The organism is Streptomyces sp. NPDC001100 (assembly GCF_053598575.1).
The window spans coordinates 112921-167457 of sequence record NZ_JBSFKO010000001.1; the positions used below are offsets into that span (position 1 = coordinate 112921).

The following is a 54537-nucleotide window of genomic DNA, read 5'->3' on the forward strand; positions in this document are numbered from 1 at the left end:
CGCTCGACCAGCTCCGGGTACTTCTCGATGTGCCGCTTGCCGAGCAGGAAGAAGGTCGCCGGGACCCGCTTCTCCTTCAGGATGTCGAGCAGCCGCGCGGAGTTCTCGCTCGGCCCGGCGTCGAAGGTCAGCGCGACGCACTTCGCCTCACGGCAGTCGACGGTCCCGAAACGGGCCTGCGCGGTCGCCGGCACGTCGTGCGTCCGGGCCGCGGCGGGCGCGGTCGTGTCGAGCTTGGTGCACCCGCTCGAAGCGAGGCCCAGCGAGGCGACCGCCACGAACATGCCGACGGCACGCAACCCGGTCCGGGTTCTTTTCCTCTTTTTGTTCGGAGACCTCAGAGATGGCATGTCCCGACTATACATACAGAGTATAGATGGTGTGTATAGTCGGTCGAGGGCGATCGGTGAGGGCGACCCTTTCCCGCGTCAGCGGGTCTCGGCCCCCAGCTCCCGCCCGAGCCGCAGGTTCCATCGCCCGGTCTGTCCGCTGAGGTCGGTCGCGGTCAGCGGGGGCACGTCGAGCCGCCAGAAGGCGGGCCCGGGCGCTCCCAGGACCGTGACCGCCAGGGCCCGTACGAGCTCCTGCTCGACCACCGCGAGGGTCCGCCCCTCGAACATCGCCGCCGCCTCCAGCCACCCGGCCGCCCGCTCGCACAGCGCCCCCACCGACTCGCCGCCGTGGGGCGCCGCGTCCGGATCCGACAACCAGGACAGCACCGAGTCCGGCTCCCGCACCATCACCTCGTCGAGCGTCAGCCCCCGCCAGCGGCCCATGTCGAGCCCCGCCAACTCCGGCTCCGGTACGGCCGCGAGCCCCAGGGCGGACGCCGTCTCCCGGCAGCGCACGCTGGGGGAGACCAGCACCCGGTCGGCCGCCCCCAGCGAACCGGCGGCGGACTCGGCGCGGGCCCGGCCGCTCGGGTCGAGCGGGCTGCCGTCGTCGAACCGGGCCTCCCGCAGGGACCGGTTCAACGCCGGTGAGATCAAGGTGATGCGGCTGGTCACTCGGTCGCTCCAGTTCTCCGGTCGGGGTGTACGGGACATCGTCCCCCTGTACCGAGGAGCGCGGTCGGCCGGGAGGGCGCCCCCGGCCGACCCCGCCCCGTCCGTCCCTCGGGTCAGGAACCCGCCAGTTCCTCACGGACCGTCCGGGCCGCCGCGACCAGGTTCTCCGGCGACGCGCGGGTCTCGGGCCGGCCGCGGGTCTTCAGGCCGCAGCCGGGACTGACCCACAGCCGCTCCGGCGGAATGGCCTCAAGTCCCACGTGTTACAGCTGATCCCCCACGGTGGCCTGCTCCGGAGGCCGCGGACCGCCGCCGTCCTTGCAGTCCTGACGGTGTCGCACGACAAGGCCACGCGCTTCTTGTCGACCGCGCAGCCGTCCGGAGCGGGGCCGTTGAACTCGTGGGCGCCGTGGAAGCGGTAGCGGAAGTGGACCTGGCCACCGGCGGAGGGCTGCTGCGGCTGGGGCTCAAGGCGCCAGTCGACGATCTCGGCGGAGGCGCCGGGATGCTGCCGGTAGAGGTCCTCGACCTGCACACCGACAGCTGCCTTGCCGCGCTTGGCGGTGGTGTCGAAGCAGCCCAAGAAGGAAGAGCAGCCGGACATGGCGAAAATCGCCGGCGCCGGCGGAGCACCGACGAGTAACCGTGCGGGAAGCACGCGGACGACCTCCGGTCACGGTGGGTCAGCCGGGTCGGGATCCAAAAGCCCGCAGGATCTGTTCGGCGGCCAGGGTCGCCGTCAACTCACCCTCCCGCACCCGCCGTTCGAGGTCCGGCGCCAGTGAGCGTACCGCCGGGTCCGCGTGCAGTCTGCCCAGCAGCTCCTCGCGGACCATCGTCCACGTCCAGTCCACCTGCTGCTCGCGGCGCTTGGCGGCCAGGCGCCCGGTGGAGTCCAGCAGGGACCGGTGTTGTTCCAGGCGCTCCCAGACCGTCTCCAGGCCCGTGCCCTCGCGGGCGCTGCAACTCAATACCGGCGGGGTCCAGGCGGCGTCGGCCGGATGCATCAGGCGCAGGGCGCCCGCCAGTTCACGTGCCGCGCTCTTCGCGTCGCGTTCGTGCGGGCCGTCCGCCTTGTTGACGGCGATGACGTCCGCCAGCTCCAGGACGCCCTTCTTGATGCCCTGCAACTGGTCGCCAGTGCGGGCCAGGGTCAACAGGAGGAAGGAGTCGACCATGTTGGCCACGGCGGTCTCGGACTGGCCGACGCCGACCGTCTCGACGAGGACGACGTCGTGGCCCGCCGCCTCCATGACCACGATCGACTCCCGGGTCGCCTTCGCGACGCCGCCGAGCGTGCCGGCGGTGGGGGAGGGGCGGACGAAGGCCGCCGGGTCCACGGCCAGGCGTTCCATGCGGGTCTTGTCGCCGAGGATCGAGCCGCCCGTACGGGTGGACGACGGGTCGACGGCCAGTACCGCGACCCGGAAGCCGAGCGAGGTGAGCAGCGTGCCGAACGCGTCGATGAACGTCGACTTGCCCACGCCCGGCACACCGCTGATTCCGATCCGCCGCGCCTTTCCGCTGTGCGGCAGCAGTTCGGTCAGCAACTCCTGTGCCATGGCGCGGTGTTGGGGCCTGGTCGACTCGACGAGCGTGATGGCGCGGGCCACCAGGGCCCGCTTGCCGTCGAGTACGCCCTTCACATAGGTGTCGACATCGATCACGGGGTGTGCCCGAGGTCGGTGGTCAGCCGCTCGACCAGGTCGTAGGCCGCGTCCGGGATCACCGTCCCGGGCGGGAACACGGCCGCCGCGCCCATCTCCAGGAGCGTGGGCACGTCCTGCGGCGGGATGACTCCGCCGACCACGATCATGATGTCCTCGCGGCCCTCCTCGGCGAGCGATTCCTTCAACGCCGGTACGAGGGTGAGGTGTCCGGCGGCCAGCGAGGAGACCCCGACGACGTGTACGTCCGCCTCGACGGCCTGGCGGGCCACCTCGCCCGGGGTCTGGAAGAGCGGGCCGACGTCGACGTCGAAGCCGAGGTCGGCGAAGGCGGTGGCGATCACCTTCTGGCCGCGGTCGTGGCCGTCCTGGCCCATCTTGGCGACCAGGATGCGCGGGCGGCGGCCCTCGGCCTCCTCGAACTCGGCCACGAGGGCGCGGGTGCGCTCGACGGACGGGGACTCGCCGGCTTCGGTGCGGTACACACCGGAGATCGTACGGATCTGGCTCGCGTGCCGCCCGTACACCTTCTCCAGCGCGTCGGAGATCTCGCCGACCGTCGCCTTGGCGCGGGCCGCGTTCACCGCCAGCTCCAGGAGGTTGCCGCTGCCCTCGGCGGCCCGGGTCAGGGCGTGCAGCGCGTCCTGGGTGGCCTGCTCGTCGCGCTCGGCGCGCAACCGCCGTAGTTTCTCGATCTGTTGGGTGCGGACGGAGGAGTTGTCGACCTTGAGGACGTCGATCTGCTCGTCGGTCTCGACCCGGTACTTGTTGACGCCGATGACCGGCTGGCGCCCGGAGTCGATACGCGCCTGGGTGCGGGCCGCCGCCTCCTCGATGCGCAGCTTGGGGATGCCCGCGTCGATGGCCTTGGCCATACCGCCGGCCGCCTCGACCTCCTCGATGTGCTGCCAGGCCCGTCGCGCGAGGTCGTACGTCAGCTTCTCGACGTAGGCGCTGCCGCCCCACGGGTCGATGACCCGGGTGGTGCCGGACTCCTGCTGGATGAGGAGCTGGGTGTTGCGGGCGATACGGGCCGAGAAGTCGGTGGGCAGGGCGAGGGCCTCGTCGAGGGCGTTGGTGTGCAGCGACTGGGTGTGGCCCTGAGTGGCCGCCATCGCCTCCACCGCCGTACGCGTCACGTTGTTGAACACGTCCTGCGCGGTCAGCGACCAGCCCGAGGTCTGCGAATGGGTGCGCAGGGAAAGGGACTTGGCGTTCTGCGGATCGAACTGCCTGACCAGCTTCGCCCACAGCAGCCGGGCCGCCCGCAGCTTCGCGATCTCCATGAAGAAGTTCATGCCGATCGCCCAGAAGAACGACAGCCGGGGCGCGAACGCGTCCACGTCCATCCCCGCCTCCCGGCCCGCCCGGATGTACTCGACCCCGTCCGCGAGGGTGTACGCCAGCTCCAGGTCGGCCGTCGCGCCCGCCTCCTGGATGTGGTAGCCGGAGATGGAGATCGAGTTGTAGCGGGGCATCCGCTGCGAGGTGAAGGCGAAGATGTCGGAGATGATCCGCATCGACGGCTTCGGCGGGTAGATGTAGGTGTTGCGGACCATGAACTCCTTGAGGATGTCGTTCTGGATGGTCCCGGCCAACTTCTCGGGCGGTACGCCCTGTTCCTCGGCGGCGACGATGTAGAGGGCGAGTACCGGCAGCACCGCGCCGTTCATCGTCATCGACACGGTCATCTTGTCCAGCGGGATGCCGTCGAAGAGCTGCCGCATGTCGTAGATCGAGTCGATCGCCACGCCCGCCATGCCGACGTCACCGGTCACGCGCGGGTGGTCGCTGTCGTATCCACGGTGCGTGGGCAGGTCGAAGGCGACCGACAGGCCCTTCTGGCCGGCCGCCAGATTGCGCCGGTAGAAGGCGTTGGACTCCTCGGCCGTGGAGAAGCCCGCGTACTGGCGGATCGTCCAGGGCTGGTTGACGTACATCGTCGGGTACGGGCCGCGCAGATACGGCGCGATGCCGGGGTAGGTGGCGAGGAAGTCCAGACCCTCCAGGTCCTGCCCGGTGTACAGCGGCTTGACCGCGATGCCCTCCGGGGTCTCCCACAGGAGATCGTCGCCGCCCGCCGCCTTCTTGACGGCGTCACGCCACTCGTCGGTACCGGCTTCGGCGGCCGGAGCCCCCAGCTCGATCCCGGAGAAGTCGGGGATCCGCCCCGTCGCTGCCATCAGGACACTCCCATGCGGTCGAGGGTGGCGGACAGTACGGCTACGGCGTCGCAGCCCGCGAAGACATAGGCGTCGACACCGGGATACTGCCCGGGACGGCCCGCGAGGAACACGTGCCCGGCACCGGCCACCCTCAACTCCCCCGCGACATCGGCCGCTTGCTCTTCGTACAGGGCGTCGCTGGAGCACAGGCAGGCCTCGGTGGCGCCGCTGTCCGCGAAGGTGCCCGAGGTGACCGGCTCGATGCCGCCCGCCTGGAAGAGGTTCGACGCGAAGGCGAGCCGGGCCGTGTGCGCGGCGGCCGGGCCGAGCGCGGCCAGGAAGACGCGCGGGCGGGAGCCGGTCGCCGCGAGGTGGGCGTCGGAGCGGGCGCGCAGGGCCTCGTAGGCCTCGTCCCGGCGCACGCGCGGCAGCCCGCCGGAGGGGACTTCGGGAGCGGGGGCGCGCTCCGGGAGGCGTTCGGCGAGGTTCGGGAACTCGCTTACGCCGGTGATCGGTTCGCGGCGCCTGGCGAGCTTCGCGCTGCGGGCCGCCCAGGTGGCGGCGAGGTCCTCGCGGAGGCTGCCGGACGCCAACACGGCGGCCTGGCCGCCCTGTTGCTCGATGTGCTGGAAGAACTCCCAGCCCGCGTGGGCGAGTTCGTCCGTGAGCCGCTCCACGTACCAGGAGCCACCCGCCGGGTCGATCACCCGCGACAGATGCGACTCCTCGACCAGGATCGTCGAGGTGTTGCGGGCGATCCGGCGCGCGAACGCGTCCGGCAGGCCCAGCGCGTGGTCGAAGGGCAGCACCGTGACGGACTCGGCGCCGCCCACCCCGGCGGCCAGCGTCGCGACCGTCGTGCGCAGCATGTTCACCCACGGGTCACGCCGGGACATCATCACCGGCGAGGTCACCGCGTGCTGCACCTGCCCGCCGGGCGCCCCGCACACCTCGGCGACCCGGGCCCAGAGCCGGCGCGCCGCGCGCAGCTTGGCGATGGTGAGGAACTGGTCGGCGGTCGCCGCGTACCTGAACTCCAGCTGGCCGACGGCCTGTTCGACGCTCAGCCCCGCATCGGTCAGTTGGCGCAGATAGGCGACCCCGGTCGCCAGTGAGGCGCCCAGCTCCTGTGCCGCCGAACCGCCGGCCTCGTGATACGGCAGCGCGTCCACGGTCAGCGCGCGCAGCCCCGGGTACTCCTCGGCGCAGCGCCGGGCGAGCGTGGCGACCGGCGCGAAGTCGAAGGCCTCGGCCCCGGTGCGGGCCGCGAAGCCCAGCGGGTCGGCGCCCAGGTTGCCCCGGGCGGCCTCGCGCGCGATGTCCCGCTCCTCGTACAGCCGTAGCAACTCGGCCGCGGCGGAAGCGACTTCGGGCCCCGGGTCGAGGACGACGGGTGCCAGGTCGAGATAGACGCCGTCGAGGACCGGGCCGAGCGAGGCGACCGCGATGCCCTGCTCGCCCACGGCCAGCCACAGCGAGGTGACGCCGTTCTCCAGGTCGCCGAGGACCGCGGCGTTGTCGGCGGTCGTGTGCCGCTGCCGTACGTCCCAGCCGCCGAGGGTGTTGCCCTCGGCCCGGCCGCCCCGCACGAAGGGGGCGAAACCGGGGAGGCCGGGTTCGGGTGCGGAGTCGTCCGCGGTGTACAGGGGGCGGGCGCGCAGCCCGTCCTCAAGTGGGGTGGACAGGGCGTCTTCCGCTGCCGTACCCGAGACTTCCTTGCCCGACTTGCGCAGTACGCCTTCCACCAGGCGTTGCCACTGCTCATGGGTCGCGTCAGGGAACTCGGCGGCCAGCGAGAGCCCGTCGTCAGGCAGGACCGTCATGCTCGGATGCTAGGGCAAACGTGCAGGTGAGCAGCAGAGGACGCGGCTGTGACCTTTGCCTCGCCCGGCGGTCTAGACAACCTGGTTTACGGCCCGACGGCCCGTCGACTCGTGTCCTCCGGCGACTCGCGGCGGACCAGGACGCAGGTCATTCTGTCGGCCACCGCGACGACCGGCGGGCGGCCGACCAGGCTCAAACGAACTCCATGGACAGATGACCGGACGCCATGGACAGGTGATGGGCACCGGCCGCCGGCACGGCGAGGAGGTCGCCGGGCCGCGCCACCACATCCGCGAGGATGTCGCCCGCCTCGCGGTGCCGGTTCCCGACGCCGGGGCGGCGGTGGCCGGAATTGATCCCTCAACTCGCCCTCCACCTCCCGCCCGTGTCAACGGAGTGGCTGCCCCCGGCAAAGCGCGGGGCAAGAATCGCCGCCGCGGACCACCGCGTGAGACGCGACGACCGTCTGGCAACGCACTGTTCACTCAGGAGCCGCCGGGAAGCGCCAGGGTGCGGACGTTGTCAGCTCAACTGCTCGCCAGGGAGGGCATCATGACCGCACAGACAGAGACACCGGACGGTTCGGCGCAGTCGTCCGAGGGGGTCAGCCGGCGGCACGCGCTGGGTCTCCTCGGTACGGCGGGCGCGGGCGCCGCCGTCACCCCCCTGCTGGGAGCAGGAACGGCACAGGCCGCCCCGCTGGAAGCCCCGGCACTCCACCGCACCGCGGACTCCTCCGGCGCGGTGCCGGTCCAGGGCCTGCACCTCACCTTCGGGGCGGACCCGCGCACCCGGATGACGGTCTCCTGGATCACCGACAAACCGGTGACCAGACCCGTCGTGCGCTACGGCACGCTGGAGCACGGCTTCGGCTCCAGCGCCAAGGCCCGCACGGTCAGCTACGTCGACGGCACCTCCGGCCGCACCGTCTACGTCCACCACGCCGCGCTGAACAGGCTCACCCCGGACACCGACTACCTCTACCTCGCCACCCACGAGGGCGCGACCCCCGACAGCGGTACGTTCCGCACCGCCCCGCGCGGCCGGAAGCCGCTCACCTTCACCAGCTTCGGCGACCAGTCCGCCCCGCAGGTGACCTGGGCGGCCAACGGCACGGTCGGCCTCGACGCGAACTCCACGCCCGCGACGAAGGACATCGTCACCGGCATCGAGCAGGTCGCCCCGCTCTTCCACCTGCTCAACGGCGACCTCTGCTACGCCAACCTGGACGTCGACCGGGTGCGCACCTGGAACAACTTCTTCACCAACAACACCCGTTCGGCCCGCTTCCGCCCCTGGATGCCGGCGGCCGGCAACCACGAGATCGAGAAGGCCAACGGCCCGATCGGACTCGGTGCCTACCAGACCTACTTCGACCTGCCGTCCACCGAGACCGACGCCGAACTCGCGGGCCTCTACTACGCGTTCACGGCCGGCTCGGTCCGGGTCATCGTGCTGCAGAACGACGACAACTGCCTCCAGGACGGCGGTGACGTCTACATCAGCGGCTACTCCGGAGGACGCCAACTCGCCTTCCTGGAGAAGGAGTTGAAGGCGGCCCGGGCCTCGCGCGACACCGACTGGATCGTCGTCGCCATGCACCAGGTCATGGTCAGCTCCACCGACGCCAACGGCGCCGACCTGGGTCTGCGCCAGAAGTACGGCCCCCTCTTCGACCGCTACGGCGTCGACCTGGTCCTCTGCGGCCACGAGCACAACTACGAGCGCTCGCTGGCCGTGCGCGGAGTCGTCAGCGGCACCGAGACGCTGACCCCCAACCCGGTCTCCACGGCCACCGACGACATCGACACCGGCCTCGGCACCGTCCACATGATCCTCGGCGGCGGTGGCGTCTCGGGCACCACGAACCAGAGCTTCTTCAAGGACGGCACCGGCAAGGTGATCACGTCGGTGTCGGCGACCCCCGGCTCCAACGGCAAGCGCACCTCCACCTACACCAAGGAGGAGGCGGTGTGGATCGGCGTCCGGGACACCGAACACCCCTACGGCTTCGCCGCGTTCACCGTCGACCCCGGCTCGCACCCGGGCGGCACCACCCGTATGCACGTGACCTACTACAACGTGAACAAGCCCAACGGCGACCTGTCGGTGTTCGAGAACTTCACCCTCCACCGCAAGCGCTCCGACGGCAAACGCTGAGCCTCAAACGGAGCGGTCCTGGCCCTCGTCCGGCAACCACCGCAGGGCGAACCAGAGTCCCATCCGCACGCCGGGATCCTGCAGGTCCACATCGAGCAGTTCGGCCACCCGTGCCAGACGGTGCCGCACGGTGTTCCGGTGGACTCGCAGGGCCGCCGCCGTACGGTCCCAACTGCCGTGCAGCGTCGGCCACGTGCGCAGGGTCTCGACCAGGACCGGCGCCCCCGGCGAACCGGCCCACGGCTACGTCTCGTTGACCTCCATCGGCGGCCAGACCATCCTCACCTTCGTGCTGATCCACACCTTCGGCATGCTCATCGGACAGGACATCTGGCAGCGGGTGTTCACCGCCCGCTCCGACAGAGTCGCGTCCTGGGGCGGCACCGTCGCCGGCGTCCACTGTCTGGTCTAGGCCCTGGCCGGAGCCGTCATCGGCATGGCCGCCAGGACCCTCTACCCGAACCCCGCCGCCGACGACGACGCGTTCGCGACGATCGTCCGGCACGCGCTGCCCACCGGCGTCCGTGGTCTGGTGCTGGCCGCCGCGCTCTCCGCGATGATGTGCACCGCGAGCGGTGCCCTGATCGCCTCCGCGACCGTCGCCGACAACGACATCTGGGCCCGGCTGCGCAGGCGCACGGTCACCGGCTCGAAGGACGACGAGATCGGCTCCGACCGCCTCGCGATCGTCGTCCTCGGTATCGCCGCCATGGGCATCGCCTGCGCCCTCGGCGATGTCATCGAAGCCCTCACCGTCGCCTACGACCTGCTCGTCGGCGGCCTGTTGGTGCCCATCCTCGGCGGCCTCGTCTGGAAGCGCGGCAACCTGCCCGGCGCCATGGCCTCGATGATCGCGGGCGGCACCACGGTCGTCGTCCTCATGGTGACCGACGGCCTCCTCGCCAACGAGCCCATCTACTACGGCCTGTTGGCCGGCCTCGTCGCCCACGTGGCCGTCAGCCTCCTCACCAAGCCGACCGAGGAGTCCGTCGTCCAGGCCTGGCACCGCCGCCCGGCGGGCGAACCGGCGCCCACCGCACCGGAGTCGAGCGTGGCCCGACCCACCCGTACCGGAACCCCCCACCCGCACCCGCACGTGCCGTATCCCCTCGAAAGGCCCCCATGTCCTCGGAAGAACTCCGGCTGCGCCGCGAACTCGCCGCCGTCTACCGGCTCGTGGCGCACCTCCGGATGACCGACCTGATCTTCACCCACATCTCGGCCCGCCTCCCGGGCTCCGAACACCACTTCCTGATCAACCCCTACGGCCTCCTCTTCGAGGAGGTCACCGCGTCCAACCTGGTCAAGATCGACCTGTCCGGCCACCCCGTCGAGGAGTCCCCCCCCACCCGGTCAACCCGGCCGGCTTCGTCATCCGCAGCGCCATCCACGCCGCCCGCCCCGACGCCCACTGCGTCCTGCACACCCACACCAGGTCCGGCTGCGCCGTAGCCGCCCAGGAGACCGGCCTGCTCCCGCTCAACCAGATCTCCATGGAGTTCTACGGCAGGCTCGGCTACCACGACTACGAGGGCGTCGCCCTCAACCTCGCCGAGCAGCGGCGCCTGGTGGCCGACCTGGGCGGCCACCCCGCGATGATCCTGCGCAACCACGGCCTGCTCACCGTAGGAGAGACGCCCGCGCAGGCGTTCCTGCGCATGTACTACCTCGACAAGGCCTGCGAGATCCAGACCACCACGACCGCCACGGGCACCCCGCTGCGCACCCCCGCCCCCCGACGTCCGTGAACTGACAACCCGTCAACTCGCCAGCGAGGACGAGAAGTCGGACCTCCAGGACGACAAGGCCTACGACCTCGGATGGTCGGCGCTGCTGCGCCTGGTGGAGCGCATCGCCCCGGACTACAAGGACTGACCCAGCAGGGTGCGGGCCCGGTCCAGGCAGCCGTGCGGGTCCGGGGCGGCCTGGAGGGCGGGGAGCAGGAAGAGCCAGAGGTCCGTCACCGCCTGCTCGACGTGTCTGCGGTCGTCCAGGGCGTCGGACACGGTGTGGGTGCCGAAGAAACCGGCGACGATGACCCGGGCGGCCCGCTCGGTATCGGTTTCCGGGGCGAGTTCGCCGTTCTCCCGCGCGGATTCCAGGAGTTGGGCGACGGTTTCGATCCAGCCCACGAACGGCCGCGGCAATTCGGCGGGAATGGATTTGCTCTCGTTCGAGAGTCTGTTGCCCGCCCGCACGACCACGTTGTCGCGGAACTCGCGCGCCACCGCGAGACTGAGGCCCACCAGCCGGTCCAGGACGGGCCCGTCGAGCGAGGTCCACGTCTCCACCAGCCTCGGCCATTCACCGAAGTGCGCCTCGAAGACGGAGGCGGCCAGGCCCTCCTTGCTGCCGAAGTGGAAGTAGATGGCGCCGCTGGTGTAACCGCTCTGCCGCGCCACGTCGCTGATGCTCGTCCCGACGTATCCATGCTGTTCGAACAGCACTGCCGCCGCCGCCAGGACGGCCTGCCGGGTGGCTTCCGCGCGTTCTTGCATCGCCCTCAACGACCCTTGCCCTTCACGCCGAATCGTCTTTTCAGGCGAATCTATCGGACAGCGCGGCATTTCTTATCCGCACCCGCAAGGACCACGCATCCTATTATTTTATGAAGGAATCAACCGGGTCTTCCCCCTCCGATGCGGCGGCGGTACCGGCGCTGAGCTGGGACCGCTCCGTACCGCGAAGTCTCGTCCACCGGAAGTCGGTCGCCGAGGTCCTCCTCACCGACGGACACGCGCTCGGCGAGGGACGGTATCTGCTCGCCGCGCAGTGGTCACGCTCCCACACCACCTTCCGGCCGGGATCCGGCGACCGGCACGACCCGCTCCTGATCGCCGAAACCCTCCGACAGGGCTGCCTGTACCTCTGCCAGCGCTTCCTGGGCGTCCCCGGGACGAGCAAATCCGTCATCAAGACCATCGGTTTCCGGCTCGACCCCGCCACGGAACCCGTGGTCGGCTACGGCGCGACCGACGTGACCTGCCGCGCCAGGGTCTACGACGTCCGTCGCGTCGAGGGCCTCCCTCATCCCGTCGCGCTCAGTCTCCGGCTCGAACTGGCCGCGGGCGAAGCCGAGTTCGGCAGCGCCGAGGGCCGGGCCCGTATCCTCACCGAGGACGAGTACTGGGGGCTGCGAGGCACCCGGGCGGGAGCGCTTCCGGCACCGGGCGAGGACGTCGGGCGACTCCCGCCGACCGACGTCTCGGCCCCCGCCCCCGGTGGCGTGATGGTGGCCCGGGACGGGACCGGCTCCCTGCGGGTGGCACCGGCCGACCTTCGACATCCGCTGTTCTTCGACCACCCCAGCGACCACATCCCCGGCATGGTCCTCCTGGAAGCCGCCCGCCAGGCCGCATGCCTCACCAGCGGCGACACCTCCGCCCGGCTGACCGGCTGCCGTATGACGGCCTCCCGGTTCACGGACTGGGACCCGCCCGCGTACGTCGTGTGCGAGCCGGCGGACGAGGGGTGGGACTTCCGGATCACCCAGGGCGGGGATGTCACGGCGGCGGGAAGTCTGTGGTGGGCCTGAGACGTACGTGTCCGACCTTGCCCGGGATCCGGTGACGGATGATCCGCCCCTGGCGTTCCCCGAAGGCGACGGCGGCGGCGTCCGCCGAGGGGTGTGCCCGCGCACGGGCCTATTGTCGACGCATGAGAGTGGATCGTCGCGGCGCCGACTGCGTCTTCTGCCGAATCGCCGCCGGTAGCGAACCGGCCCGCGTCGTCGCCGAAACCGCGGAGACGCTGACGTTCCTGCCCGTGCGGCCGGTGCACCCCGGGCATGTGCTGGTCGTGCCCCGGCGGCATGTCGCGGACATCTGGGACCTCGACGAGGAGACGGCGGCGGCCGTCGGCGCGGCGGTTCTCCGGGCGGCCCACGCGGTGCGGGCCGCCCACCGCCCCGAGGGGCTGAACGTCATCCAGTCGTCCGGGGCGGTCGCCACGCAGTCGGTGTTCCATCTGCACGTCCATGTGGTGCCGCGCTACGAGGGCGACCGGATGCCCTATCTGTGGCCCGCGAAGGCCGAGGAGGATCCGGAGCTGCTCGACGAGTCCGCGCGGAGACTGCGTGGTGCGCTGACCGTGCGTCGGCACTGAGGCGGCACCGGCCCGGCATCACAGCACGAAGACCAGCGCGAACACCTGGCCCAGGGCCAGACCCCCGTAGAAGAAGGCGAGGGTGGGAGAGACGGCGGCCTTCAGGACGCCCGCGCTCTCCTGGCCGGCTGCCAGGTTCATGGCGAAGGGCTCTATCGGGTTCTCCGGGCGGCGCACCTGGTCGTACAGGCGCCGAAACAGCCGCTCCTGGTACAGGAAGTAGGCGTCGAGGAGCCAGAAGGCCAGGACCGGGACGAAACTCACCACCGCGACCGAGCTCTTGCCGTTCCCGGCGGCGTAGGCGAGCAGTGCGCCGGTGACCGTCAGCGACCAGCCCTTGATCAGGAACGAGTTGTTTCCCATCCGGGCCACGTTCTGCTGGATCAGCTCCAGATGCCGGATCCGGTTGTCGTCCAGCCGTAAGCGATTCTCCGCCGACATTTGCCCCCCACAGCGTCAACTCGTCTGTAAAGGAGCTTACTCATCCGCACCGACGGCGCGTCCGGTCGCGCGGCCGATTCGTCACGGGGGGTCGCGGGAGGCGGCCCGCGCGGGTGGGGCGAGTGGGCCGGCCCAGGACGACTCCGGCCAGGACCAGTGCCAGTCCGCACAGTTGACGGACCGTCAGCGCCTCTCCGGCGACCGCCGTGCCGAGCAGTACGCCGGTGACGGGGTTGAGCAGTCCGATCAGGCCCACCGTTCCGGACGGCAGGTGTCGTAGCCCGGTGAACCAGACGGCGAAGGCGAGCGCGGTGGCGACGAGGGAGACGTAGCCGAACGCGAGGAGCGCCGACGCGGAGAGCGCGGGCGGCGGCCCCTCCACGGCCGCGGCGACCGGCAGGAGGAGCAATCCGCCGGCGGTGAGCTGCCAGGCGGTCGAGGCGAGTACGTCGGTACCGGTGCTGTTCCACCGTTTGGTCAGGATGTGGCCGAAGGCCGACACGAGCATGGCCGCGGCCGAGGCGAGGACTCCCGGCACGCTCACTCCGCCCGCCCCCGTGAGCAGCATCAGGCCGACCCCGCCGAGGCCGATCGCGGCGCCGGCCAGGTGCGGGAGGCCGGGCCGCTCGGCCGTCAGGGCCCAGGCGATGAGCATCATCGCCAGCGGGGACACCGCCATGACGGTCGCGGCGATGCTCGTCGGGAGCAGTTGGGAGGCGGCGTAGACGAGGACGAAGAACACACTCACGTTGAGCAGTCCGAGCACGGCGGACCGCCACCACCACGCGCCGCGCGGTCGTCGCCGGCGCAGGGCGAGCAGGACGAGGCCGGCGGGCAGGGCGCGCAGAGCCGCGCCGTAGAGCGGGCTGTCGGGCGGCAGGAACTGATGGGTGACGTAGTAGTTGGCGCCCCAGGCCACCGGTGCGACGGCGGTCAGTGCCACCCGCCGCGGATTAGCTTCCATGGAAGACAGTATAGCTTCCTGGGAAGCTATCATGGTGCGCATGGACGACCCGCGACCGCCGGACCACGTAGCCCGCATCCAGGCCGACTGGCGCCGTGAGCGGCCCGACCTCGACGTCACCCCACAGGGCGTGATCGGCCGGCTGCACCGCCTGGCCGGTCACCTGACCGAGGAGCTGAGCCTCGTCTACGGGCGCTACGGACTCAGCGAAGGAGAGTTCGACGTCCTCTGCGCCCTGCGCCGCGCCGGCGAGCCCTACGAACGGGCACCCGGCGAACTGGCCGCCCACACCATGGTCACCACCGGCGCGATGACGAAACGGATCGACCGCCTTGAGCGCGCCGGACTCGTCACCCGGCGCCGTGCCGACGACGACCAGCGCGGCCGGATCGTCGCCCTCACCCGCCCCGGACACGACCTGATCGACCGGGCGTTCACGGACCACATGCGCAACGAACACCGGTTGCTGGGCCTGCTGACGGCGAGCGAGGCGGAGGCGTTGGAGGGGCTGCTCACCGCGTGGCTCTCGCGGGTGGAGGGGGTGCGGGTGGGGGAGGGCGGGTGAGTGAGGGGCAGCGGGTAGGGGAGGGCGGGTGAGTGAGGGGCCTGTCGTTCGTCGGCTGTGCCGCTCCGCGGCCTGGCCGGTAGCTCGGAGTGAGCCGGATCGCCGGATCAAACGTCGTCTTCGGGCCCGGCGTTGCGAAGGACCGTCTCGTACTCGCCCGTCGCGACGAGCCCGTCGATGACCTCGACCATTGACGGCACGCCCGGGTCACGGACGACAAGGCCGTCCCAGCACCACCAGTAGTCTCCTTCCGGCTCGCCGGCCTGCCGCTGCCTGTCCATGACACGGCGCACCTCGTCGAGCGTGAGTACGGTTCCCGACCAGCGCTCGCCGTCGTCACGGATGACCCACATGTCCACGTCGCAGACCTCGTCGAGGTCCTCGCCCGCACCGGGCAGGAAGCAGATCTCGTACCCGGTGCGCCTGACGCGGTAGAAGGGCCCGTCCCACATGCCTGCTCCGTCTCTGTGCCGTCCAGCAGTACAGGCGCTGGTCCTGCCCGCGGATGCCGTGGGCAAGCCGGGCCAGATCGACCAGGATCCCGGTAGCTGTCTCCTGGCCGAACGCTTCGCCGGACGCCGCCCGCTCCCGGACCCACAGCCGACCGGCTTCGACAAGCCGGGACTGGCCGGCAGCGGCAAGTGCGTCCTGAAGGGCGTCGGAGGCGGCGAAGAGTATCGGGCCGTCGCCGTCGCCATCGCTGTCGCCGGGATCCGAGAGCTCACCGAGGCATGGTGCCTGTCCGACCGAATGTGGACCACCTGATTTTTGCGCGGATGTGCTCGTCGAAGGAGTAAGCCTCGGCGGGTCCGTCCAGCGATGAGTTCCGATGCGCAGAGAGGTCTTCTTGGGCATGCGAACCAGTGACGTCGTCGTCCAGAAGATCGTCAGGCCCGAACGCACCGTATCGGGCCCGTGGTTGGAGGTGATCGCCTCGAATCTCGACTACCACCGGGCGACCTTCCTGTGGAAGTGCGAGGGACTCTCGGACGCGCAACTGCGGCTACGCCCCCTGGGATCCTCGGCGTTGACCCTGCTGGGGCTCATGCGCCATCTGCAGGGGGTCGAACGGGCCTGGTTCCAGCGGACGTTGGCCGGCACGGCGCCCCGCTTCTTCCCGTATCGGACCTACGTCACCGCGGACGGCGACGAGTGGTACGACGAGGCGGACGCCACGCCGGCCAGGGACGTCTACACGGACTACCTGAAGGCGTGCGAGGAGTCGCGGCAGGTGTTCGCGGCGGTGACCGCCGACCTCGGGCGCATCGTGCCGAACCCGGAATTCGGTGACACGGACGTGCGGTTCGTCCTTGAGCACGTGATCGAGGAGTACGCCCGCCACGTCGGCCACGCGGATCTCCTCCGCGAGGCCATCGACGGCGCCACCGGCGAGTGACCGGCAACTCGCCCAGGGAAGTTGGCCGGCAGGTGCTTGCTCCGGAGGCCGAATCGCGTGATCACGTTGGTTCTGATCGGGTTGCCGGGCTGACCGAGTCCGGCCGTGTCGTCCTGCGTCCTCCAGCCATATACCGGAGATGCCCGGATCACGGCCTTGTGCGACACCCTTCAGCAGGGGAAGTCGTAGGCGATGAAGGCGAGGCAGACGACCGTTCCGTCCTCCTCCAGTGCCTCGTAGCCGTCTCGTTCCTCCTCATTGACCGGGAAGAACAGGGCGTTGCCACCGCGGTCCGGATCGGTGACGATCTCGGCGTAGTTGGCCCGGCGGCCCTGGCCGTCGTCGGCCGCGATGATCCGCTCGACCTCGTGGAGATCGGCGTCGGCATCGCGGCCGTCGACGTGCAGCGGATCGAACGGATCGCTGCACGGGACGGCGTATCCGTCCAACGCCGCCGGTTCGTAGCCGTTGTATCCGTCGGTCCAGTCCGCCGCGATGATCCGGGCCGGATCCGTCAGCGGCAGGACGACCATGCTGGCCCGGGCCACCGCCGGTTCGTCGCCCACCTGAGACCAGTAGAAGCCCGCGTACACCGGAGCCTTGCCGGGGCCGGAGAGCAGACCGCCGTGACCCCATCGACCGGTGGTCGCCATCCCGTACCAGGTGACGTTCTCCGCGAGTTCCAACTCGCCGACGTAGGGGAACCATTCCGGCCGCGTCATTCCCTTCTCGCAGTCCCGCCGCGTCCAAGGGGGCGACGACAAGTCGCACCTGTGCGTGGCGAACCCCGCGGGTGTGTGCGATCGGCCGGACAGGTTCTGGACGCGCCCGGCGGCGGCACGACTCGACTCACTGACGCTGGAACGGCGGGGAGTTGCCGGTCTTCCGATGGTGTCGATCTCGGCGTTGGACCGTGAGTCCCCGCCCCCGCGCTCGCGGGGATCCGGCGCTGGGCGATCACGGTCCGGCAGGCGTCGAGTGCGGCGACCCGGCAGCGGACCAGGGTGTCGACGGGTTCGTCGACGAGGTCGGCGGGGAAGTGGGCGATGGCCGCCAGGGACGTGTCTCCGTCGAGGACGGCGACCACGTACAGCGCGAGCAGGGAGCTCGGGCGGTGGCGGCCGCCCCGGGGCGGGGATCGGGCATCCGGCCCAACACGTCTGCCAGGCAGCTGAGTTGTGACGGTTCCGGGCAGGTGGAATTGGTGTCCGCGGTGTGGAGTTGCAGGACGCCGACCGGGGGATGGCAGGCGAAACGCGACCCCCTGTTCGTGGGCGAAGGCTTCTGTTCGTGATCAAAGGCTTGGCGAAGCTTGATCATCACGGGTCGCGTCTCTCGTTGCCGAACTGGGCGAGCCGGCCACGGCGGCGCGTACGCAGGCGATCAGCTCGTCTCGCCGGATCAGAACGCATCAGCTCTCTCCCACGACCCTCGTCACCCGGGTCGCTGTAGGAAGATTGGCGCAGTGCGCACATGCGCCGTGGTGACGTCCTGCGGAACACGAGCACCACAGGATGGCGTCTGAGCACTGACGGTGGGGGGGGATCAGAGGGTCATGGACAGTTCTGGAGCGGGGGTCGACGGCGCCCGTGGGGTGCTCGCAGTGGACTCGACCGCCCCGGGCGCCGCACCGCGGGGACTCGACGCCTTCCGGCGCGGATGGGAGACGCAGATCGGCGACGACGTCTTCCGACTGCCGGACTTCAGCCCGGACACGATCGGTGACTTCCGGGTCAAGGGCAGCGTGGCCAAGGTGCAGGGCGCGGCGATCGCCGATCTTCACGCCGCGTCGGCAACCCGGACCGCGGACGCTCCGGGCGGCGATCAGGATCTGGTGGCCATGTACGTGGTGCAGCGCGGCGCATGGACTCTGGGCGGCCCGCGTGGTCGCGCCGAACAGACCGTACCGGCCGGGCAGTTCCTCGTCCGGCACGTCGGGCGTCTGACGGCCTTCGAGACGTCGGCGCACATCACGGCGAAGTTCTTGGTCCTGCCTCCGGGCGAACTCAAACCCCTGCTCGGGAACCGCGTCATCACCGGGCCGACGGACTCGGCCGAGATACGCCTGCTGACGGCCTTCACGGACATGATTCACACAACTGTGGCCGACCTCGGCCCAGCCGGTGTGGAAGCCACCCACGGCGCCCTGATCGAGCTGGTCAAGGCAGTGGCGAAGGGCCGGTTCGACGACGTGGAACCCCGGCTGGCTCCCGCGCTCACCCGGGCAGCCAAGGACCTCGCGGACCGCCGGCTCGCTGATCCCGGCCTTTCTCCCGCGATGCTCGCGCGTGAACTCAACGTCTCCGTCCGTACGTTGCACCGGGCATTCGCCGCGGTGGGCGAACAGGTGGCCTCCTACATCCGCAGCCGGCGACTGCAGGAGGCCCGGCTCGCCCTCACCGCGCCGTCAGGTCGCCTGAGCATCTCGGAGCTGGCCGCACACTGGCAGTTCGCGGACAGCAGCCACTTCACCCGGACCTTCAAGAAGCACTACGGTCAGACTCCCACCGAGTACGCCCGCTCGGCCGGAGCAGCCCCGCCCTCGCCGAACAGGCATCTGCCGGGCCACGGGCCGGCCGGGAGCATGTGACAAAGGTGCGACCGCAGGCCGGTGTGGATGTTCCCAGCTCGCTTCCCCCGCAAGACAGGGCGGCGCTGTGGGCGGCCTGGGCAGGTGATCGCGGCGGGATGTCGCGCTCCCCGGCGAGCTGAGAGGTGATCCACCGCCCCGCGGCTCACCATTCGGCAAGCAGGATGCCGGCAGTCGGTCTGGACTCCGACCGACTGCCGGCGGTCCAGGCGTCGGGGACGAGCGCGTCGCGGCAGCGCCGTGGGCGCTGAAGACGGCTCAGTCGAGCAGTTCGGCGGCCCGTTCGGCGATGGCGTAGACGGTCGCGTTGGTGTTGGCCGAGGGGATGGACGGCATCACCGAGGCATCGGCGACCCGCAGTCCGGCTATTCCGTGCACACGAAGGTTCGCAGGGTCGACGACGGCATCGGCGTCGGTTCCCATGCGGCAGGTGCCGGTGTAGTGGAAGTAGGGGCCGGTGGCCTTGCGGAGGAACTCGTCCACGGACGCGTCGCTCGTCCCGGAGCCCGGCACCGCTTCCTGCTTGCGCCAGTCGGCGAACGCCTCGGCCTCCCCGATGCGGCGCGCCAGGGCCAGGCCCTTGCGCATGACCTCCAGATCACGGTCGTCGCTCAGGTAGCCGGGGTCGACGACGGGAGCGCTGCCGGGATCGGCGTCCGCGAGGCGCACGGTGCCGCTGCTGTGCGGAGCCATCGCGGAGAAGGCAATGGAGTAGCCGTTGGCCGGCGGCTCGCCCCATGCCGACGGGAGCGGCGCGGCGACGACGTAGACCTGAAGGTCCGGCCGCGCCGCGGCGGGGTCGCTGCACAGCAGGCCCATCATCTCGGCCGGCGGATTGGCAGGGACGAACGGTACGGGCTGGATGGCCTCGTACACCACGCCCGCCATCGGATGGTCCTGCAGATGGGAGCCCACTCCCGGCAGGTCGGCGACGACGTCGATGCCGTGTTCCTCCAGGTGTTGTGCCGGGCCGATCCCGGACAGCATCAGGAGGTGTGCGGAGCCGATGGCTCCCGCGGTCAGTACCACCTCGGTGCCGTCGACGGACAACTGCTCCCCATCGATGGTGTACTCCACGCCGGTGCAGCGACCCGCGGTGATGCGCAGCCGCTGCACGGTCGCGTCCGTCACGACGTCCAGGTTCGGCCGGTCGAGGAACGGACGGATGTAGGCGTCGGCCGCGCTCTGGCGGGCTCCGCCGGGCAGATTCATGTCGCTCCGTCCGAACCCGGTCTCCAGCCCGCCGCCGATGTCATCGGCGCGTGCGAACCCGGCCTCGACCGCGGCGTCGATGCCCGCCGTGGCCAGCGGATGGGGCTCCGGGACCGGGGCGACCACGACCGGCCCGTCCGTGCCCCGCACGGAGGCATCACCGCTGCGAGTGCTCTCGCTGCGGCGGAAGTAGGGCAGCAGATCGTCGAAACCCCATCCTGGAGCACCGAGTCCGGCCCATTCGTCGTAACCGGAACGGTGCCCCCGCAGGTGGTAGAGGCCGTTGATGCTCGACGATCCGCCGAGCGCCTTGCCGCGCAGCACGTCAGCGGCCCTGCCTGTACCGGCCTGCACCGGCGAGGCGCCCAGCCAGAGGGACGACGGGTCGAACCCCAGGAAGCCCCAAGGGGATGCCATGGTCTCGGTTGCGTCCCGGGCTCCGGCCTCCAGCAGCAACACCCGGACGCCGGGGCGTTCCGAAAGCCGGGAGGCGATCACGCATCCCGCTGTTCCCGCTCCCACCACGACATAGTCATAAGAAGTCTTGCCCATCATGTCTCCGCTTTCCACGGCAGCCTTGCCCGACCGCCGGATTTCAGAAAATCAGCTCCTCGACGATCAAGGGGCTGATTGCGCTTATGTACTGAAGGGGTTCAGAAGTGAGGAGGGCTGTCCTGATGAGGCCCGCCACGCGCCCCTGCCGGTGTGGGCGTTGCTGGTGCTGACGGCCACGCGGCCGGAATTCTCTCTGCCGTCGGAGCTTAGGAAAACCGACACAGCGCACACTTGGACCACCGCGACGTCCGTTCGGAACCTGAGCGCCATAAGAGCTCGCAAAAGGATCTTGGTGTGGGAGCTGGCGGCGCCTGGAGAGGTGGCAGCAGGCCGAGGTCTTCGACCCGTTGCACCGCATCCTGCTCGCCGAGTTGAACGCGACCGGTGAACTCGACTGGTCGCACGTGTGCGTGGACGGCCCTCACGTACGGGCGAAAACCCGCCGACGGATCGAAGGGCGACTCATTCTCCCCAGCGGCCTCGAAGGCATCGTCGGAGCCGGCGATCGCACCCACGCCACCGATCGGCAGCGTCTCCCAGGACGATTACTCACAGCCAGTCTTTTCTCTTGAAGATGAGGTACAGACTGGTGCACACAACCGCCATCAGGACGATCGCGAAGGGATATCCGAGCGCCCAGTGCAACTCCGGCATCCGCCGGAAGTTCATCCCGTAGATCGTGCCGACCAGCGTCGGCGCGAACAGAATCGCCGCCCAAGAAGAGATCTTCTTGATCTCCTCGTTCTGCTCGAACCCCGCCTCCGCCAACGCCCGCATTTCCGCGTTCTGTTGCTGCGTGACGAGGGTCGCGTTCACCGTGAGGATGTCGGTGAGGGCCTGGCGGAAGCCGTCGACTCGTTCGCTGGTGTGGGTGACGTGGTCGGCGACGTCGCGGAGGTAGCGCTGGAGTTCCTCGTCCGTGCCGTACTTCGCGAAGCCCGCCATCAGGCTGTGCAGCATGCCGACCAGGGGGCGGGTGGCGCGCTGGAACTCGACCATTTCCCGGGAGAGTTCGTAGATGCGGCGGGAGACCGCCGGGTCGCCGCGGAAGACCTCCGTCTCGATCTCGTCGATGTCGGTCTGGACGCCGGTGACCACCGGCGCGTAGCCGTCGACGACCGCGTCCAGGATCGCGTACAGCACCGCCTCGGGGCCGAGATTGAGCAACTCCGGTGTTTCCTCCATGCGTTGGCGGACCGCCGAGAGGTCGGGCGCCGCGCCGTGCCGGACCGTGATCACGAAGTCCGGGCCGACGAAGACGTGCAGTTCGCCGAAGTCGACCTCCTCCGGTGTGTCCAAGTAGCGGGCGGCGCTGAGGACTACGAAGAGCGTGTCGCCGTAGCGCTCCAGTTTCGGGCGCTGGTGGGCCTCCATCGCGTCCTCGACCGCCAGGGGGTGAAGGTCGAACTCGGCGGCCAGGGAGAGGAGTTCGGCCTCGGTGGGGCGGGCGAGGCCGATCCAGGCCATGCCGGACGGCTGTTCGCGCAGCTCGCGGAAGGTGTCGGCGAGGGTGTCCGGCGCCGAGACCCGCACCCCGTCCCGGTACAGCGCGGCCTGGACGACGCTGCCCGCGTCGGAGGGCTCGTAAGGGGGTGCGTCGGCGGCGGACGTCGGAGGCTCGGGTGCGGGCGTCGGGGGCGGGGCGGGTGTGCGGCGCCAGCCGGACTTTCGGCCGGTTCCGCCGGTTCCGCCGGTTCCGCCGGCCCCACGGGTCCTGCCGGTCCAGCCGTTCTTCGAGGTGGGGCGGGCGCGTCGCTGGGGCATCGCGGTGCCTCTCGATCGGGCCTGTGGCTGCGTGATCACGGAGCAAGAGCACGAGCAGGATATACGGGGGCAAACGGACTCGGCGTCGGAACGGGGTCCGGAAAACGGTGAGAGTTGCGGACCGAACGTGTCCGCAATCGCCGCTAGCGTGCGGAGTGTGACCAAGGCGAAGACCGGAATGGCGAAGACCGCGATGGCGAAGAACCCGACCGCTCCCGTACTGGACCTCCGCGCACTCAACCGCGCCACCCTCGACCGGCAGCTCCTCCTGCGCCCCTCACCGCTCTCCGCCCAGGCCGCCGTTGAGCATCTCCTCGGCCTCCAGGCCCAGAACGTCAAGCCGCCGTACTACGCGCTCGCCGCCCGCCTCGACGGCTTCACGCCCGAGGCGCTGTCCGGGCCGATGGCCGAGCGCGAGGTCGTCCGGATCGTCACCATGCGGTCCACCATCCACACCCACACGGCCGCCGACGCCCTCACCCTGCGCCCGCTGGTGCAGGCCGCCCGCGACCGTGAGCTCGGCAACTTCCGCAAGGGGCTCGTTGGCGTCGACCTCGACCGGCTCGCCGTACTCGCCCGTGAACTCGTCGAGGCCGAGCCGCGCACCATGAAGGAGTTGCGCGAGGCGCTGCTCGTCGAGTGGCCGGCCGCCGATCCGCAGGCCCTCGCGATCGCCGCCCGCTGCAAACTCCCCCTTGTCCAGGTCACTCCACGCGGGCTGTGGGGCCGCAGCGGTCAGGTCGCGCTCACCACCGCCGAGCACTGGCTGGGGCGTCCCGCCGAACCCGCGCCCGGCCCGGACGCGACCGTGCTGCGCTATCTCGCCGCCTTCGGCCCGGCCTCCGTCAAGGACATGCAGACCTGGGCCGGCCTGACCCGGCTGCGCGAGGCCTTCGAACGGCTGCGCCCGCGGCTCGTCACCTTCTACGACCCCAACGGCGTCGAACTCTTCGACCTCCCCGGCGCGCCCCGCCCGGCCGCGGACACCCCGGCCCCGCCGCGCTTCCTGCCCGAGTTCGACAATCTGCTCCTCTCCCACGCCGACCGTACCCGGGTCGTACCGGCCGAGTACTGGGGCCGTGCCTGGCAGGGCAACGTCGCCCACCGCACGCTCCTCGCCGACGGCTTCCTCGCCGGGGTCTGGAAATTCGACGACGGCGACGGTCATCTCGTCGTCGAGCCCTTCGGTCGGCTGACCAAGGCCCAGTGTGACGAGGTCACCGCCGAAGGGGCGCGGATGCTCGACACCATGCACCCGGGGAGGTCGTACGACATCCGGTTCGGGACGGTCGTAGGGGCGTAGGGCCGCCGTAGCGGGTCAGTCCGCGCGGCCCGTCACCGCCACCGTCACGCCCAGGCCGATCATCGTGAAGCCGCCCGCGCCGCCGATCAGGGACAGGCGGCGGTCGGAGCCGGCGAACCAGGTGCGGGCCGCCGAGGCGGTGAGGCCCCACAGGGTGTCCGTGACCAGGCCGATGGAGATGGGGATCAGGCCGAGCAGGAGCATCTGGAGGGGGACATGGCCCGCCGAGTGGTTCACGAACTGGGGGAGTACGGCGGCGAAGAACACCACGCCCTTGGGGTTGGTGACGCCGACGAGGGCGCCGTCCAGGACCGTGCGCAGGTCACCTCGCGGTTCCGACGCCTGGTCCGTCCGCATCGCCGAGGCCTTCAGGTCCTTGCGGTGGCGGAAGGCCTGGACACCCAGGTAGACGAGGTAGGCCGCGCCCGCGAGTTTCACCGTCAGGTAGATCGTGACCGAGCGTTCGACGAGTGAGCCGATACCGAACGCCACCGCCGTCACCAGCAGGTACGAGCCGAAGACGTTGCCGATCGCCGTCGCCACAGCCGTGCGGCGGCCGTGGGCGAGCGCCCGGCCGATGACGAACAGGACGCTCGGCCCCGGGATCACGATCACCAGCAGCGACATCGCCGCGAAGGCGAGGAAACGGTCCGTGGACACCATGGCCATCACTCCCATCAGGGGGCTCATTGAAACAGGCGTCCAGGAGCTCCCTCTAGAGTCGAACCCATGGAATTGCGGCAGCTCAGCTACTTCGTCGCCGTCGCCGAGGAGCTGCACTTCGGGCGGGCCGCCATGGGGGAGGCTGCACATCGCGCAGTCGGCGGTCAGTCAGCAAGTGCGGCGGCTGGAGCGGGAGTTGGGGGCCGAGCTGTTCGACCGGTCGCCCCGGCGGGTGCGGCTGACGGGGGCGGGGGAGCGGCTGCTGCCCGAGGCGCGGGCAGTGCTGGCCGCCGAGCGGGCCCGGGCCGCCGTCGCTCCGCCGGCGGGGCTGCGGATCGGGACCAGTACCGGGCTCGGCGCCCATCTGGACCGGGTTCTCGGCGCGTTCGCCGAACGGGCACCGGACGTGCCCGTCGGGCTGTTCTCGCTGCCGGTCGGCGAGCGGCCGGCCCGGGTCGCCGGCGGGCAGCTGGACGCCGCGTTCGTCCGGGCCGTCGAGCCGGTGCCGGGCGTACGGGTGCTGCCCCCGTGGTCCGATCCCCTCGTGGCCGCCGTCCCCGCCTCGCATCCGCTGGCCCGGCGCCCCGAGATCCGCGTCGACGAACTGGCCGCGCTGCCCCTCGCCCTCACCGAGCGCCGGAACAACCCGGCACTGGTGGACCTTGTTGTCGGCGCCTGTCACGCGGCGGGATTCGAGCCGCTGCCCGGACCGGTGGGCGGGTCCCTCCAGGACGCCCTCGCCACCATCGGCACCCGCCCGCTGTGGACCGTCGTCTACGCCTCCCACGCGCGCGTCCTGCACCACCCAGGCGTGGCCTTCGTACCGTTCGCCGCACCGGGGCCGACTCTCTCGACGGGGCTCGCCGTGCATGCCACGCGTACGCCCCCGCATCTCGACACCCTGCTGCCGGCCTGCGGCGATCACGAGAACTGATCGCCGCGTTCGCGGGCTGCTTCTTGGTCGGGGACGCCCGGCGCGATGAACTGGACCCGCCGAAAAGGAGCCCGACTCAAGGGAGTTCAGCATGCCCGTCGTGACCATCCAGCAGGGCCCGCGCGACGTCGAGCTGAAGCGGGACCTCGTCAAGCGCGCCGCCGACGCCTTCGTGGCCGCGTACAAGATCCCCGCCGAGACCGTGCAGGTGTGGATCCACGAGGCGCCCGCCGACAGCTGGGGAGCGGCCGGGCAGCTCGTCGCCGACAAGTAGCAGGCATCGGACGACCTGCCGGGCACATGGACAGGGTGCGTTGCGGGCTGCTCGTGGAAGCCCGCAACGCACCCTGGTTCTTCCCTGAGGAGTACTCAGGAGACCTTCCGGGTTACGAGTTGACCTGTGTGGTCACCAGGGTGGAGAACGTGGTCAGCCGGGTGTAGACACCCGGGTAACCCGCCTCGGCACACCCCTCGCCCCAAGAAGTGATCCCTGCCAGGACGCCCCCGATGAGCAGGGGACCGCCGCTGTCGCCCTGGCAGGTGTCTACGCCGCCGGATGTGTATCCGGCGCAAACCATGTCGGACGCGATGAAGTCCGAACCGTAGGAGCTCTTGCAGCTGGTGTCGGACACGATCGGGACGGTCGCGGTCCGCAGCTGGTTGGAGGAGCTGCCGTTCTCCGAGGTGGTGCCCCAGCCGAGGATGCGGGCCGTGGTGCCGGCCGCGTACACGCTGGTCTGCGAGGAGGAGACGTACGAGGCCGTCGTGTACGGCATCGAGGTCGAGAGGGTGAGGACGGCCACGTCGTCGCCGTTGGTGGCGTCCGTGTAGCTGGGGTTGATCCAGATCTTGCTGACCTTGCTGACGGTGCCGTTCGTACCGTTGAGGTACGTGCGGCCGCCGACCACGCGCACGCTGCTGGTGGTCTCGCCGACCATGCAGTGGGCCGCGGTGATCACCTTGGTGGCGGAGACGAGCGTGCCGCCGCAGAACTGGTTCTGCGAGGCGTCCGTGATCTGCATGACGAACGGGTACGACGTGGTCGTGGTCGTGGTGCCGCCGACGATGGGCTGGGGGGCTGCCACAGCGGTGGGGGCGCTGAGCAGTGCGGTCGCTGCGGCAGCGGCGGCTGCTGCGACGACTGCGGTGGTTCTCTTGGCGCGGTTGAGCCCGAACATGAGTCTCCTCATTAGGGTTGCCGGTGGGGGGTCGCGCGGGTGTGGGGGTGTGCAACGGGGGTCGCGGGACCGACCCCCGTATGCCCGGGCGAGCGGCACACCCATAAGCTAGAACCAGGCACACCCTGCTCCCAATGAGGGAACCCCCTAGGGGAGTTGGGCAGGGAAAACCCTCGGTCGCCGCACAGTTAACCCGTAGGGTCCTCAGTTCGGACGGCGCCCCGCCGCCAGTCGGACGATATCCACCCGCGAGCGGATCCCCAGCTTCCGGTAGACCCGGGTCAGGGTCGCCTCGACCGTCTTGACGCTGATGAACAGCCGGGCGGCGATCTCCCGGTTGGTGGCGCCCTCCATGACCAGCGCGGCGACCTGACGCTCCATCGAGGCCAGCCCGTCGAGTCCGTCCAGGACGGGCGGTGCGGGGACGGCCGCGGGCGCCGGCTCCGGCGGGCGGGTGACGGCGGCCTCGTCGACCTGCCGCAGCCAGGGCAGGGCGCGGCAGCGGCGGAAGAGGCGGGTCGCCTCGTCGTACGACGTGGGGCCGGGCTGCCCGGTGCGCAGCGACGCCAGTGCGAAGGCGGCGCGGGCCTCCTCCAGGCCGTAGCCGAGTTTGGCGAGCCGGTCCTGAACGGACGTCAGTTGTGCCACGGCGGCGTCGTGTTCGCCGCGGGCGGCGCGCACCATGGCCTCGGCGCGGTCGAGTACGGCGAGGACGCTCTCGCGGCCGAGCCGTAGCGCGCGTTCGCGGGTGACGTCGATGACGTCCTGGGCCTCGGCGGTCTCGCCGATCTGCACGAGGGCCTCGGCGAGGTCGCCGTGCCAGCGTCCGCGTGCCGGGTCGGTCACCTTGAGGGCCTGCTCCAGTTCGCGGACCCGGCGCAGCGAGCGGACGGTTCCGTGGTGGTCGCCGGCGACCAACTGGGCGTATCCCAGGGCGCCGAGGGCCCGGGACAGATACATCTGGTCGCCGTCCTCCTCGGCGTGCTCGACCGCCTCCCGGGCAAGGGCGAGAGCCTCCTCGACGTCACCGCCGGAGGCCTCGGCGAGCGCGGTGAGCATCGCGGAGGCGGTCTGGCCGATGCCGGAGTCGCGGGCCAGCCTGAGGCCCTCGCGGGCCAGGTCGAGGGCGCGGCCGCAGTGCCCGGAGCGCAGTTCGGTCTCCGCGAACCCGCGCAGGAAGTGCACCTCGCTCTCCACCGACCCGCGCCGCCGCACCTCGCGCAGCAGCGCGGTGATGGTGGCACGGGCCTCCGGCAGCTGATCGCTCATCACCAGCCAGCGGAAGCGGGCCGAACCGGCGCCGTTGTGATGGCAGGCCACCCTCGGGTCCTGGGGTTCCTTCAGCGCGCGCTTGATGGTGAGGGGGGCGTCCGGATGGCCCATCAGGGTCTCGGCCTGCGCCTGGAAGGAGAGCGCGAGGAGTTCGGTGCGCCGGTCGCCGGCGAGCGCCGCGAGTTCGGCCGAGCGCGCGGTCTCCGCCCGGGCCTCGGCGAAGTCGCCCTCCACGAGCAGGGCGCGCCAGGCCAGCTGGTAGCGGACCAGGGCGAGCAGCCGGGGGTCGTCGCCCGCGTCGGCGAGGGCTTGCGGGAAGACGGCGTCGACGTCCGCCATGGAGTGGCCCGCCGTGTCGATCACGATGATCCAGGCCCGCACCCGCTCGGCGGGCACCGAGGTCCGGCTCAGCACCTCGCGCGCGATGTCCCGGGCGAGGTCCAGTTCGCCCGCGGTGATGGCGTCCTCGGAGGCCTGCAGCCGCCGCTCGTCGGGACCCGGCACGCTGTCGCCAGGCGTGTGCCGGGCCGCCAGCAGTCCAAGGGAGGCGGCGACCGACGGCGCTCCGCGGTCGCGGGCCAGGGTCGCGGCCTCGGCGAGCCGGGCGGCGACCTCCGGGTCGGTGCCGGTGGTCGCCAGGGCCAGGTGCCGGGCGCGCTCGATGGGATCGGAGGCCGCGGTGGACAGGGCCGCGTGCGCGGCCCGCCGCTCCTGCGCGGGGGCCTCGGCGTACAGCGCGGCCGAGATCAGCGGATGCGCGAACCGGACGGCGGGACCCTCGGGTTCCGTTGCCAGCAGGCCGAGTTCGGCGGCCTGGGCGGTCTCGGCCTCGGCGTTCTCGCGGCCGGCCGTCTGGAGCAGGGCCACGGTGGGGCGGGCGCCCGCGCTGGCGACCAGCAGGGTGCGACGGGCCTCGGCGGGCAGCATGTCGAGCCGGCTCAGCACCAACGCGCGTAGTGACGTGGGCACGGGGAGCGGCTCGCCGGGTCTGGGCGGGGTGGGGTTCTCGGCCAGGGCGCGGCCCAGCTCCAGCGCGAACAGCGGGTTGCCGCCGCTGGTGCGGTGGATCTCGCGGACCGTGGAGCGGGGCAGCCCGGTGTAGCCGCGGTCGTCGAGCAGCGCGGAGACCTGCGCCCGGGAGAGCGGGCTGAGGCGGAACGCGAGGGTGTCGGGCGGCGAGGCGTTCAGATAGCGGTCGTACTCCTGGCCCTCGGTGCGCACCGCGAAGATCATCTGCACCTGGGTGTCGCCGAGGCGGCGGGCGGCGAAGCCGAGGAGTTCCGCGCTGGCCGGGTCCAGCCACTGCAGGTCGTCCGCCACGACGAGGACCGGGCCGTCGGCGGCGAGCGCGCGCAGCGCGGACAGGACGGCGAGACGCAGGGCGAGGCCGTCGCGCTGGAGGGAGGACTCGCCGCGTCCGGTGAGCGCGGATTCCAGTGCCGTGCGCTGGGCGGCGGGCAGCCGCTCGGACACCTCGTCGAGGACCAGACCGAGGAGGTCGGCGAGGGCCAGGAAGGGGAGATGTGATTCGGACTCCGTGGCCGAGCAGCGCAACACGGTCCGCGCCGAGTCGCCGTATTCCGCGCTCAGCGCCCGCAGGACGGTCGACTTTCCTATTCCGGCGGGGCCGTGGAGCAGCACACTGCCACCGCCGGCGAGCTGGTCACGGGCGGCGTTGAACATCTCCTCCCGGCCGATGACCAGGTCGGGGCGGGTTCTGGCCGGCTCCTTGAAGTCCCGTCGCACGGTCACCGCTCCCCTCGTGTGTCGTGTCCGGGCCAATATTAGGCAATCAGTCCTTGAATTTCGGATGGATGGGGTCGTGAGGGAAATAACAACCGTGTGACAGGAGGAAATTCAAAGCTCCGATGAATGAATAGACGGCCCTCACCGGAGCCGGTCCCCGGGCCCGCGCAGGCGCCCGTCTCACGGCAGCACCCCCGCCCGCCGCGCCGCCACCACGGCCTCCCCGCGGGTGTGCGCGCCGAGCTTCCGCATCGCCGAGCGCAGATACCCCTTCACCGTCTCCGGCCGCAGCCCGAGCCGCTCCGCCGCGACCGCGTTCGTCGCCCCGGCCGCCACACACGCCAGTACGTCCAGTTCCCGAGGCGCCAGTTCCACCTGCCCGGTGGCCGACTCGGACGTCAACAGGCCGCAGGCGTCCAGGAGTTCGGCCCGCAGCGCCGGATCCGGGATGCGAGGGGCCAGCGCCCGCAGCGCCGCGTGCGCCTCCCGTACCTGCTCCCACACCGTGCTCGCCGCCGGGTCTGGGGCGGGTGCCGGACGCGCCGCGCTCAGCAGTTCCCCCACCTCCTCCCGGACCACCAGCGCCTGTTCCACGTCCCGGGCCGCCGCCATCGCCGCGCTCAGCATCCGGTCGCCGAGCGGCTGGGCGGTGCGCAGCGCGCCGTAGAGGACACCGCGAACCCGGCGCCGTACGACGACCGGGACGGCGAGGATCGCGCGCAGGCCCTCGGCGGCCACCGGGGCGTCGTACTCGTGGCTGATCTGGCGGGAGGCGGAGTAGTCCAGGACGGCGCACGGGCGGGCCAGGGCGACGGCCTTGCCGCCGAGACCGTTGCCCGAGTTCACCGCGAGGGCGCGCAGCGACGGGGTCAGCGTGCCGCTCAGTTCGCTGATGCGCATCTGCTGCCGGCCGCTCTCCACCAGGCCGCCGAAGGCGACCGGCAGTCCCGTGCCGCGCCGGAGCCGTACCAGTGCCGCCTGAATCTCCACCATCCCCGCCGCGTCCGTCGCCACCCGCTTGCCCCTTCATTGCGGCCGTTCCGCTGCACACACCCCCGTACGGGGGTAGTGAGACCCACATCACGGATTACACGATGTCAGAGAGCCGCCCGGCAATGGTCCGGTACCTAGGAGGACAGATGACGACGGCGAGTGAGTCGTTCCGTAGTGCGCGGGATTTCCTGTTGGCACATCGCGAGGACTATGCCACGGCCTACGAGGGTTTCTCCTGGCCCCGGCCCGAGCACTTCAACTGGGCCTTCGACTGGTTCGACGTCATCGCCCACGGCAACGCCGGCACCGCGCTGCACATCGTCGAGGAGGACGGCCGCGAGACCAAGCTGTCCTTCGGCGAGCTGTCCGTCCGCTCGGACCAGGCCGCGCACTGGCTGCGCACGCGAGGCGTCCGCTCCGAGGACCGGATCCTGGTCATGCTCGGCAACCAGGCCGAGCTGTGGATCACCGCCCTGGCCGCGATGAAGCTCGGCGCCGTCGTCATCCCCGCCACCCCGCTGCTGGGCCCCGCCGACCTGCGCGACCGCGTCGACCGCGGCCGGGTCCGGCACGTCGTCGTGCGCGCCGAGGACACCGGCAAGTTCGACGAGGTGCCCGGCCACTACACCCGTATCGCGGTGGGCGGCGAGCGGCCCGGCTGGCTGGACTTCGAGGAGGTCTACGACACCTCCGCCTCCCTCTTCGTGCGGGACCCCGCCCCGACCCTGGCCGACGACCCGCTGATGCTGTACTTCACCTCGGGCACCACCGCCCGCCCCAAGCTGGTCGAGCACACCCACACCTCGTACCCGATCGGCCATCTGGCCACCATGTACTGGATCGGGCTCCGGCCCGGCGACGTGCACCTCAACATCTCCTCGCCCGGCTGGGCCAAGCACGCCTGGTCGAACCTCTTCGCCCCCTGGAACGCCGAGGCGACCGTCTTCATCCACAACTACACACGCTTCGACCCGGTCCGGCTGATGGCCGAGATGGACCGCGCGGGTGTGACGACGTTCTGTGCCCCGCCGACGGTGTGGCGGATGCTCATCCAGGCCGACCTGACCCAGCTGCGCACCCCGCCCCGCGAGGCCCTGGCCGCGGGGGAGCCGCTGAATCCCGAGGTCATCGAGCAGGTCCGGCGCGCGTGGGGCGTCACCATCCGGGACGGCTTCGGGCAGACCGAGACCGCCGTCCAGGTCTCCAACAGCCCCGGGCAGCCGCTGAAGACGGGTTCGATGGGCCGGCCGAGTCCGGGGTACCGGGTCGAACTCCTCGACCCGGTGTCCGGTGTCCCGGGCGTGGCCGAGGGCGAGATCGCGCTCGACCTGTCCAACCGGCCCGTGGGCCTGATGACCGGCTACCACGGAGACCCGGACCGTACGACGGAGGCGATGGCCGGCGGCTACTACCGCACCGGCGACATCGGCTCCCGCGACGAGGACGGCTACATCACCTACGTCGGCCGGTCCGACGACGTCTTCAAGGCCTCCGACTACAAGATCTCCCCGTTCGAGCTGGAGAGCGCGCTGCTGGAGCACGAGGCGGTGGCCGAGGCCGCCGTGGTGCCCGCGCCGGACGAGCTGCGGCTCGCCGTACCGAAGGCGTACGTCGTGCTCGCGGCCGGGTGGGAGCCGGGGCCCGACACGGCAAAGGTGCTGTTCGAGCACTCGCGGGACGTCCTCGCCCCCTACAAGCGCATCCGGCGGCTGGAGTTCGCCGAGCTGCCCAAGACCGTCTCCGGCAAGATCCGCCGGATCGAACTGCGGGAGGCGACGGCCGCCGGGTCGGGCGCCGAGTACCGCGAGGAGGACTTCCGATGAACTCGCCGTCGAACTCTCCGGTGGACTCGTACAGCCATGGAACCAGCGGGACTTCGCTCCTCGGCGACACCATCGGCGCCAACCTCGACCGGGCGGTGGCCGCCTGGCCCGACCGTGAGGCGCTCGTCGACGTACCCTCCGGACGGCGCTGGACCTACGGTCAATTCGCCGCCGATGTAGATCAGTTGGCGTGCGCGCTGCTCGCGAGCGGGGTCGCCAAGGGCGACCGGGTCGGGATCTGGGCGATCAACTGCCCCGAGTGGGTGCTCGTCCAGTACGCCACCGCCCGTATCGGCGCGGTCATGGTGAACATCAACCCGGCCTACCGCACCCACGAGGTCGAGTACGTCCTCAACCAGGCGGGCATCTCGGTCCTGTTCTCCTCGGTCGCCCACAAGAGCAGCGACTACCGGGGGATGGTCGACCAAGTGCGGGGCAAGTGCGCGGAGTTGCGGGAAGTCGTGTACATCGGCGACCCGAGCTGGGACGCACTGCTCGGCCGTGGCACGGGTGACGAGCCGTACCCGGAGCTGTCCTGCGACGACCCCATCAACATCCAGTACACCTCGGGCACGACCGGCTTCCCCAAGGGCGCCACGCTCTCCCACCACAACATCCTCAACAACGGTTATTTCGTCGGAGAGTTGATCGCGTACACCGAGCAGGACCGGGTCTGCATCCCCGTGCCCTTCTACCACTGCTTCGGCATGGTCATGGGCAACCTGGCCGCGACCTCGCACGGCGCGTGCATCGTCATCCCGGCCCCGTCCTTCGACTCGGTGGCAACCCTGGACGCCGTACAGCGGGAGCGCTGCACATCCCTCTACGGCGTACCGACCATGTTCATCGCGGAGTTGAACCTCCCCGACTTCGCGTCCTACGACCTCTCGTCCCTCCGCACCGGCATCATGGCGGGATCGCCCTGCCCGGTCGAGGTGATGAAACGGGTGGTCGCCGAGATGCACATGGCCGAGGTGTCCATCTGCTACGGCATGACGGAGACGTCCCCGGTCTCGCTCCAGACGCGGATGGACGACGACCTGGAACACCGCACCGGCACGGTCGGCAGGGTCCTGCCGCACCTGGAGGTCAAGGTCGTCGACCCGGCGACCGGCGTCACCCAACCCCGGGGCGCCGCAGGGGAGTTGTGCACCCGCGGCTACAGCGTGATGCTCGGCTACTGGAACGAGCCCGGGAAGACCGCCGAGGCGATCGACGCCGGTCGCTGGATGCACACGGGTGACCTCGCGGTGATGCGCGAGGACGGCTACGTCGAGATCGTCGGCCGCATCAAGGACATGATCATCCGGGGTGGCGAGAACATCTACCCGCGCGAGATCGAGGAGTTCCTCTACACCCACCCGAAGATCGCAGACGTCCAGGTGGTCGGAGTACCCCACGAGCGCTACGGCGAGGAGGTGTTGGCCTGCGTCATCCCACGCGACCCGGCCGACCCCCTGACCCTGGAGGAACTCCGCGCCTTCTGCGAGGACAGGCTGGCCCACTACAAGATCCCGACCCTGCTCCAGCTCATGGACGCCTTCCCGATGACGGTCTCGGGAAAGGTACGGAAGATCGAACTGCGGGAGCGGGCGGTGCGGGAACGCTGACGGGGGTGGGCGGGGCGGCCGTCGGCCGCGGTGAATCGCCGCGAAGCGGGCGTGGTTGTCGCGGCCCGCGAACTAACCCCCCGCCGCGTCGAGTTGATCCGCGAGTTCGTTGACCGGCTGAGGCGTGCCCGTGAGGTCGAGGACGAAGAGGGGGACGCCGAGGGAGTCGGCGCGGGCGCGGGCGTCGTCGGCGTAGCCGGCGAGGGAGAAGTAGACGCAGCCCGTGGACTCCGTCATCGCGGTCAGCCACAGGCACTCCACGTCCCGGAGTGAGGCGGGGCGCACGGTGGGGTCCACCTGGGCCAGGATGCCGCGGGCGGCCAGGCCGATGCCGGACGGGGGACGCTGGTCGGCGCGGCGGATGTCGCGGTAGCCGAGCCAGCGCAAGTAGAGCGCGGCGGCGGTGACCGCGTCGCGCGCGGTGCGGATCGTGACGGGCTGGAAGGCGGGCCGGTCCCGGGCGCCGCTGTCGACCCTGGGGACGCTCGCGGCCGGCTGCGCCGGCGGCTCCTCCCCGGCGACGGGAATCCGCAGCAGGGTCCCGCACGGGCAGCCCAGCTCCGGGTACGGCCACTCGTCCAGCCGGCCGCAGGCCTCGCAGCGCACCGCGATCCAGTCCTCGTCCCAGACCCGGTGGCTCACGACCGTGGCCGCACCGCGCGGATCGAGCGGCGGGGCCACGGGGGCACCGCAGACACAGGGATAGGACGGTGCGGCATAGACGTGCTCACGTCGGCAGGCCGGACAGCGCACCGGCACGCTCTCGGACATGAGCCCCATGGTCCTCCTGGAAACCCCTGCTTGTCCGTGTCTTGACGGCCTTCGTCCCTCCACTTACATTTCTTCCAGATAGTAGAATCTATTTTCCGCAATGCGGAAGTCAACGCAGAACTCAATGCGGGATTACTCACCGCGGGGCGCGACGGTGACGCGAATCCGACAGCCGAAGCAGGAGTACTCCATGGCTCGTATGACCGCTGCCCGCGCGGCAGTCGAGATCCTCAAGCGCGAGGGCGTCAGCGACGCGTTCGGCGTCCCCGGCGCGGCGATCAACCCCTTCTACGCCGCTCTCAAGGCCGCAGGCGGTATCCACCACACCCTCGCCCGGCATGTCGAGGGCGCCTCGCACATGGCCGAGGGCTACACCCGTACCCGCCCCGGCAACATCGGCGTCTGCATCGGCACCTCGGGCCCGGCCGGCACCGACATGATCACCGGCCTCTACTCCGCGACCGGAGACTCCGTCCCGATCCTCTGCATCACCGGCCAGGCCCCGACCTCCGTGATCCACAAGGAGGACTTCCAGGCCGTCGACATCGCCTCCATCGCGGGACCGGTCACGAAGATGGCGGTCACCGTCCTGGAGGCGGCCCAGGTCCCCGGCGTCTTCCAGCAGGCCTTCCACCTGATGCGCTCGGGCCGCCCCGGCCCGGTCCTCGTCGACCTGCCGATCGACGTCCAGCTCACCGAGATCGAGTTCGACCCGGAGACGTACGAGCCGCTGCCCGTCTACAAACCGGCCGCGACCCGCGCCCAGATCGAGAAGGCGCTCGGCATGCTCAACGCCTCCGAACGGCCGCTGATCGTCGCCGGCGGCGGTGTCATCAACGCCGATGCGGCCGAACTCCTCGTCGAATTGGCCGAGTTGACCGGCACCCCGGTCGTCCCCACCCTGATGGGCTGGGGCGCCCTGCCCGACGACCACGAACTGAACGCCGGCATGGTCGGCCTCCAGACCTCGCACCGCTACGGCAACGCGACCTTCCTGGAGTCCGACTTCGTCCTCGGCATCGGCAACCGCTGGGCCAACCGTCACACCGGCAGGCTGGACGTCTACACCGCCGGACGCACCTTCGTCCACGTCGACATCGAGCCGACCCAGATCGGCCGGATCTTCGCCCCCGACTACGGCATCGCCTCCGACGCGAAGGCGGCGCTGGAGCTTTTCGTGGAAGTGGCAAGGGAGTTGAAGGCGGCGGGCAGCCTGCCCGACCGCTCCGCCTGGGCGGCCTCGGCGCAGGAGAAGAGGTCAACTCTCCAGCGCCGTACGCACTTCGACGACATCCCGATCAAACCGCAGCGTGTCTACGAGGAGATGAACAAGGCCTTCGGCCCGGAGACCCGGTACGTCTCCACCATCGGCCTCTCGCAGATCGCCGGCGCCCAGATGCTGCACGTCTACCGCCCCCGCCACTGGATCAACTGCGGCCAGGCGGGCCCCCTCGGCTGGACGATCCCGGCCGCGCTCGGCGTCGCCAAGGCCGACCCCGAGGCGTCCGTCGTCGCCCTCTCCGGCGACTACGACTTCCAGTTCATGATCGAGGAACTGGCGGTCGGCGCCCAGCACCGCATCCCGTACGTCCATGTCCTGGTGAACAACGCCTACCTGGGCCTCATCCGCCAGGCGCAGCTCGGCCTGGACATCAACTTCCAGGTCAACCTGGAGTTTGAGAACATCAACTCTCCTGAGCTGGGCGTCTACGGCGTCGACCACGTCAAGGTCGTCGAGGGCCTGGGCTGCAAGGCCATCCGGGTCACCGACCCCGCCGACCTCGCCACCGCCTTCGAGCAGGCGAAGAAGCTCGCCGCGGAGTTCCGCGTGCCGGTCGTCGTCGAGGCGATCCTGGAGCGCGTCACCAACATCTCGATGAGCCGGACCAACGACATCGGCGAGGTGGTGGAGTTCGAGGACATCGCGACCGAGCCGGGACACGCGCCGACGTCGATCAGGACGCTGAAGGTCTGAGACACCGGAGGAGAGGGGGCCGTCCTGAGGGACGGCCCCCTCTTTCGTGGCGCCGTGCCGTCGCTCGCCGACTCACTGATCGTGGTGCTCCGACAGCCCCGGCCAGTCCTCCGGCCCACCGCCCTGCCACTCGATCAGGTCGCTCTCCTCGACCTCGATCCGGTCCAGGTCGGCCAGCCGCAGGATCTCGACGACGTCGTCCAGGTGGGAGGCGATCCCGAGGGTCTCGTCGCCGGTGGTGACCCGACGCGAGCCGTCCAGGGCCGGGGGATGGACCACGATGTGCGGAAACTCCGTCGATGGATGTGTCATGCGTCAAGGCTCCTGCGAAACGGGCGCACGCGCACGCCGGTGGCGGGGCGACATGTGTGCGTGACCGCAGTGCGCGTCGCCGGCAAAAGCTTCTGCGCGAGCCGCCGTCCGGATGGTGGGGTGGCACGGTGATCGACCACGACGATGCGGGCGCCGTCAGAGCGCGGACGCTGGCCTGGGTGGGCCGGTATCTGAAGGCCGGCGAACGGATCGTCAGAACCGAGGCCCTGCACGGCGGCATCACCGCCGAGATGCGGCGGCTGACCGTCGCGACGCGGAACGGAGGCGTCCGCCACCTGGTGCTGCGGAGCTTCGTCGACCCGTACTTCGTGGAGCACGCCGAGGCCATGCTGAACCGGGAGGCCGGTGCCCTCACCCTGCTCGCGGGGACCGGTGTGCCGGTTCCCGGACTGGTCGCGGCCGATCCGACCGCCGCGCACTGCGAGTACCCGTCGCTCCTCATGACCCATCTGGCGGGCCGGACGTTCCTCGACGACGAGGGACTGGAGGCGCGCGTCCCCCTGCTGGCCCGTCAGCTCGTGGCGATCCACGCGTTACGGCCCGCCGAGCGGCCCGGGAAGTACGAGGCGTGGACGACCGCCGACGCCGTCGTCCCCCCGGACGGCGCCGACCCGGCGGCATGGGCCGCGGCGATCGCGGTGATCCGCAAGCCCGCGCCGCCCTACGAGGGGCGATTCCTGCACCGGGACTTCCACCCCGGCAACGTGCTGTTCGACGTACCGCCCCCGTCCGCGGCGGGTCCGCGGATCACCGGGGTCGTCGACTGGGTGCAGACCAGCTGGGGTCCGGCGGACCTCGATGTGGCGCACTGCTCCACCAATCTCGCGCTGCTGCACGGCCCGGCGTGGGGTCTGCGGTTCGCCGAGGCGTACGAGGAGGCGGGCGGGGTGCCGGCCGCCGCGGCGGGCGAGCGGCTGTACTGGCGGCTGCTGGACGCGCTGGCATTCGCGGGTGGCGTGGCGGCCGTGGTCCGGCCGTGGCAGCAGGCGGGGCGGGTGGAGCTGACGGCACGGGCGGTGGAGGAACGGCTCGATGCCTATGTCACCGCTCTGCTGGACGCGCTCGGCTGAGCCGGGGCGGGCCGGGCCGGGGCGCCGACGTACAAGGAGTTCCTTGGACGACGCCGAACGCTCCCTCGCCGGGGAGAGCACGGCGTAGGGAGCGCTGCGGGCTGGCCGTCCGACGGCGCGAGGCTGGGCGTGACAGGACGTTCGCGCCGCCGGACGGGGTCATGGGTGGGGGATTTCCAATCGAGGTTTCGGCCGGGACCGCGGCGGGGGCGACGGAACCGGGGCCGCTTCCCTCAGGTCGAGAAGGAGGCCCCGGGACCTTCACCACCGCACTGGCTCGCACTCCGCCGCGGTCCTGGCCCGCCCGCGCCGTGCCGGCGACCACCCCTCATCCGGGTCGTCCGGCGCACACGGGCCGTCTTTCGGTTCTCGGTCGGGCGTGATTCCGGGCGGCGCCACCGCCTGGGCGCGACAGGACATATGTCGGCGGCGGCGCCGTCCGGAAGTCTCAGAGCTGCGCGCCGGAGAGGCGCTCGACGGCGCGCAGCAGCGCCGAGTGGTCCAGGCCGCCGTCGCCCTGCGCGCGCAGCGACGCGACGAGTTGGGCCACCACCGCGCCGACCGGCAGGGCCGCGCCGACGGTGCGGGCCGCGTCCGTGACGATGCCCATGTCCTTGTGGTGGAGGTCGATCCGGAAGCCCGGCTTGAAGTCGCGGTTGAGGAAGTTCTCCTTCTTCCGCGCCAGCACGGTCGAGCCCGCGAGCCCGCCGTTCAGGACGTCGAGGGCGGCGGCCAGGTCCACGCCCGACTTCTCCAGGAAGACCACGGCCTCGGCGCACGCCTGGATGTTCACGGCGACGATCAGCTGGTTGGCGGCCTTCACGGTCTGGCCGGAGCCGTGCGGACCGCACAGCACGATCGTCTTCCCGAGCGCGTCGAAGACCGGCCGTGCCTCGTCGAAGTCGGCCCGGTCGCCGCCGACCATGATGGACAGGACGGCCTCGATCGCACCGGCCTCACCGCCGGACACGGGGGCGTCCAGGACCCGAATTCCCTTGTCCGCGGCGGCCTTTGCCAGGTCGACCGAGGTCTGCGGGGTGATCGACGACATGTCGATCAGCAGGGCGCCGGCGCGCGCGTTCTCCAGGATGCCGTCGGGGCCGTAGGCGATGGCCTCGACCTGGGGGGACGCGGGCACCATCGTGATCACCACGTCGGCGTCGCGCACGGCCTCGGCGATGGAGCCGGCCGGGCTGCCGCCGGCGGTGGCCAGGCGGTCCAACTTGTCCTGTTCCAAGGTGAATCCGGTGACGTCGTAACCGGCCTTGAGCAGGTTCTCGGACATGGGGGAGCCCATGATGCCGAGGCCTATCCAGGCGATCTTGGGGAGTTTGCTCATCGGAAGTGCCTTTCGGTGAAAGTCAGTTGGGCAGCCAGTCGAAGGCCTCGGCGCTCGGGCGGTCGCCGGGCTTGTACTCCAGGCCCACCCAGCCGTCGTAACCGGCCTTCCTCAGCTGGTCGAGGAGGTCTTCGAGGGGGAGCGCGCCGGTGCCGGGGGCGCCGCGGCCCGGGTTGTCCGCGATCTGCACATGGCCGGTCTTCGCCGTGAACTGCTCGATCACCGACGGGAGTTCCTCGCCGTTCATCGAGAGGTGGTAGAGGTCCATCAGGAAGCGCGCGTTGCCCAGGCCGGTCGCGTCGTTCACCTTGTCGACGATGCCCACGGCGGCCGGGGCGCTGACGAGCGGGTACAACGGCGACTCGGGCCTGTTGAGCGCCTCGATCAGCAGGACCGCGCCGATCCGGTCGGCGGCGCGGGCCGCGAGGACCAGGTTCTCCAGTGCGAGCGCGTCCTGCTCGGCCGGGTCGACGCCGGCCACGCGGTTGCCGTAGAGCGCGTTGAGCGCCGTGGCGCCCACTGAGCCCGCGAAGTCGGCGGCCACGTCGATGTTCGCGCGGAACCGCTCCGACTCCTCGCCGGGGATCGACAGGGCGCCGCGGTCGGGCCCCGGGAGCTGCCCGGCGTAGAAGTTCAGGCCGGTGAGCTGGACGCCCGCGTCCTCCAACGCCCGTTTGAGGGCGTCGAGTTCGGACCGTGCGGGGGTGGGGGAGTCGACCCAGGGCCACCACAGCTCGACCGCGGTGAACCCTGCCGCGGCCGCTGCCGCGGGGCGCTCCAGGAGCGGGAGTTCGGTGAAGAGGATCGACAGGTTGACGTTGAAGCGCTGGTCTGCGAATCCCATCGGGGTCGCGCTCCCTTCCGTGTCGGATGCCATGTCCGGGGTGGCGTATCGAGTTTCCGTATTGCGGAATATTGTTTCTGCTTAATGGAAGATTGCCGTCGGGTGTCGGAGCTTGTCAAGAGGGCTCGGCGGAAAACGGCACCGCGCGTTAGGTTGTGCCCGTGCGATTGCGAGTGGAGTTCACGACAGAGCCCTTCGACCTCGACGAGGCCCCCGCGCATGCGCTGGTCGCCAGGGAGGTCGTCGAGGGGGCGGAGCTGGACGCCGTGGACGTCGGGCCGTTCGGCAACACGGCCGAGGGGAGTGCCGACGCGGTGCTCGCCGCCGTCGACGCGCTGTTGCGCAGGACCCTGAAGGCCGGTGCCACCCGGATCTCGCTCCAGCTCAACGTGATCGGCGATGGCGACCGGTGACCGGCGTCGGTGACGAGCCCTTCATCACGGCCGTGAAGCCGCTGGTCGACGCGATGGGCGGCGAACTGGTCCCGCCCGACGAGGCCGGCCCCGACGACGTCGTGCTCGCCTGGGAGGGCGCCGACGTGGTCGCCGTACGCCTGCCGCAGCTCGCGGACTCGCTGGACCACATCCTGGCGGCCATGGAGCGCAAGAAGGGCAAGCCCCTCGCGGACCTGGACCGCAAGGCCAAGCAGGAGGTCGTACGGATACTGGAGGCGCGCGGCGCCTTCTCCGTGCGGCACGGCGTGGAGACCGTGGCGAGCGCCCTCGGTGTCAGCCGGTTCACCGTCTACAACTACCTGAACCGCGAGAAGGAGAGCTGAGTCGCGGGGAGGGGGCTGGGCCGCCCGGTTGTTACCCGGAATTTTCAACAAAGTGTTGACGTGGTGGTGACGAGGGCGTTAGCTACTGCCAGCCCGTTCAGCACAAGGCCACGGAGGCTCCCGTGACGTCGACATCCACGCCGCCGGGTCTCGCCCGGTTCAACGCCCTGGAGGAGCACGCGGCCCTGGCCGCCCTCCTGGAGGTGTGCGCATCCACGGCGTGGGCAGGGCGACTGCTCGCCGGCCGTCCGTACGGCGGACCCGGGGACCTCTACGCCGAGAGCGACGCGGCGACGGCGGACCTGACCGCCGGGGACCTCGGCGAGGCGATGGCCGGCCACCCGCCGATCGGTCGCCCCAAGCCCGGTGACCCCACCTCCGCCCGCGAACAGCGCGGCATGGCGGGCGCCTCCGAGGAGCTCAGGGCAGAGATGCTCGACCTCAACCTGGCGTACCAGGAGAGGTTCGGCCATGTCTTCCTGATCTGCGCCACCGGCCGCACCGGCGAGCAGATGCGCGACGCGGTCAGGGAACGGATCGGCAACCCGCCGGAGCGGGAACGCGAGATCGTCCGCACCGAGTTGGGGAAGATCAACCGCATCCGGCTGGCCAAGCTCGCAGAGGAAGAAACGGCATGAGTAGCGCTACCACCGCCTCGGTGTCCACGCACATCCTGGACACCTCCGTCGGTCGCCCCGCCGCGGGCGTCGCCGTCCAACTCGCGTCCCGCAGTGGGGCGTTGGCGGACTGGCAGGCGCTCGGCGGTTCCGCGACCGACGCGGACGGGCGGTGCAAGGACCTCCCGGCGCTGCCGACGGGCACCACACACGTGCGGCTCGACTTCGCCGTCGAGGCGTATTTCCAGCGTTCAGAGACCAAGCAAGCCGATGCGCAGCAGGACGCCCCCGCGAATCGGGACAGCGGTACGACCGGAGTGTTCTTCCCGGAGGTGGCGATCACCTTCGCCGTGCACCCCGGCGAGCACTATCACGTACCGCTGCTGCTCAACCCGTTCGGCTACTCCGTATACCGAGGGAGCTAGCAGACATGCCCACGATTCTTGGACAGAACCAGTACGGCAAGGCCGAGAACCGAGTCGTCAGGATCACGCGGGACGGCGCCACCCACCACATCAAGGACCTCAACGTCTCCGTGTCGCTGAGCGGCGACATGGACGAGGTCCACTACTCCGGCTCCAACACCAACGTGCTGCCGACCGACACCACCAAGAACACGGTGTACGCCTTCGCCAAGGAGCACGGCATCGAGTCGGCCGAGCAGTTCGGCATCCACCTCGCCCGGCACTTCGTGACCTCGCAGGACCCGATCAAGCAGGCGCGTATCCGCATTGAGGAGTACGCCTGGGAGCGTACGACGGGGGGCCACTCCTTCGTCCGCAAGGGCCAGGAGACCCGGCTCACCCAGATCACGTACGACGGCCGGAGCTGGGAAGTCGTCTCCGGGCTGAAGGACCTGACGGTACTCAACTCGACGGACTCCGAGTTCTGGGGCTACGTCAAGGACAAGTACACGACCCTCCCCGAGGCCTACGACCGCATCCTCGCGACCGAGGTGTCCGGGCGCTGGCGCTTCAACTGGTCCGACGACGCACAGGAGATGCCCGACTGGGAGACCTCCTACGAGCGGACGAAGCAGCACATGCTCCAGGCCTTCGCCGAGACGTACTCGCTGTCGCTCCAGCAGACCCTGTACCAGATGGGTTCGCGGATCATCGACAACCGCGAGGAGATAGACGAGGTCCGCTTCTCGCTCCCCAACAAGCACCATTTCCTTGTGGACCTGGCGCCGTTCGGGCTGAAGAACGACAACGAGGTGTACTTCGCCGCCGACCGGCCCTACGGCCTGATCGAGGCGACCGTCCTGCGGGACGGCTGCGAGCCGAGGATCCCGGTGGATCTCACCAATCTCTGACGCGAACGACGCGGACCGCGAACTCGGACCGGAAACAAGGAAGTTGAGACGAACGATGGTAACGATGGTTCAGCGTGTCGTCATCGAGAACTGTGCGATCGCGACGGTGGACGCCGCCGACACCGAGTACGCCACCGGGTATCTCGTCATCGCCGGCAACCGCATCGAGTCGCTCGGCGCGGGCAGCGCCCCCGAGGGGCTCACCGATGTGGTGCGGCGCATCGACGCGAGCGGTCACCTGGTGACCCCCGGCCTGGTCAACACCCACCACCACTTCTACCAGTGGATCACCCGGGGTCTGGCCACCGACCACAACCTCTTCAACTGGCTGGTCGCGCTGTACCCGACCTGGGCGCGCATCGACGAGCCGATGGTCCGCGCCGCCGCGCAGGGTTCCCTCGCGATGATGGCGCGCGGCGGGGTGACCACCGCGATGGACCACCACTACGTCTTCCCCAAGGGCTCCGGCGACCTGTCCGGCGCCATCATCGGCGCCGCCCGCGAGACGGGCGTCCGCTTCACGCTGGCCCGCGGCTCGATGGACCGCAGCGAGAAGGACGGCGGGCTGCCGCCCGACTTCGCCGTGGAGACCCTGGAGGGCGCGCTCGCCGCGACCGAGGCGACGGTACGGGAACACCACGACGCCTCCTTCGACGCGATGACCCAGGTCGCCGTGGCCCCCTGCTCACCGTTCTCCGTCTCGACCGAACTGCTGAAGCAGGGCGCCGAGTTGGCCCGCGGACTCGGCGTACGGCTGCACACGCACGGCTCCGAGACGGTCGAGGAGGAGCAGTTCTGCAAGGAACTGTTCGGCATGGGACCGACCGACTACTTCGAGTCCACCGGCTGGCTCGGCGAGGACGTGTGGATGGCGCACTGCGTCCACATGAACGACTCGGACATCGCCGCCTTCGCCCGCACGAAGACCGGTGTCGCCCACTGCCCCTCGTCCAACGCCCGCCTCGCGGCCGGTATCGCCCGCGTCCCCGACATGCTCGCCGCCGGCGTCCCGGTCGGCCTCGGCGTCGACGGCACCGCCTCGAACGAGTCCGGCGAACTCCACACCGAGCTGCGCAACGCGCTCCTCATCAACCGACTCGGCGCCCACCGCGAGGCCGCCCTCACCGCCCGCCAGGCGCTGCGCCTCGGAACCTACGGCGGCGCCCAGGTCCTGGGCCGCGCGGGCGAGATCGGCTCCCTGGAGCCGGGCAAGCTGGCCGACCTGGTGCTGTGGAACCTGGACACCCTGGCCCACACTTCGATCGCCGACCCGGTGACCGCGCTGGTCTTCGGCGCGGCGGCCCCGGTCACCGCGTCGTTCGTGAACGGCCGTCAGATCGTCGAGAACAACCGCCTGTTGCACGTCGACGAGGACGCCGTCGCCCGCTCCACACGGGAAGAGGCCCGGCGGCTGGCGCGGATCGCCGCGCAGGGCTGAGCGGTCGGCAGGTCGGCAGGTCGGCAGGACGGCCGACCCAAGATCTCCGGTTGAGGGGGACGGCCCTCATCCGGTGGCCGTGGCCGGGGCGTGCATGGATGTGCGCGCCCCGGAACGGCCTTACCCACCCCTTTTGCTGGGTTCCGTCCCGTCCTCCCGGTCCCGCACGACCGCGTACCACCTCCTGAAACCCACGTCAGAGCCGACGTGTTACCCGCCCGGAGGAGCCGCCGTGACCACCCATCCCGACGCCCGACCAGTCGTCCATCCCGTCGACGAGAAACTCCCCGTCCTCAAGATGGCCACCACGGGACTGCAGCACGTGGCCGCCATGTACGCGGGTGTCGTCGCCCCGCCGCTGATCGTCGGGGCGGCCGTCGGCCTCTCCGGCGCCGAACTCACCTTCCTCACCGGCGCCTGCCTCTTCACCGCGGGTCTCGCCACCTTCCTGTAGACCCTCGGGATCTGGAGGATCGGCGCCCGGCTGCCCTTCGTCAACGGCGTCACCTTCGCCGGGGTCGCCCCGATGACCGCGATCGCCGCCTCCACCAAGGACAAGTCGGACGCGCTGCCCGTCATCTTCGGCGCGGTGATCGTCGCCGGTCTGCTCGGGTTCCTCGCCGCCCCCTTCTTCAGCAGGGCGGTCCGCTTCTTCCCGCCGGTCGTCACCGGCACCGTGATCACCCTCATAGGCGTGTCCCTGCTGCCGGTCGCCTTCGGCTGGGCGCAGGGGCCCGACCCCTCGGCGCACGACTACGGTTCGACGACCAACCTGGGACTCGCGGCCGCGACCCTCGTCATCGTGCTGGTCCTCCGCCGCTGCACCCGCGGCTTCGCCAGGCAAGTGGCCGTCCTGCTCGGCCTGTTGGCCGGAACGCTCCTCGCGATGCCCTTCGGCGCAACGGACTTCGCCCCGGTCGCGGACGCCGGCGTGATCGGCTTCCCCACCCCCTTCCACTTCGGCGCACCGCAGTTCCAGCTCGCCGCGATCGTCTCCATGTGCGTCGTGATGGTGGTCTCGATGACCGAATCCACCGCGGACATGCTGGCGTTGGGCGAGATCGTCGACCGCCCCGCGGACGAGGCGACCATCGCCGCGGGCCTGCGCGCCGACACCCTGGGATCGGCGATCAGCCCCCTCTTCAACGGCTTCATGTGCAGCGCCTTCGCCCAGAACATCGGCCTGGTCGCCATGACCCGCATCCGCAGCCGGTACGTCGTCGCCACGGGCGGCGGCTTTCTGGTGCTGATGGGCCTGTGCCCGACGGCCGCGTCGCTCATCGCCGTCGTGCCGCGCCCGGTGCTGGGCGGCGCGGGCGTCGTCCTGTTCGGCTCGGTCGCCGCGAGCGGGATCCAGACCCTCGTCAAGGCGGGCCTGGAGAAGGGCGACAACGTCCTGGTCGTGGCGGTCTCGCTGGCCGTCGGCATCATCCCGATCACGGCACCGGACTTCTACCACGCGTTCCCGGGGACCGTCAGGATCGTCCTCGACTCGGGCATCTCCACCGGCTGTGTGGCGGCGGTGGTCCTGAACCTGGTCTTCAACCACCTCGGCCGGCGGCAGAAGACACCGGAGGCGCCCCGCACCGGTCGGCTGCTCCCGTACGGCGCCGGCGAGTCACTGTGAACTCCCCGGCCACGCCATGAGGTTGGCGAACAGCTCGGCCTGCTCGATCGCGTCGTCGAGGGCATGGTGGGTGTGCCGCCGCCGGGACAGCAGCTCGCGCGGCATCGTGCCCTTGGCGACGGCGCGCAGCGGCAGCCGGGCCTTCGTCGCGTACAAGGTCTTCAAGTCGAGGCAGCCGGAGTGCCCGAAGGGGCTCGCACCGGTGAAGCGGATCAGATACCAGTACAGGAACATCCAGTCGTACGACGCCGGGTAGCCGCACATCACCGGCTGGGCGCCCGCGGCGACTTCACGCACCCAGGTGCTGAACTCGGCGAGCGCGACGGCGGGTTCGGCCCCCTCGGTCCGCAGCCGGTCACGGTCGAGCCCGCTCACCGCCAGCGCCTCGGGCACGAACTCCTCGCCGATCGGCCGCAGTTCTCGGTAGAAGGTCAGCTTCTCCGGGTCCGCCGCGGTGAACCCGTCGACGTCCTGCGTCCCGGCGACGGCCGCGCCGAAGCTCAGCATGGAGTACGGGCCAGGGATCGGGCCGTCCGCCTCGATGTCGATGGAGATGTACAGGCTGGGCCTGACGCGTCGTGCGGGCATGGGCCGGAGCATCGCAGGTGGACGGGGTGGTCCGCACCCGAATTCAGCCGTGCCCGACCGCCCGGCAGGGCATGGCCTCGGGGAGCCGGCCCGTGAAGTACGACCGGGGCGGGACACCCATCAGGGCACGGAAGTCGGACGCCATGTGGGACTGGTCGTAGTAGCCGGTGACGGCGGCGAGTTCGGCCCAGGAGAGTTCGGTGGCGTGGGCCACCACCGCGCGCACCCGGTTGATACGGGCGTAGTGCTTGGGGGAGAGACCGACCCCCTCGGCGAACAGATTGCGCAACTGCCGCTCACTGACGGAGAGTTCACGGGCGACCGCGGGTACCGGGCCGGGCAGGTGACCGGTGCGGATCGACATCGCGTCGACGCCCGCCCGGACGAGTTCGGCGCGTGCGGAGTCCGCGACGGCGGTGAGGCGGGCGGGGACGACCTCCGTGAGTCGGGCGACGGCCGCGTCCGGTTCCAGTCCGCGCAGTTCGGCGTCCAGTTGGCGGGCGACCCGGCCGGGCAGCTCGCCCAGCGGCATGGCCCGGCCGACGAGATCGACGGCCGGAACGCCCAGCAGCGGCCGTGTGGTGCCCGGCGTCAGACACAACTCCGCGCAGGCCACGAGGTGTTTGGCCGCGTGGTACGTGGCCCGGACGCGCGGTCCGACGACGAGCACGCTGCGGCGGCCGTTCCCCTCCACGCGGACCACCAACTTCGTCGCCGGGTCCGGGAGATGGACGAAAGGCTCCACCGGGAGGCGGTTCACGGTCAGATCGGCGATGCGCGCGATCCAGGGGCGCAGCTCGTCCGGCAGGGGCAACTCCCGTTCGGACACGTCGGCGTTGGTCACCCCTCCACGGTAAGCGCGCCGACGGCCCGCACCGGGCCCCGGAACGTGCCGGAATCTCCTAGAACCGAAGACCCCTGCCCGCCCACCGTGGTGGTCATGATCCTAGTGACGGGTGCCACGGGCACCATCGGCAGCGAGGTCGTACGACAGCTCGTGGCGCGCGGCGAGAAGGTGCGCGCCCTGACCCGGGACCCCGAGAAGGCCCGGATTCCCTCGGAGGTGGAGACGGTACGGGGCGGTCCCGCCGACCGGGCCTCCGTGGAAGCGGCGCTGACCGGTGCCGAAGTCGCCTTCCTGGTGGGCGTGTTCGGACCGGACGACGCGGAGCACGACCGGGGCCTGGTCGAGGCCGCGCGGGCGGCGGGCGTGCGCCGGATTGTGAAGCTCTCCGGCATCGGCACCGGCGACCCCGCCGTCGGACCGGTCGGCAGCTGGCACGTGGCCGGTGAACAGGCCGTGCGGGACAGCGGGTTGGAGTGGACGATCCTGCGCCCCTCCGCCTTCGCTTCCAACACGCTCGGCTGGGCGGCATCCGTGCGGGCCGGCACCCCGCTGCCGAACACGAGCGGCACCGGCGGTCAGGGGGTCGTCGACCCGCGTGACGTGGCCGAGGTGGCGGTGGCCGCACTGCTCGACGCGGGCCACTCGGGGCGGACGTACACGCTGACCGGACCCGAGGTGCTGAGCGTGCCGGACCAGGCCGCCGAGCTGGCCGAGGTCCTCGGGCGCCCCGTCGAGGCGCGCGACCTGTCCTCGGCCGAGGCGCGTGAGTATCTGCTCGGTCTCGGCTACAGCGACACGTTCGTCGACGCCTCCGAGATCAGCAGGGAGTTCGTCAGGAACGGCGGCAACGAGGTCGTCACCGAGGACGTGCGGGAGGTCCTGGGCCGCCCGGCGCGTACCTACCGGGAGTGGGCCCAGGACCACAGGGCGGCGTTCGGGGAGGAGTTCGGGAAGGAGTGACCCGAGCTCCTGCGGGGGCTTCAGTCGCGCCGCCCCCGCAGCACCCCCGCCGCCAGCACCAGCGCCGCAGCCGCGATCAACGCCGCGACCCGGAACGCCAGTTGGTACCCCGCCGCCGTCGCCGGGATCAACTCCGCGCCCCGGGCGACCAGTCCGTCGGTCCGGCCCGCCGCCAGTGTCGACAGCACCGCGAGCCCCAGTGAACCGCCCACCACCTGCGTGGTGTTGAAGAGCCCGGAGGCCAGTCCCGCGTCCTCCTCCCGCGCCCCCGACATGGCGAGCCCGGTCAGCGCGGGCATCGCGGCGGCGAACCCGGTGGCGAGCAGGAGCAGCGGCGGCAGGACGTCGGCGACGTAGGAGCCGTCGGCGGGGGCGCGGCTCAGCAGGGCCATGCCCGCGACGATCAGGACCAGCCCGGCCAGCAGCACCCGGTACGCGCCGAAGCGGCCGATGGTCCGCGCCGACAGGCCCAGCATCAGGACACCGATCGTGACCGGCGCCGGCAGGAACGCCGTACCGGTGAGCAACTCGCTGAAGCCCAGGACGCGTTGGACGTACAGCGCGCCGATGAACTGGAAGCCGAACATCGTGCCGATCATCAGGATCTGCACGGCGTTCGCGCCGGTCAGCAGCCGGGAGCGGAACAGCCGCAGGCGCAGCAGCGGGCGGGCGGCCCGGGCCTGGCGGACGGTGAAGGCCACGAAGAGCGCCAGGGCGAGGGCGGCCAGCATCAGGGTGGCGGTGAGGGAGCGGGCGCCGGTGCCGACGATGACGTACACGGTGAGCATCAGCGCTCCGGTGACCAGCGCGGCGCCCGGGTAGTCGGCGCCCCGGCCGAGTCCGGCGCCCTGCTCCGGGGCGAGGACGCGGACGGCGGCGAACCAGGCCGCGATCCCGATCGGCAGGTTGATCAGGAAGATCCAGTGCCAGTTCAGGGCCTGGGTGAGTGCCCCGCCGAGGAAGGTGCCGAGGGCTCCGCCGCCGGCGCCGACCGCGCTGAACACCGCGATGGCGCGGGCCAGTTCACGCGGCTCGGGGAAGAGCGCGAAGAGCATCCCGAGGACGACCGCCGACGCCATCGCCCCGCCGACGCCCTGCACCGCCCGGGCCGCGATCAGCATGCCCTGGCTCGTCGCGAGCCCGCACAGGACGGAGGCGGCGGTGAACACGGCGAGGCCCGCCGTGAACATCCGCTTGCGGCCCACCAGATCGCCCAGCCGGCCGACGAGGAGGAGCAGTCCGCCGAACGGGATCATGTAGGCGTTCACGACCCAGGCGAGCCCCGGCCCGGAGAACCCGAGGTCACGCTGGATCGCCGGCATGGCGACCGTGACGATGTTGCCGTCGAGGATCGTCATCAGCGTCCCCGCGCACAGGACGACGAGGGACGCCCAGCGGGAGTACGTTCGGTCCAGCTCTCGCGGTGGTGCCTCGGACAGGGTCGACATGGCTTGTGGCCTCCATGGTTCTCCGTTGCACCCATAGGTGCACGACTTGTAACGGGGACCATCGTGGGGAACCATGGAGGTCGGCAGAAGGAGGCACTTCGATGGCCCAGGGGAACACCGGTGTAACCGCCCAGGTCGTGAACGCGCACGCCTGCCCGGTGCGCGAGGTTCTTGACAGGGTCGCCGGCAAATGGAGCGTGCAGATCCTGGTCGCGGCGGCCCACGGCCCCATCCGCTTCACCGAGTTGGAGCGCAGCATCGAGGGCATCAGCCGCCGCATGCTGACCCTGACGCTGCGCAACCTGGAGCGCGACGGACTCGTCACCCGCACCGTCTTCCCGACCGTGCCGCCCAAGGTCGAGTACCAACTCACCCCGGTGGCCCAGGAGTTGCACGAGACACTGCAACGGCTGACGGACTGGGCCGAGCGCAACCGGATCTACATCGCCGAGTCCCGCGCGGCCTACGACACCGAGCACGATCCGGAGTGAGGGTGACGGCGCTCCGGCTCAGAGCCCGAACAGGCCCGGGTCCGTGGTCAACCGCTTGTAGTACTCCCGGGGGCGGGCGGCCAGCCGGCGTTCCTTCAGGTCCAGCAGCCCGCCGACCGACGCGACCTCCGCGGAGACCGTGCCGTCGGTCTTCGTGATCGTCTGGGTGACCCGGAACGTCTTGCCCTCACCCCACTCGAAGACACAGCTCACCTGGACCTCGTCGCCCGCGCGCAGTTCCCGCAGATAGCGGATGGTCGTCTCCAGCACGACCGGCGCGATCCCCTCGGCGAGTAATTCGGCCTGACCCACCCCCGCGGCCTGCAACAGCGCCCAGCGGGCATGCTCCGCGTACTGCAGATACACGCTCTGATTGAGGTGCCCCAGGCTGTCGGTCTCGTATCCGCGGACGGTCACCGGGACGGAAAACGGCTCGCTCACTGCGTTCCCTTCTCATGCTGACGGAACTCGTACGGACGGAACTCGTACTGACGGACGGTCTGCCGCACCGATCTTGGCACGCCCCTCAGCTTCTCCGCGGCGAGGCCAGCAGATAACTCGCCCCCGTACGCGGCTCGTTGTGCTCGCTCACCTGCCAGCCCGCCCGCTCCAGCGTCCCCGCACAGGCGCGCAGCGCCGCCCCGTCCGGGTCGCGCACCGCGACGGCCTCGGGCTGCGGGGTCGCCCGCACCCGGTAGCCCTCCGTGCCGTCCCGCCCGGCGGGCCGGTGCCCCGCCGCCTCCAGGGCCAGCGCGGCGGCCTGCACCAGGTGCGCACGCTCCCAGCCGCACGGCCGGTCCACGGAGCCGTCCGGATTGGTCATCCGGCGCAGCTCCAGCAGCCCCTGCCAGGCACTGTGCACCTCACGGGTGCGGGCCGGTCCGGTGTCCGGCAGATCCTCGCCGCCGATCCGGGCGGCGAAGACCCCGGCGGTCGCGGGGGTCTCCGCGACCGGCTCGGCGACCTCGGGCGGCGCCTCCCGTACGCGATGCCCCGTCGGCGTCAGAAAGTGGTCGTGCGGCGGGCGCGGATGCCGGAACGCAAGCCCCCGCTTCACCAGTGCGGCAAGCTGCGCCTCCGTACCCCGCAGCCGTCCGGTGACGGGATCGGCGGCCTCGATGACACGCCGTTGCGTGGCGGTCGGCGGTCGTGTCACGGCGTGCTCCTCCCCGCCGCGTCGACGGGTGTCCGCGGCTCATTCGAAGGCTACGACGGGGGTCTGACATTCCAGGCGGCGATCACCGGCCGCCCGTGCTCCGTGCCCAGCCGGCCCAGGGTCCCGGTCGCCAGCTGGAACAGCGCCCCGCCCGACGGCGGCAGCCCCAGCCACCGCGCGGTGAGGACCCGCAGGAAATGACCGTGCGCCACCAGCACCACCACACCCTCGGTGTTGGCGAGCGCCGCGTCGACCTTCGCCAGCACACGGTCGGCGCGCCGCCCCACCTGCTCCGGGCTCTCCCCGGGATGGTCGGGCGGCCCCGGCGCGACCCCGTCGGAGAACAGGAACCAGTCCGGCCGGGTGCGCTGGATCTCGACGGTCGTGATCCCCTCGTAGCCGCCGTAGTCCCACTCCCGCAGATCCGGGTCGATCCGTACGTCCGTCAGACCGATCAGCTCGGCGGTCTCCCGCGCCCGCTGCGACGGGCTGACGAACGCGGCGCCGACCCGGTGCGAGCGGATCAGCGGTACGAGACCGCGCGCCTCCGCCCGCCCCTTCGCGGTGAGCGGGACATCGGTCCAGCCGGTGTGCCGCCCCGACCGGGACCATTCGGTCTCTCCGTGCCGTACCAGGAAAAGATCACCCATACCTCACAGGCTATGGGCCCACTGCTCCAACGTCGCGAAATCGGTCTCGCGCAGCCCCCGGCGCGGATCCACCTTGAGGAGGAGCGACGGCCCGTCATGGTGTGCCTCGACATGCCGTACGTCCAGGTCGGTGACCAGGTCGTCGACCCAGACGAAGGGCCGTCCGGCCGCCCACGCCACGACCTGCCGGGTCTTCCAGTACAGCCCTTCCGGGTCCTTCGCGAACAGGTCGGTGAACTCGATCACCGGGAGGTCGCCGGGGAGTCCGATCACCGGTGCGATCATCTCGTTGGCGTGGTGCATCCAGGTGGTGGCCCAGGCCGGCTCGTACGGGAGCGCCAGTATGCGCTCGCCGTGCCCCGGGTGCAGACGTACCCGCAGCCCGCGCCGCAGCCGCCGCGAGCCGGCCCGCTGGCGGGCCGCCCAGTTCGGCGGCCACATCCGGCGGTTGACATAGCCGCGGTGGCGCAGGAACCGCGCGCCGTACGGGTTCAGCGGGCCGTCGACATCGAGGAGCAGGAGCGGGCGGTCTGTCATGCGGAGGAGCTACCCAGGGCCGGGCGAGGTTACTGGCGATACCCGCCCAGGAACCGCCCGATCCGGCCGATCGCCGCCTCCAGGTCGTCCGCGTGCGGCAGCGTGAGGATGCGGAAGTGGTCGGGGGTGGGCCAGTTGAAGCCGGTGCCCTGGACCACCTGGATCTTCTCCCTCAGCAGCAGGTCCAGGACGAACTTCTCGTCGTCGTGGATCTTGTGCACCTTGGGGTCGAGCCGGGGGAACGCGTACAGGGCGCCCTTCGGCTTGACGCACGAGACCCCGGGGATCTCGTTGAGCTTCTCCCACACCACGTTGCGCTGTTCGTGCAGCCGCCCGCCCGGAACGGTCAGGTCGCGGATGGACTGCCGGCCGCCCAGCGCGGCCTGGATGGCGTACTGCGCGGGCGCGTTGGGGCACAGCCGCATGGAGGCCAGCATCGTCAGGCCCTCCAGATAGTTCTTCGCGTGCTGCTTCGGGCCCGTCACCACCAGCCAGCCCGAGCGGAACCCGGCCACCCGGTACGTCTTCGACAGCCCGCAGAAGGTGAGGACGACCAGGTCGGGGGCGAGCGCGGCGGCCGAGTGGTGCACGGCGTCGTCGTAGAGGATCTGGTCGTAGATCTCGTCGGCGAAGACCATCAGGCCGTGCCGGCGGGCGAGGTCGAGGATGCCCTCGACGATCTCCTTGGGGTAGACGGCGCCGGTGGGGTTGTTCGGGTTGATGATGACGACGGCCTTGGTGCGGTCGGTGATCTTCGCCGCCATGTCGTCCAGGTCCGGGTACCAGTCGGCCTGTTCGTCGCAGAGGTAGTGCACCGCCTTGCCGCCGGAGAGGGTCGTCACCGCCGTCCAGAGCGGGAAGTCCGGGGCGGGGACGAGGATTTCGTCGCCGTCCTCCAGGAGCGCCTGTACGGCCATGGAAACCAGCTCGGAGACTCCGTTGCCCAGGAACACGTCGTCGACGTCGACTTCCAGCCCCAGGGTCTGGTAGCGCTGGGCGACCGCGCGGCGGGCCGAGAGGATGCCCCGCGAGTCCGTGTAGCCGTGCGCCTGGGGGAGCATCCGGATCATGTCCTGGATGATCTCCTCGGGCGCCTCGAAGCCGAAGAGCGCGGGGTTGCCGGTGTTCAGACGCAGGACGCTGTGGCCCGCCTCCTCCAGTGCGTTGGCGTGCTCGATCACCGGACCGCGGATCTCGTAACAGACCTCGCTGAGCTTGCTCGACTGCCGGAACTCCATTGCGCCCTCGCCCCATCGGGTTCGTGTGTTGCTTGGTTTTACCAAGTGTGAGCTTGGAAAGTCCAACAACATGTCTAGACTGCGTCGCATGTCACCTCGCCGAAGCTACGACCAGTACTGTTCCGCGGCCCGGGCCCTCGACCTCGTCGGCGACCGCTGGACCCTGCTGATCGTCCGCGAACTCCTCGCAGGACCGCGCCGCTACACGGACCTGCACGCCGATCTGCCGGGTGTCAGCACGGACGTACTCGCCTCACGGCTGAAGGACATGGAGCGGGACGGGCTCACCACCCGACGGCGGCTGCCGCCGCCCGGTGCCGCCTTCGTCTACGAACTCACCTCACGGGGGCGGGAGTTGCTGCCCGTGCTGCAAGCCCTCGGCGCTTGGGGCGCACCCGAGCTGGGGGAGCGGCGGCCCACCGACGCGGTGCGCGCCCACTGGTTCGCGCTGCCGCTGCTGCGGGCGCTGGACGGCGAGGGGCTGGTCGAAGTCCGGCTGGAGGAGGGGGAGTTCCACCTGCGGGTGGGGGAGGGCGAAGAGGATGCGGTCTACGGGGAAGGGCCCGCGCCCGTCGAGCC

At 70.7% G+C, this 54537-nt stretch carries 53 protein-coding genes and 6 pseudogenes (2 of these 59 cut by a window edge); 28 read left to right on the forward strand and 31 right to left on the reverse strand.

Annotated features, from left to right (window positions below; genetic code table 11):
• The 3 genes and pseudogenes from ACWDEW_RS00505 to ACWDEW_RS00515 all read right to left on the reverse strand — a co-directional run.
• Nucleotides 1–284 carry the beginning of a polysaccharide deacetylase family protein gene (locus tag ACWDEW_RS00505; RefSeq protein WP_450508723.1) on the reverse strand. 451 nt of this gene lie to the left of the window's left edge, so 284 of the gene's 735 nt are visible here — the first part of the coding sequence; its start codon is at nt 282–284; the stop codon falls past the left edge of the window.
• A gap of 144 nt (nt 285–428) precedes the next feature.
• The gene (locus ACWDEW_RS00510; RefSeq protein WP_450508725.1) at nt 429–1007 is read right to left on the reverse strand and encodes a histidine phosphatase family protein; all 579 of its coding nucleotides are present in this window, start codon (nt 1005–1007) and stop codon (nt 429–431) included.
• A gap of 113 nt (nt 1008–1120) precedes the next feature.
• Nucleotides 1121–1264, reverse strand: a pseudogene (locus tag ACWDEW_RS00515) (hypothetical protein); the annotation flags it as partial.
• 143 nt (nt 1265–1407) lie between these two features.
• Here ACWDEW_RS00515 and ACWDEW_RS00520 point away from each other — a divergent pair.
• Nucleotides 1408–1650 carry a hypothetical protein gene (locus tag ACWDEW_RS00520; RefSeq protein ID WP_450508190.1) on the forward strand — a complete coding sequence of 81 codons (243 nt, stop codon included), beginning with the start codon at nt 1408–1410 and terminating at the stop codon, nt 1648–1650.
• A 40-nt stretch (nt 1651–1690) separates the two neighbouring features.
• Here the strand turns inward: ACWDEW_RS00520 and meaB are convergent, their stop codons facing one another.
• The 4 genes and pseudogenes from meaB to ACWDEW_RS00540 all read right to left on the reverse strand — a co-directional run.
• The gene (meaB, locus tag ACWDEW_RS00525; RefSeq protein ID WP_450508192.1) at nt 1691–2674 is read right to left on the reverse strand and encodes a methylmalonyl Co-A mutase-associated GTPase MeaB; all 984 of its coding nucleotides are present in this window, start codon (nt 2672–2674) and stop codon (nt 1691–1693) included.
• A complete protein-coding gene (gene scpA, locus ACWDEW_RS00530) occupies nt 2671–4857 on the reverse strand; it encodes a methylmalonyl-CoA mutase (protein ID WP_450508194.1) in 2187 nt (728 codons plus the stop codon). Before scpA ends, meaB begins: the two co-directional genes overlap by 4 nt.
• On the reverse strand, nt 4857–6662 hold the full coding sequence (locus tag ACWDEW_RS00535) for a methylmalonyl-CoA mutase family protein (protein WP_450508196.1): 1806 nt from the start codon (nt 6660–6662) through the stop codon (nt 4857–4859). Before ACWDEW_RS00535 ends, scpA begins: the two co-directional genes overlap by 1 nt.
• Before the next feature lie 86 nt (nt 6663–6748).
• Nucleotides 6749–6993 (reverse strand): annotated as a pseudogene (locus tag ACWDEW_RS00540) (diaminopimelate decarboxylase); the annotation flags it as partial.
• Between the two features lie 222 nt (nt 6994–7215).
• On the opposite strand from ACWDEW_RS00540, the gene ACWDEW_RS00545 reads away from it, so the two are divergent.
• Complete coding sequence (locus ACWDEW_RS00545; RefSeq protein ID WP_450508197.1) at nt 7216–8823, forward strand: purple acid phosphatase family protein; 1608 nt, start codon at nt 7216–7218, stop codon at nt 8821–8823.
• A 3-nt stretch (nt 8824–8826) separates the two neighbouring features.
• Here ACWDEW_RS00545 and ACWDEW_RS00550 read toward each other — a convergent pair.
• Nucleotides 8827–9045 (reverse strand): annotated as a pseudogene (locus ACWDEW_RS00550) (helix-turn-helix domain-containing protein); the annotation flags it as partial.
• A gap of 22 nt (nt 9046–9067) precedes the next feature.
• Here ACWDEW_RS00550 and ACWDEW_RS00555 point away from each other — a divergent pair.
• From ACWDEW_RS00555 to ACWDEW_RS00565, 3 genes and pseudogenes are all read left to right on the forward strand, one after another.
• Nucleotides 9068–9883: pseudogene (locus ACWDEW_RS00555) on the forward strand (sodium:solute symporter family transporter); the annotation flags it as partial.
• Nucleotides 9884–9945: 62 nt separating this feature from the next.
• Nucleotides 9946–10275 carry a class II aldolase/adducin family protein gene (locus ACWDEW_RS00560; RefSeq protein ID WP_450508198.1) on the forward strand — a complete coding sequence of 110 codons (330 nt, stop codon included), beginning with the start codon at nt 9946–9948 and terminating at the stop codon, nt 10273–10275.
• Complete coding sequence (locus tag ACWDEW_RS00565) at nt 10209–10571, forward strand: class II aldolase/adducin family protein (RefSeq protein ID WP_450508727.1); 363 nt, start codon at nt 10209–10211, stop codon at nt 10569–10571. The genes ACWDEW_RS00560 and ACWDEW_RS00565 overlap by 67 nt, the downstream gene beginning before the upstream one ends.
• A gap of 114 nt (nt 10572–10685) precedes the next feature.
• Here the strand turns inward: ACWDEW_RS00565 and ACWDEW_RS00570 are convergent, their stop codons facing one another.
• Nucleotides 10686–11321: a ScbR family autoregulator-binding transcription factor gene (locus ACWDEW_RS00570; RefSeq protein WP_450508200.1), complete on the reverse strand. Its 636-nt coding sequence runs from the start codon at nt 11319–11321 to the stop codon at nt 10686–10688.
• A 110-nt stretch (nt 11322–11431) separates the two neighbouring features.
• Here ACWDEW_RS00570 and ACWDEW_RS00575 point away from each other — a divergent pair, with 110 nt between their 5' ends.
• Both ACWDEW_RS00575 and ACWDEW_RS00580 read left to right on the forward strand, forming a co-directional pair.
• Nucleotides 11432–12358 (forward strand): ScbA/BarX family gamma-butyrolactone biosynthesis protein, encoded by a 927-nt coding sequence (locus ACWDEW_RS00575; RefSeq protein WP_450508202.1) that lies wholly within the window; start codon nt 11432–11434, stop codon nt 12356–12358.
• 122 nt (nt 12359–12480) lie between these two features.
• Nucleotides 12481–12927, forward strand: a complete 447-nt coding sequence (locus ACWDEW_RS00580) for an HIT family protein (RefSeq protein WP_450508204.1) — start codon at nt 12481–12483, stop codon at nt 12925–12927.
• 18 nt (nt 12928–12945) lie between these two features.
• Here ACWDEW_RS00580 and ACWDEW_RS00585 read toward each other — a convergent pair whose 3' ends face one another.
• Together ACWDEW_RS00585 and ACWDEW_RS00590 are read right to left on the reverse strand one after the other, a co-directional pair.
• Entirely contained in the window at nt 12946–13368 is a 423-nt protein-coding gene (locus tag ACWDEW_RS00585; protein WP_450508206.1) for a hypothetical protein, read from the reverse strand.
• Nucleotides 13369–13408: 40 nt separating this feature from the next.
• Complete coding sequence (locus ACWDEW_RS00590) at nt 13409–14332, reverse strand: EamA family transporter (protein WP_450508208.1); 924 nt, start codon at nt 14330–14332, stop codon at nt 13409–13411.
• Nucleotides 14333–14363: 31 nt separating this feature from the next.
• Between ACWDEW_RS00590 and ACWDEW_RS00595 the strand changes: the two genes are divergently transcribed.
• On the forward strand, nt 14364–14897 hold the full coding sequence (locus ACWDEW_RS00595) for a MarR family winged helix-turn-helix transcriptional regulator (protein WP_450508210.1): 534 nt from the start codon (nt 14364–14366) through the stop codon (nt 14895–14897).
• A gap of 107 nt (nt 14898–15004) precedes the next feature.
• On the opposite strand, the gene ACWDEW_RS00600 is transcribed toward ACWDEW_RS00595, so the two are convergent.
• On the reverse strand, nt 15005–15349 hold the full coding sequence (locus ACWDEW_RS00600; RefSeq protein ID WP_450508212.1) for a hypothetical protein: 345 nt from the start codon (nt 15347–15349) through the stop codon (nt 15005–15007).
• Between ACWDEW_RS00600 and ACWDEW_RS00605 the strand changes: the two genes are divergently transcribed.
• Both ACWDEW_RS00605 and ACWDEW_RS00610 read left to right on the forward strand, forming a co-directional pair.
• Nucleotides 15348–15662: a hypothetical protein gene (locus ACWDEW_RS00605; protein WP_450508214.1), complete on the forward strand. Its 315-nt coding sequence runs from the start codon at nt 15348–15350 to the stop codon at nt 15660–15662. The two genes, ACWDEW_RS00600 and ACWDEW_RS00605, sit on opposite strands and share 2 nt — an antisense overlap.
• An 88-nt stretch (nt 15663–15750) precedes the next feature.
• Complete coding sequence (locus ACWDEW_RS00610) at nt 15751–16293, forward strand: DinB family protein (RefSeq protein ID WP_450508216.1); 543 nt, start codon at nt 15751–15753, stop codon at nt 16291–16293.
• 170 nt (nt 16294–16463) lie between these two features.
• Here ACWDEW_RS00610 and ACWDEW_RS00615 read toward each other — a convergent pair whose 3' ends face one another.
• Nucleotides 16464–17015: a hypothetical protein gene (locus ACWDEW_RS00615; protein ID WP_450508218.1), complete on the reverse strand. Its 552-nt coding sequence runs from the start codon at nt 17013–17015 to the stop codon at nt 16464–16466.
• 833 nt (nt 17016–17848) lie between these two features.
• On the opposite strand from ACWDEW_RS00615, the gene ACWDEW_RS00620 reads away from it, so the two are divergent.
• Nucleotides 17849–18883: a helix-turn-helix domain-containing protein gene (locus ACWDEW_RS00620; RefSeq protein WP_450508220.1), complete on the forward strand. Its 1035-nt coding sequence runs from the start codon at nt 17849–17851 to the stop codon at nt 18881–18883.
• Between the two features lie 258 nt (nt 18884–19141).
• On the opposite strand, the gene ACWDEW_RS00625 is transcribed toward ACWDEW_RS00620, so the two are convergent.
• Nucleotides 19142–20647: a GMC family oxidoreductase gene (locus ACWDEW_RS00625; protein ID WP_450508729.1), complete on the reverse strand. Its 1506-nt coding sequence runs from the start codon at nt 20645–20647 to the stop codon at nt 19142–19144.
• A 552-nt stretch (nt 20648–21199) separates the two neighbouring features.
• Complete coding sequence (locus tag ACWDEW_RS00630; protein ID WP_450508222.1) at nt 21200–22414, reverse strand: magnesium and cobalt transport protein CorA; 1215 nt, start codon at nt 22412–22414, stop codon at nt 21200–21202.
• Between the two features lie 193 nt (nt 22415–22607).
• Here ACWDEW_RS00630 and ACWDEW_RS00635 point away from each other — a divergent pair, with 193 nt between their 5' ends.
• Nucleotides 22608–23717: a winged helix DNA-binding domain-containing protein gene (locus ACWDEW_RS00635; RefSeq protein WP_450508731.1), complete on the forward strand. Its 1110-nt coding sequence runs from the start codon at nt 22608–22610 to the stop codon at nt 23715–23717.
• Between the two features lie 15 nt (nt 23718–23732).
• Here ACWDEW_RS00635 and ACWDEW_RS00640 read toward each other — a convergent pair whose 3' ends face one another.
• Nucleotides 23733–24380 carry a LysE family translocator gene (locus ACWDEW_RS00640; RefSeq protein WP_450508224.1) on the reverse strand — a complete coding sequence of 216 codons (648 nt, stop codon included), beginning with the start codon at nt 24378–24380 and terminating at the stop codon, nt 23733–23735.
• 66 nt (nt 24381–24446) lie between these two features.
• Between ACWDEW_RS00640 and ACWDEW_RS00645 the strand changes: the two are divergent.
• Together ACWDEW_RS00645 and dmpI are read left to right on the forward strand one after the other, a co-directional pair.
• Nucleotides 24447–25314 (forward strand): annotated as a pseudogene (locus ACWDEW_RS00645) (LysR family transcriptional regulator).
• A 91-nt stretch (nt 25315–25405) separates the two neighbouring features.
• The gene (dmpI, locus tag ACWDEW_RS00650) at nt 25406–25588 is read left to right on the forward strand and encodes a 4-oxalocrotonate tautomerase DmpI (RefSeq protein ID WP_450508225.1); all 183 of its coding nucleotides are present in this window, start codon (nt 25406–25408) and stop codon (nt 25586–25588) included.
• Nucleotides 25589–25700: 112 nt separating this feature from the next.
• Here the strand turns inward: dmpI and ACWDEW_RS00655 are convergent, their stop codons facing one another.
• From ACWDEW_RS00655 to ACWDEW_RS00665, 3 genes are all read right to left on the reverse strand, one after another.
• The gene (locus ACWDEW_RS00655; protein WP_450508227.1) at nt 25701–26492 is read right to left on the reverse strand and encodes a S1 family peptidase; all 792 of its coding nucleotides are present in this window, start codon (nt 26490–26492) and stop codon (nt 25701–25703) included.
• Nucleotides 26493–26696: 204 nt separating this feature from the next.
• Complete coding sequence (locus tag ACWDEW_RS00660) at nt 26697–29516, reverse strand: ATP-binding protein (protein ID WP_450508229.1); 2820 nt, start codon at nt 29514–29516, stop codon at nt 26697–26699.
• A gap of 174 nt (nt 29517–29690) precedes the next feature.
• The gene (locus tag ACWDEW_RS00665; protein ID WP_450508231.1) at nt 29691–30503 is read right to left on the reverse strand and encodes a response regulator transcription factor; all 813 of its coding nucleotides are present in this window, start codon (nt 30501–30503) and stop codon (nt 29691–29693) included.
• A gap of 146 nt (nt 30504–30649) precedes the next feature.
• On the opposite strand from ACWDEW_RS00665, the gene ACWDEW_RS00670 reads away from it, so the two are divergent.
• Nucleotides 30650–32326 (forward strand): AMP-binding protein, encoded by a 1677-nt coding sequence (locus ACWDEW_RS00670; protein WP_450508233.1) that lies wholly within the window; start codon nt 30650–30652, stop codon nt 32324–32326.
• Complete coding sequence (locus ACWDEW_RS00675) at nt 32323–33936, forward strand: AMP-binding protein (RefSeq protein ID WP_450508235.1); 1614 nt, start codon at nt 32323–32325, stop codon at nt 33934–33936. The genes ACWDEW_RS00670 and ACWDEW_RS00675 overlap by 4 nt, the downstream gene beginning before the upstream one ends.
• 72 nt (nt 33937–34008) lie before the next feature.
• Here the strand turns inward: ACWDEW_RS00675 and ACWDEW_RS00680 are convergent, their stop codons facing one another.
• On the reverse strand, nt 34009–34716 hold the full coding sequence (locus tag ACWDEW_RS00680) for a hypothetical protein (RefSeq protein WP_450508237.1): 708 nt from the start codon (nt 34714–34716) through the stop codon (nt 34009–34011).
• Nucleotides 34717–34897: 181 nt separating this feature from the next.
• Between ACWDEW_RS00680 and gcl the strand changes: the two genes are divergently transcribed.
• Nucleotides 34898–36682, forward strand: coding sequence for a glyoxylate carboligase (gene gcl, locus ACWDEW_RS00685; RefSeq protein ID WP_450508239.1), 1785 nt, complete (start codon nt 34898–34900; stop codon nt 36680–36682).
• Nucleotides 36683–36754: 72 nt separating this feature from the next.
• On the opposite strand, the gene ACWDEW_RS00690 is transcribed toward gcl, so the two are convergent.
• Nucleotides 36755–36994, reverse strand: coding sequence for a hypothetical protein (locus ACWDEW_RS00690; RefSeq protein WP_450508241.1), 240 nt, complete (start codon nt 36992–36994; stop codon nt 36755–36757).
• A gap of 128 nt (nt 36995–37122) precedes the next feature.
• On the opposite strand from ACWDEW_RS00690, the gene ACWDEW_RS00695 reads away from it, so the two are divergent.
• On the forward strand, nt 37123–38085 hold the full coding sequence (locus tag ACWDEW_RS00695; RefSeq protein WP_450508243.1) for a phosphotransferase family protein: 963 nt from the start codon (nt 37123–37125) through the stop codon (nt 38083–38085).
• 448 nt (nt 38086–38533) lie between these two features.
• Here ACWDEW_RS00695 and ACWDEW_RS00700 read toward each other — a convergent pair whose 3' ends face one another.
• Complete coding sequence (locus ACWDEW_RS00700) at nt 38534–39424, reverse strand: 2-hydroxy-3-oxopropionate reductase (protein ID WP_450508245.1); 891 nt, start codon at nt 39422–39424, stop codon at nt 38534–38536.
• A 22-nt stretch (nt 39425–39446) separates the two neighbouring features.
• Complete coding sequence (locus tag ACWDEW_RS00705; RefSeq protein WP_450508247.1) at nt 39447–40268, reverse strand: TIM barrel protein; 822 nt, start codon at nt 40266–40268, stop codon at nt 39447–39449.
• Between the two features lie 161 nt (nt 40269–40429).
• Between ACWDEW_RS00705 and ACWDEW_RS00710 the strand changes: the two genes are divergently transcribed.
• From ACWDEW_RS00710 to ACWDEW_RS00740, 7 genes and pseudogenes are all read left to right on the forward strand, one after another.
• Nucleotides 40430–40681: a hypothetical protein gene (locus ACWDEW_RS00710; protein ID WP_450508248.1), complete on the forward strand. Its 252-nt coding sequence runs from the start codon at nt 40430–40432 to the stop codon at nt 40679–40681.
• Entirely contained in the window at nt 40678–41046 is a 369-nt protein-coding gene (locus tag ACWDEW_RS00715) for a helix-turn-helix domain-containing protein (RefSeq protein WP_450508250.1), read from the forward strand. The genes ACWDEW_RS00710 and ACWDEW_RS00715 overlap by 4 nt, the downstream gene beginning before the upstream one ends.
• 122 nt (nt 41047–41168) lie before the next feature.
• A complete protein-coding gene (gene uraD / locus ACWDEW_RS00720; protein WP_450508252.1) occupies nt 41169–41684 on the forward strand; it encodes a 2-oxo-4-hydroxy-4-carboxy-5-ureidoimidazoline decarboxylase in 516 nt (171 codons plus the stop codon).
• Entirely contained in the window at nt 41681–42088 is a 408-nt protein-coding gene (uraH, locus tag ACWDEW_RS00725) for a hydroxyisourate hydrolase (RefSeq protein ID WP_450508253.1), read from the forward strand. Before uraD ends, uraH begins: the two co-directional genes overlap by 4 nt.
• Nucleotides 42089–42093: 5 nt before the next feature.
• The gene (pucL, locus tag ACWDEW_RS00730) at nt 42094–42978 is read left to right on the forward strand and encodes a factor-independent urate hydroxylase (protein ID WP_450508255.1); all 885 of its coding nucleotides are present in this window, start codon (nt 42094–42096) and stop codon (nt 42976–42978) included.
• Nucleotides 42979–43042: 64 nt separating this feature from the next.
• Entirely contained in the window at nt 43043–44416 is a 1374-nt protein-coding gene (locus ACWDEW_RS00735; protein ID WP_450508256.1) for an 8-oxoguanine deaminase, read from the forward strand.
• Between the two features lie 298 nt (nt 44417–44714).
• Nucleotides 44715–46043: pseudogene (locus tag ACWDEW_RS00740) on the forward strand (nucleobase:cation symporter-2 family protein).
• Here the strand turns inward: ACWDEW_RS00740 and ACWDEW_RS00745 are convergent.
• Together ACWDEW_RS00745 and ACWDEW_RS00750 are read right to left on the reverse strand one after the other, a co-directional pair.
• On the reverse strand, nt 46035–46631 hold the full coding sequence (locus ACWDEW_RS00745) for a 3'-5' exonuclease (protein ID WP_450508258.1): 597 nt from the start codon (nt 46629–46631) through the stop codon (nt 46035–46037). The pseudogene ACWDEW_RS00740 and the gene ACWDEW_RS00745 overlap by 9 nt on opposite strands.
• Nucleotides 46632–46674: 43 nt before the next feature.
• On the reverse strand, nt 46675–47475 hold the full coding sequence (locus tag ACWDEW_RS00750; protein ID WP_450508260.1) for a helix-turn-helix domain-containing protein: 801 nt from the start codon (nt 47473–47475) through the stop codon (nt 46675–46677).
• A 96-nt stretch (nt 47476–47571) separates the two neighbouring features.
• On the opposite strand from ACWDEW_RS00750, the gene ACWDEW_RS00755 reads away from it, so the two are divergent.
• Nucleotides 47572–48438, forward strand: a complete 867-nt coding sequence (locus ACWDEW_RS00755) for an SDR family oxidoreductase (RefSeq protein ID WP_450508262.1) — start codon at nt 47572–47574, stop codon at nt 48436–48438.
• Nucleotides 48439–48458: 20 nt separating this feature from the next.
• Here the strand turns inward: ACWDEW_RS00755 and ACWDEW_RS00760 are convergent, their stop codons facing one another.
• Nucleotides 48459–49886 carry an MFS transporter gene (locus ACWDEW_RS00760; RefSeq protein ID WP_450508264.1) on the reverse strand — a complete coding sequence of 476 codons (1428 nt, stop codon included), beginning with the start codon at nt 49884–49886 and terminating at the stop codon, nt 48459–48461.
• A 101-nt stretch (nt 49887–49987) separates the two neighbouring features.
• Between ACWDEW_RS00760 and ACWDEW_RS00765 the strand changes: the two genes are divergently transcribed.
• The gene (locus ACWDEW_RS00765) at nt 49988–50377 is read left to right on the forward strand and encodes a winged helix-turn-helix transcriptional regulator (protein ID WP_450508266.1); all 390 of its coding nucleotides are present in this window, start codon (nt 49988–49990) and stop codon (nt 50375–50377) included.
• A gap of 18 nt (nt 50378–50395) precedes the next feature.
• Here ACWDEW_RS00765 and ACWDEW_RS00770 read toward each other — a convergent pair whose 3' ends face one another.
• From ACWDEW_RS00770 to ACWDEW_RS00790, 5 genes are all read right to left on the reverse strand, one after another.
• Nucleotides 50396–50818: an acyl-CoA thioesterase gene (locus ACWDEW_RS00770; protein WP_450508268.1), complete on the reverse strand. Its 423-nt coding sequence runs from the start codon at nt 50816–50818 to the stop codon at nt 50396–50398.
• Nucleotides 50819–50903: 85 nt separating this feature from the next.
• Nucleotides 50904–51533: a hypothetical protein gene (locus ACWDEW_RS00775; protein WP_450508270.1), complete on the reverse strand. Its 630-nt coding sequence runs from the start codon at nt 51531–51533 to the stop codon at nt 50904–50906.
• 50 nt (nt 51534–51583) lie between these two features.
• Entirely contained in the window at nt 51584–52183 is a 600-nt protein-coding gene (locus tag ACWDEW_RS00780; protein ID WP_450508272.1) for a histidine phosphatase family protein, read from the reverse strand.
• Nucleotides 52184–52186: 3 nt separating this feature from the next.
• Nucleotides 52187–52720 carry an HAD domain-containing protein gene (locus ACWDEW_RS00785; RefSeq protein ID WP_450508274.1) on the reverse strand — a complete coding sequence of 178 codons (534 nt, stop codon included), beginning with the start codon at nt 52718–52720 and terminating at the stop codon, nt 52187–52189.
• A 29-nt stretch (nt 52721–52749) separates the two neighbouring features.
• A complete protein-coding gene (locus ACWDEW_RS00790; RefSeq protein ID WP_450508276.1) occupies nt 52750–53958 on the reverse strand; it encodes a pyridoxal phosphate-dependent aminotransferase in 1209 nt (402 codons plus the stop codon).
• An 88-nt stretch (nt 53959–54046) separates the two neighbouring features.
• Here ACWDEW_RS00790 and ACWDEW_RS00795 point away from each other — a divergent pair, with 88 nt between their 5' ends.
• Nucleotides 54047–54537: the 5' portion of a winged helix-turn-helix transcriptional regulator gene (locus tag ACWDEW_RS00795; protein ID WP_450508278.1), read on the forward strand. It continues 139 nt past the right edge of the window; only the first 491 of its 630 coding nucleotides appear in the window; it begins with the start codon at nt 54047–54049; the stop codon falls past the right edge of the window.

Bases quoted from the DNA above. Each gene is read 5' to 3' on its own strand.
- ACWDEW_RS00705 (WP_450508247.1), bottom strand. From the start codon at position 40,268: ATGGGATTCGCAGACCAGCGCTTCAACGTCAACCTGTCGATCCTCTTC.
- ACWDEW_RS00585 (WP_450508206.1), bottom strand. From the start codon at position 13,368: ATGTCGGCGGAGAATCGCTTACGGCTGGACGACAACCGGATCCGGCAT.
- ACWDEW_RS00675 (WP_450508235.1), top strand. From the start codon at position 32,323: ATGAACTCGCCGTCGAACTCTCCGGTGGACTCGTACAGCCATGGAACC.
- ACWDEW_RS00765 (WP_450508266.1), top strand. From the start codon at position 49,988: ATGGCCCAGGGGAACACCGGTGTAACCGCCCAGGTCGTGAACGCGCAC.
- ACWDEW_RS00665 (WP_450508231.1), bottom strand. From the start codon at position 30,503: ATGGTGGAGATTCAGGCGGCACTGGTACGGCTCCGGCGCGGCACGGGA.
- gcl (WP_450508239.1), top strand. From the start codon at position 34,898: ATGGCTCGTATGACCGCTGCCCGCGCGGCAGTCGAGATCCTCAAGCGC.
- ACWDEW_RS00535 (WP_450508196.1), bottom strand. From the start codon at position 6,662: ATGACGGTCCTGCCTGACGACGGGCTCTCGCTGGCCGCCGAGTTCCCT.
- ACWDEW_RS00630 (WP_450508222.1), bottom strand. From the start codon at position 22,414: ATGCCCCAGCGACGCGCCCGCCCCACCTCGAAGAACGGCTGGACCGGC.
- ACWDEW_RS00790 (WP_450508276.1), bottom strand. From the start codon at position 53,958: ATGGAGTTCCGGCAGTCGAGCAAGCTCAGCGAGGTCTGTTACGAGATC.
- ACWDEW_RS00570 (WP_450508200.1), bottom strand. From the start codon at position 11,321: ATGCAAGAACGCGCGGAAGCCACCCGGCAGGCCGTCCTGGCGGCGGCG.
- uraH (WP_450508253.1), top strand. From the start codon at position 41,681: ATGAGTAGCGCTACCACCGCCTCGGTGTCCACGCACATCCTGGACACC.
- ACWDEW_RS00615 (WP_450508218.1), bottom strand. From the start codon at position 17,015: ATGACGCGGCCGGAATGGTTCCCCTACGTCGGCGAGTTGGAACTCGCG.
- ACWDEW_RS00600 (WP_450508212.1), bottom strand. From the start codon at position 15,349: ATGTGGGACGGGCCCTTCTACCGCGTCAGGCGCACCGGGTACGAGATC.
- ACWDEW_RS00590 (WP_450508208.1), bottom strand. From the start codon at position 14,332: ATGGAAGCTAATCCGCGGCGGGTGGCACTGACCGCCGTCGCACCGGTG.
- ACWDEW_RS00655 (WP_450508227.1), bottom strand. From the start codon at position 26,492: ATGTTCGGGCTCAACCGCGCCAAGAGAACCACCGCAGTCGTCGCAGCA.
- ACWDEW_RS00780 (WP_450508272.1), bottom strand. From the start codon at position 52,183: ATGGGTGATCTTTTCCTGGTACGGCACGGAGAGACCGAATGGTCCCGG.
- scpA (WP_450508194.1), bottom strand. From the start codon at position 4,857: ATGGCAGCGACGGGGCGGATCCCCGACTTCTCCGGGATCGAGCTGGGG.
- ACWDEW_RS00760 (WP_450508264.1), bottom strand. From the start codon at position 49,886: ATGTCGACCCTGTCCGAGGCACCACCGCGAGAGCTGGACCGAACGTAC.
- ACWDEW_RS00560 (WP_450508198.1), top strand. From the start codon at position 9,946: ATGTCCTCGGAAGAACTCCGGCTGCGCCGCGAACTCGCCGCCGTCTAC.
- ACWDEW_RS00680 (WP_450508237.1), bottom strand. From the start codon at position 34,716: ATGGGGCTCATGTCCGAGAGCGTGCCGGTGCGCTGTCCGGCCTGCCGA.
- ACWDEW_RS00755 (WP_450508262.1), top strand. From the start codon at position 47,572: ATGATCCTAGTGACGGGTGCCACGGGCACCATCGGCAGCGAGGTCGTA.
- ACWDEW_RS00785 (WP_450508274.1), bottom strand. From the start codon at position 52,720: ATGACAGACCGCCCGCTCCTGCTCCTCGATGTCGACGGCCCGCTGAAC.
- ACWDEW_RS00580 (WP_450508204.1), top strand. From the start codon at position 12,481: ATGAGAGTGGATCGTCGCGGCGCCGACTGCGTCTTCTGCCGAATCGCC.
- dmpI (WP_450508225.1), top strand. From the start codon at position 25,406: ATGCCCGTCGTGACCATCCAGCAGGGCCCGCGCGACGTCGAGCTGAAG.
- ACWDEW_RS00620 (WP_450508220.1), top strand. From the start codon at position 17,849: ATGGACAGTTCTGGAGCGGGGGTCGACGGCGCCCGTGGGGTGCTCGCA.
- ACWDEW_RS00610 (WP_450508216.1), top strand. From the start codon at position 15,751: ATGCGAACCAGTGACGTCGTCGTCCAGAAGATCGTCAGGCCCGAACGC.
- ACWDEW_RS00745 (WP_450508258.1), bottom strand. From the start codon at position 46,631: ATGCCCGCACGACGCGTCAGGCCCAGCCTGTACATCTCCATCGACATC.
- ACWDEW_RS00605 (WP_450508214.1), top strand. From the start codon at position 15,348: ATGCCTGCTCCGTCTCTGTGCCGTCCAGCAGTACAGGCGCTGGTCCTG.
- ACWDEW_RS00670 (WP_450508233.1), top strand. From the start codon at position 30,650: ATGACGACGGCGAGTGAGTCGTTCCGTAGTGCGCGGGATTTCCTGTTG.
- ACWDEW_RS00595 (WP_450508210.1), top strand. From the start codon at position 14,364: ATGGTGCGCATGGACGACCCGCGACCGCCGGACCACGTAGCCCGCATC.
- ACWDEW_RS00735 (WP_450508256.1), top strand. From the start codon at position 43,043: ATGGTTCAGCGTGTCGTCATCGAGAACTGTGCGATCGCGACGGTGGAC.
- ACWDEW_RS00575 (WP_450508202.1), top strand. From the start codon at position 11,432: ATGAAGGAATCAACCGGGTCTTCCCCCTCCGATGCGGCGGCGGTACCG.
- ACWDEW_RS00625 (WP_450508729.1), bottom strand. From the start codon at position 20,647: ATGGGCAAGACTTCTTATGACTATGTCGTGGTGGGAGCGGGAACAGCG.
- ACWDEW_RS00635 (WP_450508731.1), top strand. From the start codon at position 22,608: ATGGCGAAGAACCCGACCGCTCCCGTACTGGACCTCCGCGCACTCAAC.
- ACWDEW_RS00640 (WP_450508224.1), bottom strand. From the start codon at position 24,380: ATGGTGTCCACGGACCGTTTCCTCGCCTTCGCGGCGATGTCGCTGCTG.
- ACWDEW_RS00690 (WP_450508241.1), bottom strand. From the start codon at position 36,994: ATGACACATCCATCGACGGAGTTTCCGCACATCGTGGTCCATCCCCCG.
- ACWDEW_RS00700 (WP_450508245.1), bottom strand. From the start codon at position 39,424: ATGAGCAAACTCCCCAAGATCGCCTGGATAGGCCTCGGCATCATGGGC.
- ACWDEW_RS00545 (WP_450508197.1), top strand. From the start codon at position 7,216: ATGACCGCACAGACAGAGACACCGGACGGTTCGGCGCAGTCGTCCGAG.
- pucL (WP_450508255.1), top strand. From the start codon at position 42,094: ATGCCCACGATTCTTGGACAGAACCAGTACGGCAAGGCCGAGAACCGA.